The following is a 56,926-nucleotide window of genomic DNA, read 5'->3' on the forward strand; positions in this document are numbered from 1 at the left end:
ATTCCACTTTGAACCGACGGCCCCCTCTATTGCAACTGGAAACTATTCTGGCTATTTTAAACACCAACAACAAAACTCGTTATACAAACTCAATTTCTAATGCTAAATTCAGACTAGAAAGCCTAACTCTCCAGTGGAAACACAGGGGTGTCTCAGCTTTCCTTACGTTCTCCAGTGGAAACAGAGGGGTCATTTACTGGGGAGTTAAATGGTATCCCTTTTAAGCGTTGCCGAGTTAATCAAGATATCAAATGAGTAGTATCATAGACGACGTTTTAAACAATGTGAGGTCTTCTCCGATTTTCAAGAACAGGGAGCTTCTCCTGCCAGACTACGTCCCAAGTGAACTGCCGCATAGAGAGGAGCAGATAAGGCGATTAGCTAGTATCCTGGCCCAGCTCTACCGGGGAGAAAGGCCCAGCAACGTATTCATTTACGGCCTCACGGGTACTGGCAAGACGGCCGTAACAAAGTTCGTGCTGAAAGCCCTTATGGAGAGGCTCAAGAACTTCCTCTACATTTACGTGAACACAAGGCAGAGCGACACGCCCTACAGGATCCTGGCCGACATAATAGAGGGGCTGGGCGAAAAGGTTCCATTTACTGGGATCTCTACGGCGGAGCTCTACCGAAGGATGGTGAAGGCCTTTTCCTCAACCAATACGATCCTCGTCATTGTCTTAGACGAGATAGACGCCATGGTGAAGAAGCACGGGGATGACGTCCTTTACAAGTTGACGAGGATAAACTCTGAGATCGGAAAGAGTAAGGTCTCCATCATAGGGATAACCAACGACGTGAAGTTCATTGACAACCTTGACCCAAGGGTGAGGAGCAGTTTGAGCGAGGAGGAGATAGTCTTCCCGCCCTACAACGCAGAGGAGTTGGAGGACATTCTCATGAGGAGGGCAAAGGCGGCCTTTAGGGAGGGGGTCATCTCAGAATCTATAATAAAGCTTTGTGCAGCCCTAGCTGCGAGGGATCACGGAGACGCTAGGAGGGCTTTGGACCTCCTCAGGGTCGCGGGCGAAATAGCTGAGAGAGAAAGAGCTAAAGTCGTGACAGAGGAACACGTGGAAAAGGCAAGGGTCGAGATAGAGAGGGACAGGGTGTACGAGGTGATCTCCAGTCTGCCCTTTCACTCAAAGCTAGTGTTGTTTGCTATCCTTCAGGGGCTCAAGGAAAAGGACGCAATGACCACAGGAGAGGTCTACGACAGGTACAAAGAGCTTGCACAACAGCTAGGGATGGAGGTGGTCACACAGCGGAGGGTAAGCGACATAATTAACGAGCTTGACATGGTCGGCATAGTTACTGCTAAGGTAGTTAACAGGGGTAGGTATGGAAAGACAAAAGAGATAACCCTCGCAGTAGATAGGGAGATAGCGATCAAGGCGTTGGTGGAGAATGATGAGAGAGTTGCTGGTCTCTGGGGTAGATGACGGGTACTTTCCAACAAGTTATAAGGGGAAAAGGGGAAAGGCCCCCCTGGTCTCTTCCACCTATAGGGGCATGAAACTAGTTGACGTGGACGTAGAGTTCATCACAGTGGACGGAGACGACGGGACGGAGGCCTACGAAAGGCTCAGAAGAGGAGACGTGACCATACTCTTTAGCGTAATTGTGGGCGGGTTCAATTACGTGATACCCAAAGGAAACTACATAGTGTTCTATGCAAGGAAGCCCAACGTACGCGATATAGATAATGCCTTGAGGAGGTACTTCCCAGACAGGAGGGAGAGGATAATGTCTTTTCTGAGCTCCCTCATTCAGATACCCACAAGGAAGGGAAACGTTTACGTGAAGACGGACTTGGACCTATCTTTAGCAAAAGAGATAATCGAGTACTACCAAGTGTTCACCAAGTACCCAGAGCCAATAAGGACTTCGCACGTAATAGGGAGGGGAATAGGTCAGCACATTAGTTTCTCCTGAAGTTTCTTGGACATCTTTATTCTCTCTTCTCTTTCCTTGAAAGAGACTTCGAACAAGAGCTTCTCCTTTTCGTTAGAGGGAGTAAGCTTAGGTATCGGCCTGGGCTTGGCGTTGTCGTCAATTGCGACGAAGGAGAAGGTGGTTGTGGTGACTAACCTCTTCTCGCCAGTATAGTGGTTGATGGCGTAAACCTTTCCGCCCACGTCTAGCGACGTGTTGCCGGTGTACTGGACGAACCCTTGGATTTCCAAGAGGTCCCCTATTTTAACTGGAGATATGAAATCGGCAGATCCCGCAGAGGCAGTGAACGTATTTCCTTTAGTGTAAAGCTTAGCCACTATTGCCAAAGCCTCGTCTAACATGGTGTACATCTTTCCTGCGTACAATATTCCATTGCCGAAGCCGTGCTCTGGGTATATAGTCCTTATGTAACTCCTGTAAAACGTGGCAAACTTAGACGGTTCCTCAGGGTCCATTGCCTTTTTCCTCTCCATCCTCTTCAGCTTCCTCTCCTCTGCCTCAGAGTCCGGCGGAATGATGATGTTCAGCTTCCTTGGCCTGTTGTTCTCGTCAACTGCAACGTAAGTCATGAGGGAGGCTGCTGCTAGTTCCTCCTTGTCCCTCCTTTTAATACAGCCCTTTACCTCTATTTCCACTGAGCTCTTCCAGCTAGCGTTTGCCTTGGCTTCCACCCTAAGTACGTCGCCTAACCTCGCCGGCTTAAAAAGGTAGATGTAGTCCACTGAAGCTAATAAGTAGTTCCCTTGGCTTATGCTGGACATGAGTATACCTGCCGTGTCTATCATCCAGCTCATGTAAATTCCGCCGTGGAGAGAACCAAAGTGGTTAGTATGCCAAGGGAAAACGTTGTAATACGTTTCGGTCTTTATTTGGGTCATCCCTGCTACCTCCTTTTGTCAGTCCCTACTATTTCTCTTAATCTATCATCTCCTTTTATACTTTTTATATAATTGTAAACGCTCTTAGGTACAAGCTTTTCCCAGTCTTCCCCGTTTATCATCATCTTTCTGATAACTGTGGAGTTGTACTTCTCCCTGTAGAACATTGGTGGCTCTACAACCTCTACGTTGGCCTCTTTGAACAACCTAATTACTAGTGGGTTCCTGGCCACCACTACGTCGAACGACGGGACGTAAGTCTTAACGTGGTACGCCCACACGCTGTTCATCATTATGTCGGGCACGGGGATCAAGAAGTACCGGGACGGCTCTATTCCTTCTTCGTCTAGGGCATACCTAATCATTTCTATCCTTTCTCCAGCCGTGAAAGGATTTGAAAGAGTGTGGCTCTCCTGCGAACTCCCTATTAGTACTATAACCTGGTCAGCCCTCTGCAACGTCCACTTGACGACTTCTAAGTGGCCTAAATGGAACGGCTGGAATCTTCCTGGGTATAAAGCTCTACGCAAACCTCGTCACCTGTTTCGGCCCCAGTGAATTGTGAAGCCGAGCCTTTATTAATTCCTATTTCAAGAAACCCGTAGCTGTTGGTGTAGACTAAGAGCTCCCCTGGTCTCCCTTCCCCAAAAGTGTTCACCCTCTTGGCGCTAAACTTCCTGTCCCTTACACTAACACTTTTTACCCCTCTCACTTCTTTCCTTATAGACGTGGCTACGTTGCCGAAGTGGTCAACGTAAACAACCGTACCACACACAAAGTTTCCTCTATCCTCCTGCTTAAACTCGAGCCTTACCAAACTATTGGGGTCGACCTCTTCGCCGAAAGTCGACATGTCAACACCTAGGGAGAGAAAGGCTGAGGCTACAGAGAATATGTCCCTTCCGTGGAAAGTGTGGGACACCTGCTTGGATAAGTAAAGCCTCTTGTTGGATATGGCGACCACTTTCTTAACTCCGTCATCGTAGATCGCCGGGTATAGCACGCCGTTGTCTGGGCCTACGAACAAGTAGTTATTAGTCCTTACTATTAAGGGCTTCCTCGAAGTCCCCACGCCTGGGTCTATCACGACCAAGAAGATTGTGCCCTTCGGGAAGTACCTATACGACGTGAAAAGTAAATACGCCCCTGATATTACGTCAAAGTTCCTGGCGTTAGGCGTTATGTACGTTATTGTGACCTCTGGGTTTATCCTCCTTATTACCGCCTCCATTACTCCGTTGTAGTTATCGGAAATGCCGAAGTCAGTGAGAATTGCTATTTGCCTCAAGTTTCTCCACCAGTAATTCCAAGTATGACCTCCTCTCTTGTTCTGCGACAATGTCGTACTTTGTGGTGAACTCCTTGACGAAGTTTAGGAGCTCGTCCTCGTCTACGTCTATTCCCTCTATTTCCACGAAGTCTCCCAGTCCTTCAACCTTATCGAGACAAATCGTATATTTCCCAACAGAAAACGAATACCTGACCTTGGAAAGTGTGGCCACTGGCCTAAAGCCTAGCCTCTCAAGTATCTTAGTCATAGAGTCCCTATCGCTTATTTTCACCGTTATCTCCTCTCTGGACTTGCTCCTAGTAGAGATCTTTGGACCCTTGTACGTTAGCTCGACGTTTCCATTGATTTCCCTTATCCTCAAAGCCTCGTCAGTCCTCCTGAAGTCCCTATAGCTAGAGTTAAAGTAAACGTCAACTTGTCTTTCCTCTCCCTCAAATTTTATTCCATCTTTCAGAAAATTTTCCTTGAGACTGTCCACGGACGCGTTCTTAAGCTTTAATTTTACCTCTCTCTCTATTACACTTGGCATTATGGGTACCATTGAAGATTACATTTCTAGGTATAAAGACTTATTTAGGTACTCGGTCACTGCTCGGGCTAGGTCTCTCGCTAAAAAGTACGGGTTTCTAGACTACATGGTAGAAAGGTATATTGACATGTTCAGGGAAGAAGCAAATGAGTTCTTGGAATCTTGTAGCTTTCCGCTTAGGAAGTCGATACGGTGCAACACGCTTAAAGTTGAATGTGAAGAGCTAATTGAGAGGCTTGAGGGCAAGGGTTTTGCTCTAGAGAAGGTGGAGTGGCTCAAGTTTGGCTACGTAGTAAAGGCGCAACCCCCTAAGCCATCATTGGGATCCACGCTGGAGTACATGCTTGGGTACTATCACATTCAAGGGTTAGCGTCGATGGTTCCAGCTGAGGTATTGAACCCCAAGGAAGGGGACGTTGTGCTTGACATGGCCTCTTCCCCTGGAGGGAAGACAACTCAGATGTCTCAGCTAATGGGGAACAAGGGATTAATAGTAGCGGTAGAAAGGAAAAAGGCCAGAGTAAGGCCTCTCGTCTCCAACATAAATAGGCTAGGCGCCCTAAACGTTGTGGTGCTTAACATGGACTCTAGAGAGCTAGTTAATTACGACCTTAGGTTCAGCAAGGTTCTCTTGGACGCGCCGTGTACTGGCGAGGGAATAATACCCAGAGACCCTACTAGGAAAACTAAGACCCAGCCTGAGGAGCTGTACAAGTTTAGTGTGGCGCAGTTGGAATTGCTGGACACGGCGTATCGCCTATTGGAGGAGAAGGGGGAACTAGTATATTCCACGTGTAGCATTGCCCCCGAAGAGGACGAGTTTGTAGTTAATTACGCAGTAGAAGAACTGGGAATGGAAGTAATTCCAATAGAGGGATATCCAGCGTCCGAGGGAATTACCAGCTTCAACGGAGTTGATTTCTCGAGAAAGGTGGAGAACTGTATTAGGTTCTATCCCCACCAACACAAGACCGAGGGGTTCTTCGTTTGCCGTCTGAGGAAAAGGTAGTTAGATTCAAGGTCATAGGAAGGCATGAAGTTAAGGTCTACTTAGACGATATAGCCTCCAAGTATAACTGTAGTTTTCCATGCGGAATGTTTGACGATTACGCCGTGGTGGAGGCTGAGGGAGGGAACTTCTCTCAAATATTTATCACGTCTAAGTCAACGCTCCTCCCAGTACTACTAGAGAAGGGATTGAATGTAGAATTTGTTGGAGTGTCAATCATGAAGGTCAAGGGAGGTAGGGTATATCCCCAGCTTAACATGGGCGATATCATGGTTAAGTACTGTAAGAACAAGGTGCTTCTGCCAGACCCCTTGGTTCAGAAATTGCTTTATGGAAGGGAAATAACTGTAAGGGAAAGGTTTCATTTCACAGATGGCCTCCTCGTTTCCACTAGAGGGGAATTTTTGGGCTTTGTTAAGCTGGATAGAACCAAGAACGGAACTAGGATAATACCGGAAAAAGAGATAGGATGGTATTTAAGGAGCGGTGGATAAAATATAAAAATAGGAAAGCCAAAGGATTAAGTTTAGATGGTGGAAAAAGTGGCAGATCAATTAGAAGAGAAGAAGAAGGTGAAAAGCATCAGTGACCTGCCTGGGGTAGGGCAAGCTATACTCAACAAGCTCATGGACTCCGGATACACTAACTTGGAGTCAATTGCTGTTGCTTCGCCGCAAGATCTGAGCACTGCCGTAGGTATACCGTTAACAACTGCCCAGAAGTTGATAAAGGAAGCTAGAGAAGCACTAGATATAAGGTTTAAGACTGCCCTAGAAGTAAAGAAGGAGAGGGCAAGCGTAAAGAAAATAACTACGAGTAGTCAAGCGCTCGACGGTTTACTTGGTGGAGGAATAGAGACAAGGACAATGACAGAGTTCTTTGGCGAGTTTGGCTCCGGTAAGACCCAAATATGTCACCAAATCTCGGTAAACGTTCAGTTACCGCTAGAGAAAGGAGGGCTGGCGGGTAAGGCAGTTTATATAGACACTGAGGGAACTTTCAGGTGGGAAAGGATAGAGGCTATGGCGAAGGCGCAAGGGCTAGATCCTGATACTGTCATGAATAACATCTACTATATGAGGGCAATAAACACTGACCACCAGATGGCCATAGTGGACGACCTCCAGGAGCTCATAAGCAAGGATCCCGCCATCAAGCTTGTAATAGTCGACTCCGTCACTTCCCATTTTAGGGCGGAGTATGCAGGAAGGGAAAACTTGGCTGTAAGGCAACAGAAGCTAAATAAGCACTTACACCAATTAACTAGGCTTGCGGAAGTTTACGACCTTGCAGTAGTTGTCACTAACCAAGTTATGGCTAAGCCAGACATGTTTTACGGAGATCCTACCGTTGCAGTCGGAGGCCATACCTTATATCATACTCCTGGTATAAGGATTCAAGTTAAGAAGAGCAGGGGGAACAGGAGGATTGCAAGAGTGGTAGACGCACCTCACCTGCCTGAAGGAGAAGTGGTATTCGCGATAACTGAGGAGGGCATTAGGGATGCCGAGGACTAAAGCTATTTTAGTTTCTTGCTAGAATATCCCCTATGAAAGTCCTGTGGGCTCCATGGAGGGCCACTTACGTATCTAATGCGTCCAAAAACAAGCAAGGATCTTGCTTGTTCTGCGACGTTATAAAGGAGGGAAACGACAAGGAAAACCTAGTGGTTTACAGGGGAGAAAAAGCCTACGTTATTTTGAACAAGTTTCCCTACAACCCAGCTCACGTAATGGTTGTGCCCTATAGACACGTTTCCTCAATAGAGTTATTGGAAGAAGACGAGTATCGGGATCTTTTCAAACTAGTTAAGAAGTCCGTCCTAGTGTTAAAGAAGGTATACGGTCCAGAAGGTTTCAACATAGGCATGAATATAGGCAGGACGGCTGGGGCTGGAATAGAGTCGCACATTCACGTCCATGTGGTTCCTAGGTGGAACGGCGACGCCAACTTCATGCCCGTAATATCCAATACTAAGGTAATTTCAGAGATGTTGGAGACTACATACGAAAAACTCGCCAAAGCGTTTAAGGAAACTTAAGGGTCTCCCTAATGAATCTGCAACAGTATCAAGAAAGGATCCTTAAGATTAGGGAAACGATAGCCCGCTATATACACGAGACCCCCCTTGACTACTCCACGACGTTTTCCAGGATGAGCGGTGCTGAAGTATACCTAAAGATGGAGAACTTACAAAAGACAGGGTCGTTCAAGGTAAGAGGGGCTTTCAGCAAGCTAATATCACTATCTGATGAAGAGAAAAAGAGGGGAGTTATAGCAGTATCAGCGGGCAACCACGCACAGGGAGTCGCCTATGCTTCCAGTATGCTAGGTATAAAAGCTACTGTGGTGATGCCCGAGATAGCTCCAGTTTCTAAGTATCTGGCGACAAGGAACTACGGGGCGAACGTTATTCTCTATGGTAGGTATATTCACGAAAGCATGGAGAAGGCTCAAGAAATTATAAGGGATACCAGAGCAACTTTGGTTCACCCATATGACGACATAAACGTCATCCTGGGACAGGGTACGCTAGGAGTTGAGCTGTACGGGCTGAGGCCAGATTACGTCATTGTTCCAATAGGTGGAGGGGGTCTTATATCTGGGATAAGCTTGGCGTTAAAGGCAAAGTACAAGGACGTTAAGATAATAGGAGTGCAGTCTGTGGCCTCCCCATCGTTAAAGATATCCAAGGACCTCTCTAGACTAGTAGAAATAGAGCCCTCCTTTTCTATAGCTGACGGCATATTAGTGAAGTCGCCCTCTAAGCTTACGTTTGAGTTCATATCAGAGCTTGTGGACGACATAGTGCTTGTGGACGATGAGGAGATATCGAACGCGATAGTCCTTCTCCTCGAGAGAAATAAGACGTTGGTTGAAGGAGCAGGAGCCTCTAGCTTGGCGGCGCTCTTGTCTGGAAAGGTAAAAGTTCCCAGCGGGAGGAAGGTAGTCCCCATACTAAGCGGCGGCAACATCGACCTATCTCTAATGACTCAAATAGTGGACAAGATGCTATACAAGACCAAGAGGATAGTGAAGATAAGGGTCATAGTACCAGACAAGCCAGGGTACTTAAACAAAGTTCTCACTTACGTGACTAAGATAAGGGGAAACATTAGGGACGTAGTACACGATAGGATCAGTAGCGACGTTCCGACCGGCTACACGAAGATTTACGTGATGTTCGAGGTAGCTAGCACCGAAGACTTAAGCGTATTAATATATGGACTAGCTAAGGAAGGGATAGAGGCTAAGGTGATAGAGTGATAAATAAGAAGACAAACCCCGCCAGGCGGGGTAAGGTTTTAACATGAAAAACAATTTCCTTTTATGACGCTTCCCCAAAGAAGAGCAATAAGACAATAAAGAACTCTCTCGTCGTCCACGGCGAAAGAGAAGGTGAGAGGCTAAAGTTCTGTAGTAGTGAAGAAGCCTACGGTAAAGCCTAGTGAGTACCCTTTCCCTCAACACCTCTTCCCTAGCGTTTAATTCATCAACCTTCTCAGCCTCGCTCTTCAACTTGTCAAGCTCAGCGATCCTCTCCTGAAAATAGAAGTAATCGCTCTTAACGAGAGAACCACGGTAAAATAGAGCAGTACCGTCGTTAATAATAACAGTAGCCAACGTGTTTACGCCAAGGTCAATTGACGCAACCTTTTCGCCTTTAGGCTTTTCAACTTGAATCTTCACCAAGACTTTGTGGTCTTTGGCGTCTCCACGGTTTACTTGGGCTATCCTTACTTCATTCCTAGGATAAGGGTAACAAGCTCACTTCAAATTTGGTCTTATCGCAAGTTGGCGCAATAGCGAACAAACTCCACGAGCACGGCGTAAAGACGTACCTAGTGATTGAGTACAATACCTCGCGTTTCTGCGCTTTCCATAACGTTAAGGTTGGCAGAAATCCAAGGGGTGTCGATAGCTGTCCTTTTGGTCGTAAACTTCACAGCGACGTTAGCGGAGCGTTAAACATTGTGAAACTTGGAGTTAAGAAGATTGTCAACGCTTTGGCTCTTTCCTTTCTCTTCACATCACGGGGTATCTCTCTTAAAGGGGAGTAACGCTCAAGACCTATGCAGAACCCTCGCAGGGCGGGGAGGAGGTCAGTTTTAGCATTTTCTTGAGGCACTGGAAGGGCTACACATGAAATGCCCTTTATAGATATAATACCAATAAACCGAGAACAGCTGAAAAGTAAAACTAGACAAAAAACTCGATTTACTTCGACTTCCCAGTGACCTCAGCTATTCTCTTCACGAGTTCGTCTAGCTCGTCCTTAGCTTGACCGGGGTCAACAATAGCCGCTGCTGCTGCGCCCACTTGTAGCCCGCACGCTTCTCCAATCTCCTTCTTAGAGGGGACGTATATGTACGGTACCTTTTTCTCGTCGCAGAGGGCGGGTAGGTGGGCAACTATCTCTTCTGGTTGTACGTCCTCGGCTATTATAACTAGCTTTGCTTGACCCCTTTCTACTGCCTTAGTTGTCTCGTTTGTGCCCTTCTTTATCTTCCCAGTTTCCTTAGCTTTTTTCAAAACCTCCAGCGCCTTACTAGCTAAGTCTTGTGGAACTTCAAATTTTACATAAGACGGCTTGGACATGCGCGTTCATCCTCCTCTTATTCGTCACGCAACTAGAGATATGATGGGCGGAATTAAAAAGTTAATCATGTGCGAATATTGTCACAACTCCTTCCCTCGAATTGGCGTCTACCCTAACGAAACCGTACCTTATAAACTGGACCACTTCGCCCTCCTTTAAGTCACCTATCGCCCTTTCTCCCTTACCATTCTCCTCCTGTAAGTCACCCTGAGGGTCTGCCTTTATGACCTTGACGTCAACTGCGTCGCTTGACTTCACCCACTGGACTATCTTAGCGTTGAGCTTCTTCGCGTCGTCAATGCCCTTGCTGATGAAGGCCAGAGCGTCCCCCCTCACCTCTACGTTGCAGAGCTCCAAGAGCCTCAGCTTCGTCCCCTCAGTGGCGTCCTCCTTGTTTAGGAGTACCTTGTCTCCTGGCTTCGCGTGTATCTCCCTGTACTCATTAGAGTTGGGTCTTATAGGTATCCTAGCTATAATCTCCTCTGGTATCTCCAGCTCAAACTCCTTGTAGTCTTTGACGAACATAAGCCTCTTGGCAACTTGGTCTAGCTTCTTCCTGTTAATTGCGGCCAAGTTGTCGAAGCTAATTGTCGCATCGGAGCCCTTCACACCTACCTCAAGGATTACCTCGATTACGGTTTCTGGTAGGATACCCCTCCTCCTGAGTCCCGCCAGCGTAGGTAGCCTGGGGTCGTCCCTGTCTGTGCCCTTCTCGAGCATCCCCCTTATCTTAGACTTGCTCATCATAAAGCCCTCTAACTTAAGCCTGCCAAACAAGGTGACCTCAGGCACCTCCCAGCCCATGTAGTTGAATATCCACCTCTGCTTCTCGCCGTTGGCCATGTGCTCCTTTGCCCTAAGTATGTGGGTCACGTCGAAGTCATGGTCGTCAACAGCGGAGGCAAAGTTGTACGTAGGCCATATGAAGTACTTCGAGCCGACTAGTGGGTGCGGGTTCTTCTCGGTGTCGACGATCCTAAGCATCACCCAGTCCACCTTTGACGGGTCAGGGTCGTCAAGCCTAGTCTTAACCCTAACCACGGCCTCGCCTTCCTTGAAGTGACCGGACAGCATTTTGTCCCAGAGTTCCAGGTTGTCCTCCGGCGACTTTTCCCTGTTTGGACAAGGCCTCTTTGCCTCCCTCATCTTCTTGAACTCCTCCTCGCTACACAAGTCCACGTACGCGTTGCCCTTGGATATGAGCTCCTTTGCCACCTCGTAATACCTCTCCAACCTACTGGAGGCCGAGAACTCAACCTTCCAACTGAACCCCAGCCACCTTAAGTCCTCCCTTATCCAGTCGTAAGCCTCTTTAATTGGCCTCTTGACCTTTGGGTCAGTGTCGTCGAACCTGAGGATGAAGTCCCCTTTATATATCCTCGCGTACTCGTGGGACAGGACAGCTGCCCTAGCGTTGCCCAAGTGAAGTGGGCCGTCGGGATTAGGGGCAAACCTAGTCACCACCCTCCCTTTAACGTTTGGCAGAGGGGGAAGGGTCTTCTTTTCCTCCTCCTTCTTCTCCTCCAATATCTCCGGGTACTTTTCCCTCAGCTCCTTGAGCTGTTCCTCCAACGTCATCGAGTTTACCTTCCCTATTACCTTCTCTACTTCCTTTACCAGTTGCTTGGCGTTGGACTTGAGCTCGGGCCTTTCGCCCAAAACCTTGCTGACCACTGGGCCTACCTGCGCCTTACCGTCGTGCTTAACCGCGTTGGCGAGGGCGTGTTTGTATATGAGCTCCTCTAGTTCCATGTCCCATCATCCAGGAGAGAGCTAATGAATTCTTTTACGCCTTTCCCGCTCTTAAGGTTAAGCACAATGTCCGCGTTTTCCTTAAGTTTCTCGTCAGCGTTGCCCACAGCCACCCTTAGTCCCACTTCCTGGAACATCTCTAAGTCGGTCATGGAGTCGCCTATGGCAGCTACCTCTTCTCGTCTTACTCCGTGGAGCTCTATGAGTTTCCTCACTCCCACCCCTTTACCTGCTGGCTTCATGGCAACGTGGACGGCATACCCACTGCTGTTAACGTAAACTCCCCTCTTCTCTGCCCACTTCAGCATCTCTTCGTTTAGGGTAGCTGGGGTGAAGCCGAAGTCGCAACACCTAAACTCGTTCTGCCAGCTGTCCTTGAGCTTGAATCTTTGCCTAAATTCCTCAAGGATTTCCCTGTCCATCCTCTTGCACACCTCCAACCTCTCTTTTCCGTAAAACACCACGCACCCGTTCTCGGCGACTAGTCCCCCGTTCAACCCCAAGTAGTTGTGCAGCCCCCTTAAGACGGGGTAGGAGTTTCCACTCACTAGGGCCACCCTTATCCCAGCAGTCTGGGCCCTCCTAATGGCATCTATTGCCTCTAGGTCCACCTTGTAAACTCCCCTTTCCTCAGTTAAGGTACCGTCTAGGTCCGTTAAGATCAGCTTTATCAACTCAGCACTTCCCTCGCCTTCCTGGAGTACTCGTAGTCCACGTATACCTTTTTCATCACTATGTACTCTGGGATGTCGTGGAGGAGGGTGGACGTGTAGTCCTTGAGTCTCCTCTCCTTGTTCTTTGAGATTATCCTTATCTTGCTCTTGTCTATGATGGAGATCTTTTCCTCGAAGGCGTATATGGACTCTTGGGGTATCCCTATCCTCTGGAGCTGGTCTACTATGTCGTTTATGTAGCTGGACTCGCCCTTGTACGCGACCTCCTCGTACACAACCTTTGGCCCCTTCCTGTCCAAGAAGTTCCTTATCTTCGTCATTACCGCTTGAGGCGCAGTTGAACTGCCAAGGCACTCGTACATACTGCTGTAAACCCACTCGTCGTCCCAGTAGGCTATTAGACCGTTGTCCACCATTTCCCTTATGTAAGAGGGGTCCTTAAGCTCAGGCTTACAGTACTCCACCACGTTAGAGTATATGTTCCTCAGGAACAGCTCGTACCCCAATATGGTCTTGTGATAGTAAACTGCTTGGTACATGTGCAACCTCGATATGTAGAAGTTCTCTAGGCTAATTATTCCCTTGTCCAGCACTTCTATGCCGTCCTCCCTATAGGTAATTGTGTCCAGCAACCTCTCTAGGTCTATGTTGCCCAACTGGACTCCGGTGTGCCTAGAGTCCCTCACTAGGTAGTCCAGCCTGTCTACGTCTACCTCGCTGTCTATTATGGAGGAGAGAATGGAATTACCAGCGTATATGTCCAGTATCCTTCGCGGGTCGTATCCATGGTCGCTAATAACGTCCCTTAGGTCTGACATAAGTATCGCGTACTCCCTTAAGTCCTTGTTGCCGAATTCCTTTGGCAGGTAATAGCCCTCGATCGAGTGACTGAAGGGAAACTGCCCTATGTCGTGGAGAAGGGCGGCGAGCCTCAAGTACTCGTATTCCTTATCGCTCATGTAACTGGCCCTAAGTAGCCTTTGTCCCAGTTTGTCAGCCAAATAGTACGTGCCTAACGAGTGGCTAAACCTAGAGTGGGTGGCCCCAGGGTACACGATGAAGGCCAAGCTGGTCTGTTTGACCCTCCTAAGGCGTTGGAAAACTGGCGAGTCAACTATTCCAATTTCAACGTCCCCGAGCTCCACGTAGCCGTGGATTTCGTCGTATATCTTTTTCATCTTGAGAAAAAGTATCAAAAAAAGAAGTATAAATGTCCATCTCGGCTTGGCAGGGCTGCGGGCCCTTGCGGATCCCACCGCCCTACCAACGTAGGGGACTTAACTTCCGGGTTCGAGATGAGTCCGGGTGTTGCCCCCCTACTATGGCCGAGTGGACAATCTACTATACGACAAATTGGTATAAAAAATTATTTCTTCTGATTCTGCGTAGTATTCTCGGCGTAAATCCCGGCTATGTAAAGCTGGCCCCCGTCCTTGGGGCACTGTCCCACGATCTTTGGCACGAAGTCCCCCTGCTGAAAGTCCCTCACTATCTTGTAATCGCAAGTCATGCACCTTATCTCGGTCTTAATCTTAAGTTGCTCCTTTGAAGATTCGAACCCCATTGCCATTTTCTGTCACTGGGCGATTCCCGCTGTGTTCCCAACTCCTACTAGTACCACGGTGTCCCCTGGCTTAGTCCTCTCCAGTATTAAGTTCTTGACGTAGTCCATTACCTTGTCCGCCGCCTCGTACACTTCCTTTCTCATCTCAGTTATTGCCTCTTCCATGCTCATCTTAACTATGACCGCGTCTATTGGTATGTTGTACTTTACAGCTACCCTTTCTATGGCGATCTTCTCTGGGCCAGGATCGCCCATCGCCACTCCCATGCCTTCTGCTATTGACCCAGTCTCCTCTCCCTCTAACTTTAGGGCGGCGTCAACGGTTATTATCCTCGTCACTCTGCCTTCCTCTTTCTCAATCACGTTTTGGACTGCCTCTCCTGGAGTACCCACGGTCGCCATGGGGCCCTCGGCCTTTACAACTATAAGCCTCCTCTGCTCGAATTCCACTATCCCAGCAATAGTGTCCTGGCTGACTGTCCACTTGTGACTTGCCTTCATCAAGAACCTCGACGCCACCAAGGGGCCCAAGCCGTCTCCTACAGGTATCCCCTGGAGGAACACCTTCTGTGCCTTGTCGTAGGCCTCAGCCAGCTTCACGTATATTGGAGTCACCATCTGTAACTGGTACATTATCATTATGCTGTTTAGCTTCTTCGCCATCAACAAGTAGTGCCTTATTATCTTGTATATCTGGTTTAAAGCCATTGTAACCTCGGCGGATATCTCTATCTGGCTCCTGCTCACGGGGTCTATGTTGGGGTTAAGCCTAGTTATCATCTCCCTCACGGTGTTCTCGTTGCTTCTCATGAGGAGCTTCATCCTAGATATTATGTCGGTGGGCTCTATGCTCACGGGGTCTATCACGAACCTCTCTATTACCCTGTTAAGGAAGGCCTTTGGGTCGGGTATTCCCTTGTCCTTTAACAGCTTCTCGCTAACGCTCTTGGAGTCCTTTAGGTAGTTTTCTATCATAGACAGCTTCTGCTCCACGTCCCTGCTGATGAACCACAGCTGAGACCTTTGTTGGAACCCGGGGAAAAAGGCCAAGACAAAAGACCCCAGGAACAATATATATATTATGAAATACAGTAGATTCGCTCCGAGACTGTTGGAACTGCTCGAGGATTGGGCTAGGGCTATTATGCCAAGTATATCTAAACCCATGCTACTCCTTCAATATAGTACCGATTTCCTCCAAATTAAACTTTTATCCAAACGCCCTTACTTCACGCTAAAATATATGTACCTTAAAAACGTATTTAAGGTAATTGGCTCATTGAGTCACCACAATGGTCTGATCCTTTCCCACGTAAACTGTGTGCTCAAATTGGCTGACTATTCCCTTCTTAACCTCAACTAGAACGGGGTAGGAGATCAAGGCCTTCTTCCTCACAAGGGCCCTTAAGGTGCTTTCCACCTCCTCTTTGCTCCCCATGTCTGACAACCACCTCTCAGAGAAGGGCAAGGTATTAAACCTCTCCCTAATGGCCTCCAAGTACTTAGCCTCGAGTTCGCTGAGACCCTTCACGGAGGGGTTCCTCAGGGAGAAGATGGTCTCCGCCTTTCCGTCAACTACCATTCCCCCTCCATCTGTGGCGAAGGGCTCAATGGCGTATACGTTGTCGCTCACTATATTGCCCACGTTTCTCTCGTAGACGTTTGGAACAAAGACCCCCGCATGGAGCTCGTATTTCTTTATTAGATGGCCCCCTAGATTCCTTATGGGCTTATAGCCATTCATCTTTATTACCCTCTCTATGACTTTCCCAATTTCGCCTAACGCAGTCCCTGGTTTAAAGTTCTGGATAGCAGCGTTGAGAGCGTCCCTTGCTGCCCCGAGTAATCCGGTGTACCTGTCGTTAAAGCTCACGGTCACAGCCGTGTCGGTTATTATACCCTCTATATGGGCGCCTATGTCCAACTTCACCACCGCTCCCTCCGGTATCACCTTCTCGTCGCCTATAACCGGGCTGTAGTGGGCAGCCTCCTCGTTTATGGACAAGTTGCAGGGGAAGGCGGGCCTGGCCCCCATTTCAATAATAGCCTTTTCCACTGCCTCGCAGACATCAATGACCTTTGCCCCGGGCTTTATGAGCTTTGCCCCAAGATCCCTGGCCTCCGCGGCGATCTTCCCAGCCTTTAGAAGAATCCTCAGCTCGTCTTCAGTCATAAGAGGCAATGGTTAGTGGAAATTTTTATTTTTACTTACTAACAAATTACCCATGCCTCAGTTAAGGTGGTTAGGTCACGCGGCAATCGAGCTAAACGTGGCCGAGAAAAAGGTAATAATAGACCCATTCATAAAGGACAACCCTTCAGCTCCAGTGAAGGTGGACTACGCGTACGACGCTGACGTTCTCGTAGTTACCCACGATCACTACGACCACTTGGGAGACGCGGTAGAGATAATGAAGAACTCCGCTAGACCGCTCTTGGTAGCCACGTACGACCTAGAGCTCTACCTAAACGAGGAACACAAGGTACCGTGGGAGAGGATGGTTCCGATAAACGTTGGGGGATACGTCGACCTAGGAGGAGTAAAGGTAGCCATCACCCAAGCAGTACACTCGAGCAGGTACAGCGATCCAACCGGAGTGGTGGTCAGCGGAGGAGGAGTGACAGTGTACCACGCTGGGGACACTGGCCTATTTGAGGGAATGAAGGTAATAGGCGACGTGTTCTCCCCCGACTACGTGCTCCTGCCTATAGGCGGTAGATTCACCATGGACCCAGCTCAGGCTTCCATCGCAGTGGAGATGCTGAGGCCCAAAAAAGCTGCCATACCCATCCACTACAACACGTGGGACCTCATAAAGGTAGACCCAAGGGAGTTTGAGGAACTGGTCAGAAAGAGGGGCTTTAAGGCGATACTGCTTTCGCCTGGACAAAGCCTAGAGCTGTGAAAGGGAGTCGTTTACGATGCTAAGCGAGCTGGAGTTAAGGGTCCTATCTTTTATAAAGGACAAAGGTGTAACCTCCTCTACCGAGATTTCAGCAAGCCTTGGATTGCCCAAGAGCTCGGTCTTCAGCGTGGTCTACCACCTCGCCTCAGAAGGCTACGTAAGGGTAGTGAACACGAAGAAGGAGAGAAAGCTAGTGCTCACGGAAGAGGGGGAGACGAGGCTAAAGGAGGGTTTCCCAGAGGAAAACTTGCTAAGGATGCTATCTAGGGGCCCAGTGAAGGTACAAGAGGCAAAGGACGCGTTAGGGAAGGACTTTGAGATAGCCATGAGCTGGGCCAAGAAGAGGGGCTTAATTAACGTACAAAGGGGTGAAATCGCTTCCCTAGTGCAGACCTACGTGGCCCCGGAAAGGGAACTCCTGGAAAAGGTTAAGAGGGGAGAGAGGCTTGGAGATAACGAGGTTACACTGCTTAAGGGTAGGAACCTGGTAGAGGAAAAGGAAGAGACCGAGATAGAAGTGGAGTTCCTCAGGGAGCCCGGACTAAGGAGCGCCCTGCTTTTCCTTACGCCTGAGCTCATAAGGAGCGGGGAGTGGAGGAAGTACGAGTTTAAGAAGTTCAACGTAAGGGCCTTACCTCCTTACGTACCTATAGGGAAAAAGCACTACTTTAGGGAGTTCATAGAGAGGGCAAAGGAGGTAATGGTAAGCCTTGGGTTCTCTGAAGTCAAGAGTGACTACGTCGAGATGGAGTTCTACAACTTCGACATGCTCTTCCAACCTCAGGACCACCCTGCTAGGGAAATACACGATAGCTTCAGGGTAGAAGGGAGGGGAGAAGTTAAGGACGAGGGACTGTTGAGGAGGGTGAAGGAAGTCCACGAGAGGTGGTGGAACTACAAGTGGGACCAGGAGGTCGCCTTGAGACTTGTGATGAGGAGCCAGACGACAGCTACCACTGCGAGGGTGCTCTCCACCAGCCCAAAGCCTCCGGCCAGGGTATTCACAATAGGGAAGGTGTTTAGGCCAGACGCCATAGACGCTACGCACTTGATAGAGTTTCATCAGCTAGACGGGCTGATAGTAGAGGAGGACTTCAACTTCAGGAAGCTCCTTGGAGTTCTCAAGGAAATATTCGCCGGGCTGGGGATTAAGGAAATAAAGTTCAAGCCTGCCTACTTCCCGTTCACAGAGCCCAGCGTGGAGGTCTACGGGTGGATAGGCAAGCTGGGATGGGTAGAGATGGCTGGGGCGGGCCTCCTTAGGCCAGAGGTAACAGAGCCCGCTGGGGTCTACTCCCCTGCAGGGGCGTGGGGTCTAGGGCTGGACAGGCTGGCGATGCTCTTCCTTGGTGTAAAGGATATAAGGGATCTATACTCTGATGACATAGAGTTCCTTAGGAACAGAAAGGTCGAGGCACAATGGTAACCATCACGTTGAGGAAGTCGAGGCTCCTCGAGAAGCTTAAGCTAACCGAGGGAGAGCTAGAGGAGGTACTGTTTAACCTTAAGTCCGAGGTGGAGCCAGTAGACCAGGAGAACATAGCCATAGAGATCAACGCGGATAGGCTCGACATGTTGAACCTTGGGGGAATAGTGAGGGCAGCCAAGGGGATCATGGGCGTGGAACTGGGAGAGCCCAAATACAAGGTGGTTGACACAGACTACGTCCTCGAGGTGAGAAGGGTCGAGTCCAGGCCGTATGCCCTTGGGGCAGTTGTCTACAACGTGGATCTAGACCAGGAGAAGTTGAGGGAGCTTATCCAGTTCCAGGAGAAACTACACGATACAATAGGTAGGAGGAGGAAGAAGGTAGCCATAGGGATTCATGACCTAAAGAAGGTAGATACCAAGAGGATAGTTTACTCCACGGTGCCGTTAAACTACAAGTTCGTCCCCCTAAACCAAAAGGAAGCTATGACGGTATCTGAGGTCATGGAGAGGACAGATCAAGGGAAAAAGTACGGAAACTTATCAGTTTACAACAACCTCTCTCCTGCGATACTTCAAGAGGACGGACAAGTCCTAAGCGTCCCTCCAGTGATTAACTCGGAAAAGACGAAGATAGAGGAGGGAACTAAAGACGTATTCATAGACGTCACGGGGACGAACTTACAGGCAGTGATGGAGACGCTTGACATACTGGTGACCAACTTGGCTGAGGAGGGCGGAGTCATAGGGAGAGTCAAGGTCACTGGTGCCATCGACGTGAACTCCTCCCCAGTGCTAAACCACAGGGTAGTAGAGGCCAGAGTCGACTACGTCTTAAAGAGGATCGGCGTTGAACTTGGGGGAGAGGATGTAGTAAGGTATTTATCCATGATGAGGATGAACTCTTCCCTGGAAGGGGACGTGTTAAAGGTTACCGTGCCCCCTTACAGGACAGACGTAATGAGGGACGTTGACCTAGCTGAGGACGTGGCAATGGCGATAGGCTACAACAAGCTCGAGCCACTCCAGATAGGGGCAACGATCTTCGGCAAGTTCCTCAAGGAGACTTCGCTTTACACGGCTTTCAGAGAGCTCAGCGTGGGGGCTGGACTTCAGGAGATCTACTCTCTGGTGCTTACTAAGTCCAACCACTTAGAGGGGAATTTCGTGAGGTTACTGAACCCCATCTCGGCCGAATACGACGCGGTCAGGAACTCCCTTATATGGACAACGCTTAGGTTCCTCTCGAGGAACCAGAGGGCTAGGTTCCCAGTGAAGGTGTTCGAAATAGGGGAAGTCGTAGTGCCGTCAAACTCAGATACAGGCTTCAGGAACGACCTGCGCGAGGTAATGGCCGTAATGGACAGCAAGGTAAGCTTCGAACAACTACAGTCCTTACTCCACCAAGTTATCGTAAACGCCACTGACATCGAGCCTTCATACGAAGAGAACGACGACCGCCTCTTCATCCCCGGAAGAGGGGCTACCGTGATCCTAAAGGGGGAGAAGGTCGGGATAGTAGGGGAAGTAAACCCAGAAGTGTTAGTGAAGTTCGACGTGTTCTACCCTGTGGTGATAAGCGAGATTTATTTGGGAAAGATAGCAAATCTTATCTAATGCCCTTCGCCATTCTCGATGACGTAAAGCTATACTACGAGGCCTACGGGGAAGGGAAGCCAATAGTTTTCGTGCACCACCTAGCAGGCTCTTATAAGAGCTGGAAGTTCATAAGCTATCAGTTTGCTAAGGACTACAAAGTAATAGTATATGACCTAAGGGGGCACGGAAGGTCATCTGTACTTCCTATGCCTTACCTAATAGAGGATCACTCGAAGGACTTGAAGGGACTTCTAGAGTACTTGGAAGTGAGGGACCCTATAGTGGTAGGCCACTCCATAGGCACCCTTATAGCTTTGGACTTCTCCCTCAAAAACAGCCCCGAGAAGCTTGTCCTCATAGGGGCGTTGTACAAGGCCCCAGACCAAGAGCCGTACAGACGTTACGTGTCCATAGCCACTAACTTCGGAATGGAGGCCCTAGCCAACTACAGGAAGATGCGGGAAGAGTTTTCGCCCACCCTCACTGAAAACCCTCAAGCATGGAACTCGCTCCTCGAGGTTTACAGAGAGAACACGCCCTTAAGCTACAAGATGGCTGTGGAAGGACTTCTTTCAGCAAGGGACTACGGGAAAGACCTACAGCAGGTAGATGTACCCACCCTCATAGTATACGGTACTAACGATGAACTTATCAGGAACTTAAAGATCATGGAGAGAATACCAAAGCACGTAACGAGAACCATAGAGGGCTACGGTCACTTCCTAAACTTTGAAGAACCCCAGTGGCTGACTAAGGTTATTACTGAGTTCTTATAGTCCCTCCAAGTTCCCTTACTAAGGCAACTATTTCTTCTTTACACCTTCTAACCCTTTCTCCTATTTTCTCCGCGTTATCGCTACTGCCAGCTATCTGAATCTCCAGGGCAGGATTGGAAAGCTCGTACCCCTTTGGGTGAGTCTTTATGTATAAGTCGTACTTTTTCACGAGTTTAGCTATGTGAGGGGCTATTGTCGACTCCATAACTCCGTCTACTACAACGCTGTCCTCTACGTAGGCTACGTTTGGCCTTTGCCTCAAGTAACGAGATATAAAGACCTCTAGCACTGCCTCCATTTCCCTGGGAACTCCTGGAGTAGCCAAGACCTCTATGCCTTGGTGCTGCAGGTAAATCCCGGGGGCTATCCCCTTATCGTTCTCCACAGGCGTTGCGCCCTTTGGCATTAACGCCATCTTTTTCCTCTCTTCTGTCAGATCTAAGTTCAACTTGTCGTACTTCTCCTTGATCTGCCTCAACGCCTCTTCGTTGTAAACCAGGGGGAGGCTCACCGCATTGGCTAGCCCTTCTGCGGTTCTATCGTCGCAGGTGGGACCGAGGCCACCCGTGGAGATAACTAAGTTGGGCTTCCTTGAAAATATTTCCGAGAAAGCTTGAGAAATATCCCTTACGTCGTCCATAACAACAGTCATCCTCTTAACTGCAAACCCTAGGGAAGTTAACCTCCTAGCTATGTGGGAGGCATTGGTGTTGACAGTTCTACCACTTAAGATCTCGTTACCGACCGTAAGTATTTCGGCTACGTACACAAACTAATAAATACCTTTCATCATATTAACAATTATGTCTAAATGGGAAAGGTTTCTCTCTAAGGAAACGGCCCTACTAAAAACCTCGGAAATAAGGGACCTACTTAAGCTGACCGAGGGGAAAAACGTCATCAGCTTTGCTGGGGGACTACCTGACCCTTCCACTTTCCCAGCAGAAGACATAAGGAACATATCCGATTACGTCCTGTCAAATTACGCGTCTAGGGCTTTACAGTACTCTGCCACTGCTGGGATTCCGGAGCTCAGACAACAGCTGGTGAACCTCTCAGCCCAGAGGGGGATAACTGGCATAGACGAGGACAACATCTTCGTCACAGTTGGGAGCCAAGAGGCCCTATTTATGCTTTTCAATTTGTTTGTAGATCCAGGAGATCACGTATTTGTTGAGTCGCCGTCTTATTTGGCAGCACTTAACATATTGAGAGCCAGAAGCCCCGCCTTCCACGGCATACCCCTTACTGAAAATGGACCAGACCTTGACGTGCTAGAGAGCGACTTAAGAAAACTTGAGTCAGAGGGGAAGAAGCCGAAGTTGCTTTACATTATACCCACTGCGCAGAACCCTGGAGGTACTACGCTGTCCCTCGACGGAAGGAAGAGGGTGTTGGAGCTTGCTTCAGAATACGACTTCCTAGTTGTGGAGGACGACGCTTACGGTTTCCTGGTGTTCGACGGTGACAGTCCACCTCCAATCAAGGCCCTAGACAAGGAGGGAAGGGTAATATACACAGGGACCTTTAGCAAGATACTTGCCCCCGGCTTTAGGCTGGGCTGGATAGTCGCAGACAAAGACGTTATTCACGAGGTGGAGCTCTACAAGCAGAACGTTGACCTCCACACCCCCTCCTTCACCCAGTTTATAGCGGCAGAGGCCATAAGGAGAAACGTAATCCAAAACAACCTCCCCAAGGTTAGGTCGCTCTACAGGAGGAAAAGGGACGTGATGCTTCAGGCAATTGAGGAGCACTTCCCAAAGGACGCCAAGTGGAGCAAACCAGTGGGAGGGATGTTTGTATTCGCCTGGCTCTCGAGGCAAAAGGACACGTTAAGCTTGTTGCCGAGGGCCTTGGAGAGGGGAGTAGCATACGTTCCTGGCTCCAGCTTCTTCTACGACTACTCGGGCAGGAACACAATGAGGATAAACTTCAGCTTCCCAACTGAGGAGCAAATTAGAAAGGGAATCGAAATATTAGGTCAACTACTTAAAGAGTAAAGCTCCACGGCTTTTTTTAGAGCCTTCTTCACGTCTACGATGACCCCGTTCTTTGGGGTAGGAATTGCAGAGATCACGTCATCTGCGTACCCTACGTTCTCCTCAAACAACTTGTCTGTTACTTCCCTGTTTAAGAAAGGAATAACATCGTCCCTTGGGACCGGAGGCACAAACAGCGGGTTCTTTGGGACTATGGCAGGCCAGGAGTTGAGGAACTTTGGAATAACTATCTTTCCGTTGTCCTTCACTAGGGAATCAGCCACTACTCTAGCCCATCCCCTCATTGTAGATACGACTACCATGTCCCATTTCTTATCGCTTTTCTTTATCTTTTGCGCGTAAGGTAGCTTGACGTCCTCGTCTGAGTATATCCCCAAAGTAGCTGAGTCTTTGAGGGCTAAGTAAGTAAGCATTGCCGTAAGACCGGAGCCCAAAATTAGGACTTCCTTTCCCTCTGCGTACTCCTTGATCTGTAACGCCACGGAAGCAAATGGGTAAAGCAAAAGCTTGTCCGGTGGATTTTCGGGTAACGTCACTATCGAGTCCGAAGGCATGTTGGTCTTCTCAACCAAGAGGCCGTTAATTTCAGTCCCTATGCCCCCGTACTTGGGGGAATACGGAAGAACCAAGACTGTCTTCCCTTTCAGTCCCTCATCAACGCTTAACCCTACTTCGTCTACTTTCCCTATCCCTATGCTGCCTATTATTGTCCAAGGTCTTATCCAGAGAAAACCGACAAATATGGAGTTTTCTATGGCGCTCAGTAGTACCCTTTGGGGGGTGATCGATACAAAGTCCTCTTCTATGGGCCTCTCCACAACGTCCGCCGGAATAATACCCTGGTTGAACAGAATTGATATCATCCCTTTGAAATCGATTGGACATCTTTTAAGTTTTGAGGGGTAAGTTATGGTGTGAAGGCAGTCCACAACCTCAGCAAGGAAGCCAGGGAGGAGATAATATCCATACTTTTGGCCAACAGGAACAAGAAGGCGCTCGCGGAGGAACTTGGGGTTACCCCGGCTGCCATAACCAAATTCGCCTCTGGGAGGACTCATCCGAGCGACGAGACCCTACTTAGGGCCTTGGAAATAGCAGACGAAGAGGAAAGGAGGAAGATACTCCAAGTTATCGTGAACGACTTGATCACTAGCTTGATGGAGGTGATTGAGGACAACCCAAAGGTAGCTGAGGAAAAAATAGATGACCTAAAAAGGGTGGTTGACGAGCTGGAGAAGAAGCGCTTAACTTCTCTTGGGTTCGTATAGTGGGCAGGCTATGCACAGGCCAGGGAACTTGGAAACGGCAACTCTCTTAGTGCCGTCCTGATTGAACGATATTACATCTGTAGGTATGCCGACCTTTTCGGGGTCGCTGATGTTCCAAGCGTTACAGCTGTCGTTGACAACGTGTTTACATGTCCTTGACTTCCATATTCCTTGAGACTCGGCTATTCTCAGCCAACTTATTTCCTTGTTTATGCTGTTCAGCTCCTCCTGGATTTTCCTGAGCGAGTCTACGTCGAGTTGCTCGTGTGACTTTATTTCCTCTTCTATCTTCTTAATTTCTTCTTCTAGCTCTGAAGGAGACACGAGTACAACACTTGGTTTCAAGTTTTCCTCAACGCTCATGACCTCATGCTTATTTGGTATCCTTTTTAAGGTGAAATACATATAGATTCATGGATTGGATATGGTCAAGGAGATCTACAAGGACAGAGTGAAGACGTTAACTGACATCTGGGGTGTAGTGATCACCAAGTGGAAAGATTTAAATAGAGAGACACTCGTTGAAATTTTAAAGGACAGCTACGAAAAAAACAACATCAAGCCCCTAAGGGGCTTCAAGTCCACAAACTTGTACGAAAAGGAACTCATTAGCCTTTACGTAGTTGGGAAGGAGGGGCTAGGACTTTACGACGAGTACAGGGAGCTGTTTGACACCCTCCTGTCTCCAGAAGAAAAGTACGAGGAAATAGCGAAGGTTATCCCAGAGTCCCCCGAGAAGTCGTTTGAGTTGGCCGGACAGGACAAGGACGTCCTGGCGAGGGCACTTAGGCTGATCTTCACGGAGGTCATATTTTCCTTTGTAGATGAGGGGAAGCTGATAAGGGCTTTGAAGGCCCTGAGCTCGTCGCAGAACGACGCCATACAACATACGGCGAAGAGCTTTTCGCGTTTCTACACTGCGTTTAAGTTAGCGGAGGAAATAGCTGAGGGGATAATTAGGGACAAGATGAACTACATCGCCATGAAAAAGGCTATATCCATCAAGATAGGGTTTGACTACCCGTTGCCAAAGTCCAACTACGTGGCGTTGATCTCACAGGAAGTCTTCAACGTAAAACCCAAGATTATAAAAAAGATCCTCGAACTGTCCACTTTACAATGATAGAAGTTTTTAAGTATTCTTGCTAATTATAATTTTGTATGCAGAATCTGTCTGCTACCCAAAGAGAGATTCTACTGGCGCTGACGGAACTTTACAACAGGGAAAAGAAGATGATAAAAAGCAAGGAAGTAGCTAACATGATAAACAAGGACGAGGGAACTGTGAGAAACATAATCCTCAGCTTGAAGGTCCTTGGACTAGTTGAGTCCAAGCCGGGGCCCAAGGGAGGTTACTTGCCCACCCTAAAAGCCTACGAGTTCATAAAGAACCCATCAGTGGCCCCAATAATGGACAAACTGAGCCTCTACAGGGGCAACGTGGAGACGGACATAAAGGTGGACAACATAGAGCTGTTAGACATAACTAACCCATCAGGGAATAAGGTGATATTGAAGGTAAATGGGGACTTAAGGAAGATCAGACCAGGGGACTCACTGAGGTTTGGCCCAACTCCCTACAGCAGGCTTGTCTTGGAGGGAGTAGTAATACACGCGGACGACATGAGGAAGGAAATTGTAATGGATGTAAAGAGGATGATAAGCGTCCCCAAGGAGAAGGTGAAGAACATTATAGGCAAAAAGCTAGTTACTTTAAAGCCTGACATGCCATTGAAGGAGGCGTCCATGATACTGTACAAGGAAGGCATAAGGGGCGCACCGGCCATTTCTGACGGCGAAAAAATAGTTGGTATAATAACTACTGCAGACATAATAAAGGCCTTCTTCGAAGGTAACCACGAGGCCAAGGTCAAAGACTACATGAAAACTGACGTAATAACCATCAACGAGGACGAGGACGTGTTAGAGGCAATTAGGAAAATGGTCATCTACAACGTAGGCAGGCTACTTGTAGTTGACTCGATGGGGAGACTTGTCGGAATAGTGACCAGGACTGACATATTGAAGTCGATAGCTGGACTAGAAGGGCTATGGGGAGTATGAGGGAAAGGTGCGGAGTGGTTATAGGCGACTCGTTTTACGAGGTCAAAAACGTCTCTGAAAAGGAAGACGAATTTGAAATGGATCCACAACAACTTTACTCCCTTTTAAGTAGGGGAGAGCTTAGGGCGATAGTGCACACCCACAGCCTTTCTTGCATGCCGAGCGACAAGGACTTCCAGGGAATGAGAGCGTGGAAAGTACCGTGGATAATAGTGTCGAGGGAGTGCATAAAGGCTTTCCAAGCTTTAGACCTCGGTGTACTTGAGGTCAATGTTGATTCCCTTCTCCCTGAGAAACTCCATGACCTTGCCGTGAAGCTTCTTAAGTAGCTCCCTCTTATCCTCTGCCAACACCACATCCGCATACTCCTTGATTATTATCCCATGAGCAAAGGGGCTCGGGATCCTGTTTGGGCCTATTACCTCTACCTTCACGTTACCCTCTTGAACGTCCTTTACTATCTTAATCGCGTTTTGGATATCCATGTAATCCTCTAGGATCTCCCTTATTGTCTCCTTTAGGACAGGAAAGTCCTTGTACTCACTCACTACCTCGAGGAGCGTCTCTGAGTTAAGTTGTCTCCTGTCGGGATTGGTCTCCCTACCTTTGTACCTTTTCAACAACATGAAAGAGCGCTCAGCGGTCTGCCTAAACCTCCTCTTCAACATTTCCGTCCTTAGAATAACCCTACTGAGAAGGTCGTACATCTCCTCTGGCCTTATTTCGTTGAATATGTTACCTATGTCGTACTCTACTATACTCGGGAGAGTTAAGATAAAGCCGTTGTCGGTAACGGATACCCTCACGTCCGTCTTGAGCTTGTCGCTGAGCACAGACGCCAGTGCCCTAGAGAGCGCGTCTAGAGCTCTCCTACCGTATAGGGCGTGGAAGATGAAGTTCCTCCTGTCCTCCTCGTCGTCGTATATCTCGATGAGTATGGTTCTCTCGTTGGGAACTTTACCCCCAGTGAAGTAGAACTCCTCAAGTACGTACTCGTAGATCGAGTAAGCCACGTTCCTGTTAACGTCATAGTTCTTAGCGATGTAATCGATTATCTCCTCCTCCCTTTTGCCCTCCCTTATCATTTCCGCTATTTTGCCCCTAAACGCGCTAACTTGTATTGCTGAGTCAATGGCTAAAGGCAACATCTCGGAGAACCAGCTTGGCACTGTGGGTCTCTGACCCTCAGCTGGTTTGACTATCACCTTGTTCCCCCTGCTACCAATGAACTCAAAAGTCCTGCCTCCAAGGACGAAAATATCGCCTGGCGTTAATATCTCTACGAATTCCTCTTCCAGATTTCCAACGTACTTGTTCTCCTCCGTAAAGACGGGTATTAGGGGCTCATCCGGTATTGTACCGCTGTTTGTATAGAATATCATCCTCGCCCCCCTCTTCGGCTTCAGCACTCCTCCGTCTTCCCTTACCTTGGAGTAAACGTTCCTGCTCTCCAGCTCGTACTTACCCGTAAGGTAGTTTAAGACGCTCTCGTAGTCCTCCCTGCCCAATTCAGAGAAACTGTAGGATTTCCTCAAGATGCTATACAGCTCGTCCTTGCTAGTCTTGCCCATCAGCGTTGAGGCGACAATCAGCTGAACCAGAACGTCCAGGGAGTTTTTGGGTATGTGGACCTTATCGATTTTCCTCTCCCTTGCTAGCTTGGCTAAGACCGTGCACTCGACTAGGTCGTCCCTGTCCACCACTATTATCCTGCCCTTACTAGTGCTCCTTATGTGGTGCCCTGCCCTTCCAAGCCTTTGTAAGAGCCTGCTCACGCTCTTTGGGCTTCCCAGCAGGAGGACTAGGTCTATGTACCCAATGTCTATCCCCAACTCCAAGCTAGTTGAGGACACGACTACCTTCAATTTCCCTTCCTTTAGCTTGTTCTCGATCTCAAGTCTGAGATCCCTGCTGAGGCTACTGTGATGTGCACCGACCATGTCCGCGTCAAAGAGCTTCTCTTGTTCTATGATCTTCCTGAGTTTATAGGACACTCTCTCAGCAGCACTCCTAGTATTTGTGAAGACCAAGGTAGTCCTGTGCTTGTTTATCTCAGAGATCATGGTCTTGTATATCCCCTCGCTTATTTCGCTCTCAGAAGCGTGGACTAAGTCCTTCACTGGAGAGATTACCTTGATGTCAAGACCTTTTACGAACCTTGCGTCAACAATCTTACAATCCCTCCCATTCCCAACCAAGAACTTAGCTACTTCCTCCAGAGGGGATATCGTTGCGCTGAGTCCTATCCTAACTACTTCGTTCTTAGCGAGGAGGTTCTGGTAAATCTCTAGGAAACCGGATAGGTAAACTCCACGCTTGCTGTTGGCTAGTTCGTGTATCTCGTCGACCACGATCCACTTAGCCTCGCCCAACCTTTGGCTAAACTTGGGGGACGTTAACGATATGGCGAAGGACTCTGGGGTGGTTATCAAAATATGCGGTGGTTCCTTGAGCATCTTCTGCTTCTGATAGGAAGTAGTGTCGCTCGTCCTTATGCCAACCCTGATCTTTTGCGGTATGTTAGTCCTTTGGTAGATTTCGTTAAGGGGCTCCACTAAGTTCTTGTACATGTCATTGTTTAACGCCCTCAACGGCGATATGTAAATGGCATATACTTTGTCCCCTAGCTCCCCCTTTTCTGCCAGCTCCAAAAGGCTGTCTAAAATGCCAAGGAAGGCGGACAGGGTCTTCCCCGTCCCTGTGGGGCTGGAGATGAGGGTATTTACTCCCCTTTTTATGAGTGGGATTGCTCCCCTCTGGGGAGGAGTAAACGTCTTGTACTTTTCCTTGAACCACTCGGCTACGTACGGCCTCAGAAGGGAGAATATGTACTCGTCGTTGTACTGCTCCTTAACGTACTCGATCATCACAAAGAAGATAGCTTACCAACCGAATAAAAAGACTTGTATCAACGGTACTTTCACTTATTAAGAAGTTCTGAGAAGAACGTGAAAAGATACCCAGCGGAATAGTAGGCAAGCCAAAGGCCACTTATAAACTCTTGCTTGAGGAAAAAGGGGGCTGAGGCAAGCAGGAAGTAGAAGCCAAACACGCCTATGATGTAAATTGCCTTTGTTTTTGTTATTTTTCCCTTGGGCGTTACAACGTAAGTCCTCCTCTTGCTAAAGGCCTTAAATATACTGAGCAAGATAAAGGGCGATATGGCAACGCTATACGACGACACTTTCCCTAGGCTTCTCAAGCTCTCTATTAACTTCATGCCTAGCTTCCTAGCGACATATACGAAGCTATAAGCGTAAGACACCAGAGCCAGGAGCCATAACACAATTATTGGCGAGCTGAGAGGATCGCCTTTCCCTATAAAGCCGTAGACCGAGAGGGCGAGGGCGGACACAAACGTTATGGCAAAGGGAAAGTACTGCATGAGGAAAAGGAACATGTCTACCTTTCTGAGTAACCCTACGCTGCTCTTAACCAGGTCCTTGAATCTCCTTATGAGCACTTCCGTACTGCCCATGGCCCATCTGGTCTGTTGAACGTAAAAGGCGTAGAAGTTGTCCGGTACCTCTACTTGCACAGGGGAGTCTGAGGAACATATCCTCTTTCCCCTTCGTATAAGCCTTGCGCCAATCTCGAGGTCGTCTTGAATCATGGTGTAGTCCCACTCGCCCACCTCTTCTATAGCCTTTCTCTTGAACATTGTACCGCAACCCACGGGGAAAACCTTGAACCCTACCCTGTCCCTTCCGTTGAGAATCGAGTAGTCCGCCACCAGTGTCGAGACAAGAAGCCCCTTGGCTAACGTCGAGTAACTGCTCTTAGTGTAGCCTATCCAGTTCATAGTAACTGCGTCGCAACCGTAGCCTAGCATGTGAGCGTAAGCCCTCTTAAGGGAGTCCCTGTCCAGCCTGGCGTCGACGTCTAGAGTTATGACCAATTCCCCCCTGGACTTCTGAAACCCATAAGCAAGCGCACCGCTCTTGTACCCCTTCTTTTCCTCTCCTTCTCTATTGTACAATCTCACTTCCAGTCCTTGTGGGATCCTCAACAAGTTGAGCATCTTGTTGAAGTACTCCCTATCGTCGTCCGAGATAATTATTACCTCCATTTTGCTTTTGTCCCACTCCACTTGGCTTAGGTTGTCAAGTAGCCCTTGTATGACGTCAACGCTTTCCCCCTTAGTGGGTACCAGTATTGAGAGGAAAGGGTAATCCTTAATGGGAACCGAGTCGTAATACCTCCTTTTTCCCAGATAGAAGAAGGTAAATTGATACAAAAGTACTAAAGACGGAATTATAAATAGTAGGATCTGCATTATTGCGTCAAATAAGCTCATCTAGAGTTACTAGACGTGAGGGGATAATAAATTCATACATATGTCTGGTAGTCTTAGGAGGAAATCTCAGACCTCTCTTGGCAATATCCATCACGTAGTCTTTAGATAGGGAAGGTGGTTCAACGCCCTTCTCGGGGTTTTTCGTTACCCTTATTCCTAGTTGGGCTAAACTCTCCTCTATCCAGTGCATTTTCCACAGCAAAGAATAAGGAGAGGACGAGCACACCCTATGGCCCAAGAAGTCAACGCAAGCTTCTCCCCCGCCCTCAAATTTAGACATGAAGCCTTTCGGAACCTTTCCGTACACTTCCCTGAACCATTTACCTACTCTTATCCTCTCGTCCCTGTAGTCCAACAATATTGCAGGGATCTTCCTTATGCCTAGAGCCTTCGCTGAGTAATACCTATGGTGACCGTCCAAGATAACTAAGGAGTTCTTATCCACTATAATTGGGTAGATCGCCTTGTGGTTTTTCATATTGGAAATGGTCTGTAAGAGCTTACTCCTTATAACGTCCTCGTGGGGAACTAGGCTATCTACCTCTAAACTCTGTATTGTAATATCGGCAGCACTCACTTATAACACACCTCTCGCACAAGGGCTTCCTCGCCTTGCAAGTATTTCTGCCGTGGGCTATTAATAGGTGATGGGCCCTCAGATAGTCCTTAGGCTGGAACAGTTCCATGAGCCCTCTAGAGACCTCTTGATACGTCGAACCCCTTATTCCCAAGCGCTGAGATATCCTCTTAATATGCGTGTCAACAGGGAAGTACTCGTAGCCCTTACAAGTCAGGAGAACCACGTCAGCGGTCTTCTCTCCAACGCCCGGCAACGCAAGGAGAGTCTCCCTGGCCTCTTCCTTCTGGAGGTTAAGGATCTGTTCTAGGGAACCGCCGTATTTTTCCAGGATTATGTTGGAGATCTCCTTTATCCTCTTGGCCTTCATGTTGTAGATCCCAATGGACCTTATCGCCTCCCCTATCTCCTTTTCGTCAGCCACGGCTAACTTCTGGGGGCTCACCCCTACCCTCCTCTCGAGCTCCTCGAATGCCTTGTAGGTTCCCTTGTCCGTAGAGTTCTGAGAAAGGAGAGTGGCTATTAGTACCTTAAAGCAGTCTCCAGTCTTAAGCCAAACGTCGTAGGCTACGAAGTCCTTCGAGTCTATCGTATACTGCAACGCGAGCCTCTGCACGATGTAGTCTCCGCTACACCTCGGCCATTCCACGGCAGAAATATAGTGCCCGCTGACTTTTAAGGTGAAGGTTCAAAAAGTGTTATCAAATGTACGAGATCAAAGTGGTCCTTGAGGCAATTAGAGAGGGGTCAGTCAATCCGGGCGAAGTAGTGATAAAGACTAAACTCCCTAGGTATGAAGTATTGGCCCTCTTTCACGTCTTAGAGGGTCTAGGACTAATTGAGACGATCTACTCCAAGGGCTCTCATAAGGTGTATAGGCTCACAAAGAAGGGGGAAGAGATTCTAGAAGGACTAGAGAAAGGAGACGTAATAGACGTAGTGACGAGAGAGGGAGCCCAGACCTAACCAGTCCTCATTTGCCTAGGTACTCTCGAAGAATCTGCCGTATCTGAATTTCGTCGCTCACGTTGTCTTCAACCACTCTTTCTAGGAACTCTCTTCTGTTATGTAGCCTTATAATAATATCGTTTGACCCGCCTTTGTTGTGTAATGCTAGAGCCTTTGGCGAGAGGCTTACTCTCCTTACGACTGTCTTTCTCCTAAGCTTGTCCACAGAGTACACTCTCAAGTCCTTATCGTATATGGCTATACCAGAGAACCTAGCCAGGAACAGGCGCTTGTACCTTTTTCCCAAGTAGCAGGTTATGGAGCCCATGATATCCCTGACGCTCCTCAAATCGGTAAAGAGTACCACACTACAGGGACAACTAAGGAGGCTCTTGAGGAGGTTGAGACGCATGTCGGCTAAGACTACGTCCGGCTGAGAAGTGACTAAGAAGTTCAAGAGGTCCTCCGAACTTACCCTAGCGTTTACCCTTGACCAGTTTCTTCCCTCGAAATTGAGCTTAGGGGAGCTTTCAACAGTGACTATCTTTAAGTCCATCCTGGACAAGGACAAGATAGAGTTCACTAGGGCCTTAGTAGCGTTAAGGTTGCCGCCAATTACGTAAAGGCCCCCTTGCTCTATACCTTCCCAAAGGTAGGCTAAAGCGTCGAAATTGCACCTTAATTCTTTGCACACCTTGGATACGGAAGGGGTAGTGCTAAACCTCTTAATTACCTCTAGCTGGAAACTCCCTTCAGACCTGTATTCTATCACCTTGTGCCCTTCTGGAGTATAGGACTCCGCGTAACCGCCATCCGTCCTAAAGTTAAGCCTATGCTGAAGGTCCTCCACCTCCTTTTGGTCTACAAATATTAAGTTGGTCGTCAGTCTAAGGTAGTTCTTAAACGTCGTGTGAACTACCTTTATGGGAATCCCTAAGCCGTAGTACTCGACTCTTTCAACTTTCTCGTCGTAAATAGGGATTGTCAAGTCGCCGTACTTGACCCTCTTGAACACGTAATAGCTTAGAAGCTCTGGATCCCCCTCTACCTTCGTCTCGCTAACCATCCGAAGTACACGATCATAGGTGACGTTTACCTTTAACTTAAGAAGGGATTTAGCCAATTTCTCCACAGTCTTCTTAAGCTCGGGGTTAAGGTAAGGCTCTTGAACCAAGTACAGCCCAACCCCATCTATGTCCTTTATAGTTACCGTGGCCGAGTACACTTTGTACTGGGCTAGTATTCTCTCCATACCACTCTTAGCCATTTAAGAGAAGTTACACGAGTCCGAAACTACCCAGTATCTCCCGGAGCTTTACTGAGTCGAGCAACGCCTTCTTAAGAGCCGTATCCACTGTCCCAAGCTTAAAATCTTGCATCACTGTTCTTCCCCCTATGTAACTCCTGATCCTTATCGTATCCCACGAAGGGTCAAAGGGAAACAGTATTTTAGTGGGAAAACCCCTGTAGACGTTTAGGCCGTAGAAGACCTCCATGGGAAACGTGAAGGAAGTGACGGGTTTCACGCTCAAGTAACTCTCCTCGAGGGTTACCTCTAGCCTTATTACCGGCGTCCTCACGCCTAGAACGTCGTAGCATACTTCGTCAAAGCCACGGGATAAGCAAACGCTTTGAAAACCGCTCTTTACCTCTATTTCCTTGCCTTCGAGAGTAACATTCTCGCCAGAAACTCCGATTATTAGTCCCTTGAAGTAGTTAGGGTAATGCCTCACTCTTTCCCAAGTAAATACCCCATCTTCCCTCAAAAAGCTCAGCTCTCTTACGTGACCGTGGTTCCTGGCCAGCTTAACGACCTTGCTCGGTGGAGACACGAACTTAACTGGAACGACGAAGTCCTTAAGAAAGGAAACGCCTTTACCCCTAATTAGGTAGGCCGAGACCACCACGTTATCCTCAGGATGACTGACGCTCAATGGTTGTGTAATGTTAATAACGCCCTTGACGTTGTTTACTTCTAGCCTTACCTCTTGGTTGCCTACCTTCAACAATATACTCGTAGGAAGCCTAGTTGGAATCTCGTATGCTAATACGCCCTTGAGTAGCGCGTTGTGTTCAGTACCCTTCACTTTGCCCTCTGGAGAGTACATAACCTCGCCCTCAAAGCTTACCCTAGGTTTTTCCGAGGAAAACTTCAGTATCCTGCTTTCGGAGTAAAAGGGGTTCCAGAGCGTGATCTCAACTTCAGCGTTCTCAAAATGGTCGGGCTCTAGCTCTACGATTCTGTAATCGCTCCTTTCCTCCTCGCCCACCACAACCAGAGGTTTGCTGAAGCTAACGTTAAAGTACTTGTCGTGAGCTATCCTTATTTTTGAAGTTGTGCTATTTCTGTCGTTAATCACCCTTAGAATCTCCCGGCTGATCCCAGTATCCACAACCCCAAAGTAATTGGCTCGCGACAACGCAAAGAGCCTCCTGTTGTCGGCTACGACGCTGGAGGGCTTCAGAGAGAAGATGGGATTGAGATCTGAGTCGTATACCGACGTGCTGTCCCTGGAGCCCAAGACGAGAAAGCTAGAGTTAACGTAGCTTCTGTCCTCTGTTGCCTCGGCGTCGATTTGCGTCCAGCTCCAGTTGCTGAACATCTTTACTGAGGAGTCGCATAGGAACACGATCTTATCTGACATCTCGCCGAGCAAATAGGAAGAGCCGTTGCAGAATCCTATTAGCATATCCTCAAGGTAAACCCTATTTTCGCGCTTAAAGACCTTTCCTCTAGAGGTTAAGCCCAAGAAGTAACCCTCTTGTTTGAAGGAAGTCACGTTCAACTTCTCGTCTATCACCTTGGTTTCTCCCTCAAATACTAAGGAAGTAAACCTCCTCGTGACGTAGAAGTCGAGAGGGGCTTCTAGCTCCAACATCTTGCCTTGAGCGAAGAGTACAGCCCTCTTCTTTCCCACTAGCAATATCCTTCCCATATATCTTATTAGTTTAAGGAACTGCTCCCCCTCAAACGAGTACCAATCCCCCACTCTGACGACCTCGTAAAAGGAATCCTCCACCCTCACGAAGACCACGTCTACGTGGTCGCTGGTTCTCATGATTTCGCTCTTGCCCTCGGAAAAGGAGATAATGGAGTTCCCCTTCTGGTAGATCCACTTTTCTTCTCCTAGTTTAATTTCAGGGTAGAGTGAGGCCCTGGGCTCTTCCAATGCCTCTGACTTCAACTTAACCTCGGGGCCCTCAAAGTCTAGCCAGAAATTTATGGGGGGTAGCTCTAGCTTCGTAAGGTACGTGAATACGGGATGTTTCATTTGGCCCAGGTGTTAAAATTTAGAACTCACGGTTTCACGAAAATAACCGCGAGCCCTTTAAGGTCTAGGCTAGTTAGCTCAGAGGCCGTCCCCCTTATAACCTTTTCCGTGGGAAGGCTAAGGTCAACGCATACTCCCACCTCGGCGTCCGGTCTAACCCCGTGAGCGATGAGGTTCCTTACGTTCTCCCCCACGGAGTGGTATGGATTAGGCAAAACGTAAGCCCCTAGACCTAGACCTAGCGCTTTCGACACCTTATCTGCATTGTTTTCGTACCTAAGCGAAATAATCGCGGAGTCGTCTAGCTTTTCCCCAAGCCGTGAGGCACAAAGTTGAACTGAGCTCACTCCGGGCTCCACATATGGGGTCTTTATCACCTTCCCAAGCCCCGCCAGCATTGGGTCCCCCGTGGACAGGAATACCTTAGTCCCCTCCAGCTTATTTGCCTCCTCTATTTGGCGGTAGAACTCCGAGTCTGACCTAAGGTAAATCAACTCCGCGTCAGTTAACGCTCTCAAGTTCTCCAGAATCCTCCTATCGCCTATTACGTAGTCTGCTACCTTGACCTCCTCGATTAACTTAAGGGTGAAGTAGCTGTAATGGCCTGGGCCGGCCCCTAAAACCTTAACGTAAGTACTTTTCGCTTCCTTTCGAGTAGCCAACTATATCTCCCTTCATGTTGATGAGGATGGTGTAGACTTTTGACCTTTTGCCCACCAAGTCCTCGGCGTTCTGGGATATCTTGTCTGCAATGTCGCTAAATACCTCGAAGTAGTTATAATTTAATAGCAGGTCTATTGCCTCATCGGTGGTCTTGCACTCAAAGATCTTCCTGATAACGTCGCTCCCTACCCCGTGCTTCGCCGCGTACGCCGCAATGGTCTCTATCCTTCCATCGCCGTACTTATAGTGGGTATTCCAGATCTTGATGGCATTTTTGACCATTTTCCCCACGTGACCCATGAGGACAATTTCCTTGAAGCCCCTCTTAGCTGCTGCCTTAACCATCCCTCCCACGAAGATTGCCATTTGAACTATGGACTCCGGGTCTACGTTGAGCAACCTTCTTGCGGCCGTTTCGCCTATGTTTCCTGGCACCATAACAACCGTGGTATAGCCCTTCTCCTTTACAACATCCAGCTGTTCCACCATTGAGGCGAACCACGAGATTAAGCTCATTGGCTTCACTATACCACTTGTGCCCAGTACGGAAACCCCTCCCTCTATTCTAAGCCTCGGATTGAAAGTCCTCTGGGCTATCCTCTCTCCCTCTGGTGCCTCTACTACAATTTCTGCTCCAAACTTGTCCCCTAAAATCTCCTTTAAGTTGTCTATCAACTGCTTTCTCGGCACTGGGTTTATTGCGGGCTCACCCTCTTCTATGGGAAGCCCTCTGGTTCTTGCCACCCCGATGCCTTTACCTGCCCTCAGTGTGACGTAACCAACGTCGTCGTTTAACCTCATCCTAACCCTGAACTCCATTCCGTTTGTGTCGTCAGGGTCGTCGCCCCCGTTCTTGGTAATGCTAGCCTCAGCCCACTCGCCCTCAAGCTTTACGTAGTTTACCGGGATCTCTATCCTTAGGCCAATTGGCGTGGACACAACTACGGCGTTTACGAGTTTGCCGTACTTCAAGGCTATCGCGCAAGCCTTAGCCCCCGCAGCTATAGTGCTCCCCGTTGTGTAGCCGAACTTCATAATCTGTTTCTTGGCTACTTTGGCGTTTGAGAGGGAAGGGCTCTTGGGACTGTAATCCAGGGGAATCCTTACACTCATCTTAGTTTCTCTAGTTTTACCTTGGTTATAAAAAAAGATTCCGTAGAGTGTACGCTCGAGAAGAACCTCACAGACGAGACCCTTGGGCTGTAACCGTTGGAGCCCACGTTTAGGGGCCTTTCAGTAGCGTATCCTATCTTCTCAAAGTGAGCCTCTCCCTCTTCATAGAACAGGGAACAGATCGCGTACACCATTTCCTTGGCCTTGATCTTTAGTGCATCCTTTAAGATGTCCCTTTGCAGTCTAGCGTAACGCTCTACCTTCTTCTTGTCCTTAAGGGTCAACAATATTGAGGGCTCGTTGCTTACCATACCGGATGAGGAACACGGAGCGTCTAGGAGTACCTTATCTGCCCTCAACTCCGGGAGGTATGAGGAGTCCTGACGCACGAATTCAATCCTGTCCATGTTGACGCCGAACTTCTTTAGCAAAAACCTCTCCTTTTCCAACCTCCCCATGTCGACGTCGGATAGGATCATTTTAGCCTTGTTGTCCGTGAGCTCCGCTATTAGTTCAGCCTTAATGCCAGGGGCAGATGCTAGGTCTACCACAATTTCCCCCCTAGACGGGTTTAAGGCCACCACTACGGCTACGCTTGCCTTATCTTGGATCACTACCTCGTAATTATTGAACTCCTCGGTCTTGGTTAGATCTCCTTTTAAGAGTCTATAAATAAATGGGAAGTACTTATCCCTCTCAAACTCTATCCCCTTCTCGCTTAACCTCTTGAGGACCTTGTCCTCGTCAGCCTTAAGCGCGTTTACCCTAAACCAAGTGAACTTATTTGGCAAAGACCTCTCTAGAGCCTCAACGTCTAAGTACTTCGAGAGTTCCTCCCTCATCCACTCCGGGAAAGCTGGCCTTGAACTTGCATATAGGAACTGTCTTACCTTTTGCGACCTCCTCCTGCCGTTGAGAGAGAAGTAACTCAAGATCAGTAGCCTAGACTTCTCGTAAAGCTCGTCGTAGTTTGCCCTTACCTTGTGCTCTTCCTTGGCCTGCTTGAACGCAACTGGAAGTGGATATCCCCTTTCCGCGTAGTAAAGGACTGAGGTCAGGAACTTCTCAACGCTCAACAAGTTCCACCAGTGCCCTTACCAACGAAATACCTAATGCTACTCCCCCCTTCACGCTTATGTTGGTGATGAACTCCACCGGCAACCTTGTAAGCTCTATCTTGGCCTTTAGGGCATTAACGAATCCTACCGGCACCCCTATGACTAGCGCAGGTTTTACTTCCCCCGTTTTGATCATCTCGTTAAGAGTTAGGAGAGCCAAGGGGCTGGTACCTATCATTACCACCTTTCCGTCCATTTCCTTTCCAATATCCTCAATCAAGTCGACCGAGTAGTACCTGTTCCTCCTAGTTTTCGGCTCCCTGTATACAGCTAGTTCGCCTAGGCCTGCCTTGGCCATCTTAGTGTCTACAATCACCCCACTATTAACGAGCCTTTTACCCACGAATATCGCGTTTTCGGAAAACCTGAGTGTACCAACTAGATCTAGATCCCCTGTTGCCCTTATCGCCCTCATTATCACCTTGGCTTTTTCTGGCTCCTCTAGAGGTAGAATTTTACTCAATATCTCCTCTGCCTGTCTCTCAATATTACTAAAGTCGCCCACTTGGGGGTCATATTAAACGTTACTGTAGGTTATAATAAAACCATACGTTGCTAATAAATCATATGATCGAGGAGATAGTCTCGCTCATCTCAATCGCGTCTTCCATACTCATTGCCATTTACTTCCCTGGTTATTTCGAGGTTTTGTACCTTCCAGCAGCCTACCTGCTGTTCAGAGCTTTGAGACTACTGAGCGCAAGCAAAAAGGTCAAAGTAGCTCGTAAGTGACCTCACCGCAGCCCTTTTTCTTACAGAGTTTGAAGAAGCAGTCGAGAGCTTCTCTACCCTTGAGCCCGAGTTCCTTGGAGTAGGACTTTATTCCTCCCTTCCTCTCCTGTATTGATGCCGACTCCCTTATCACCACCTTTAGCTTGAGCAACTCGTCAGTTGAGAGCCTCGTAGAACCGATTAGGCTGATTACTATTGGTAGGTCTCCGCATTCTTCCTTCCACAGCTCGGACAAGTTTCCCTTTTTACTAGAAATCCTAGAGCAGTCTCCTGCCCTCTTTGGAATAGCCTTTGGGTTAAGCAATAGCTTCACGAGGTAAAACTCGGTAGAGGAAGAGCTTTCCACGCATACAGAACTGTAGTTATCGCCCTCTATTCCCAAGCTTTCCAAAACGTAGGCTCCGTTAGAGATTACCTTTACTCCCTTGACGTAAAGGAAGAGGGGTAAGTGTATGAAGAAAAGGTCAAAATCCCCGTGGTTGAACTTGACCTCATCTACGCTAACCTTCTTTGGCTCCAGTTCAATTCCCCTTGCTACCTCCCCGTTTAACAGGGGAAGCAACGGCTTGAGCTCGTCTTCTGCGGTGTACGCGAGTATTAGCCTCAATGCCTAAAAACATCTGTTTTCAGCTTTTTATGCGTTTCCGCCTAATTACCCTCGTGAACAGCTTAGTTTTAGGAGCAGGGTACGCGGGGCTGAACGCATATTACAACATAAGGGGAAGTAAAACGCTGTTATCAAGGGCGAGGACCTTCACCTTCTACACCGCCATGCTGAGAAACTTAGTAAGACCAACCAAGTACACCACGCGCTTAGGATTCGTGATTGAGGAGGAAGTTAAGGAAATAGACGTCGACAGCAAGACGATTAAGACAAACAGGGGCAAGTATGAAGCAGACAACATGGTAATTTCCCTGGGTTGCACTAGGGAAGGAATGGAGAAATTGCTGGAGAGGGCTAAAAGCGAGGACCACTTGGTTGTAGGCTCAGAGGACATGTTCGACGAATACTTGGCCCTTCAGATAGCCTTCTACGCAAAAAGACTCGGCAAAGATGTAAAGTACTCTGGCTCGCCTCTTTCCTGGCTTGGGAAGAACGTGGAGGAAAAGGTGACCTACCTCCTAGGGAAGTACGGGATAAGCATATATGAGAAGGCTAACCTAGTAGTGCCTAAGTGTAGACCACCGGAGTTCTTCGATTTCGCCAAGGTAAACGAGAACTTGGAAGTTAAGAAGGGCGTTTACGTCGTAGGAGACTTGATCTACGGATGGCCAAAGCTAGGAGAACTTGCAATGAGGACTGGCAGATTCGCTGGAAGGAGGATAAGCGGACATAAAGAAAGGTTCGAGCCTGTGTTCATCTTCATCCTAGATACCGGAATGGGCGAAGGGCTCCACATAAGGTCTAAGGTCCCTTGGGGTAACCCATGGAACGTCGCTAAGGTCTCGAGAATGAGGCCCTTGATGAAGAGGTTTATAGAGAAGTATTACATTCTGAGAAAGGGCAACATGGGATTTCTGTTTTACTTGTAGATGCCCAGGGACCCGGGGGGCGTCCGGGGGAAAACCTCGTCATTCTTTGGAGTCCCTGAGCACCTCACTAAATTATATACAAAACGGGGTTAAATAAATTAATGTCTCTAGAGTCTAGGTATCCCTAGAATTACGTCAATATCAATACCCAGCCCCAAAACTATTGATGAATATATATTGTAGTAAAAGGCCCTGCCGAAGTCGTTTCTAGTCGCCAAGTAGTAGGCGTAGGCCATTATGAGGCCGTGGAGCACAGTTGCCACGTAAGAAAGAGCACCTAGACCATAGGTAAAGTCGGCCATAAGGTCAATGATTACCGAGATTAACTGGTTTAGCCCAGCGAAGCTGAGTGCTGAGTTGCCTAAGGCTACTGCAAAGCTGTGCAGGCCCATCTGCCTGTCGTACTCCATGTCGGGAATGTGGTTGTACAGATCGAATCCAACGGCCCAAAATATTGTAGCTATCACGAACAGCCACGGGACTCCCTCTAATACCTTTACGAGGGAATCGTAGTATAGGCCTAGGGCAGCGACAGCGCCACTAAATACGGCCAAACCTTGGATGGAAGCTAAATGGTAGTTTGCAAAAGCTGTATACCTCTTCATGTAAGGGTAAGTCATGACCACAAGCGCCACTATGGGGGAGAGAACAAAGGCCCAGAAATTGACCAAGTAGGCAGATACGAAGAACCCTAGAAGGCCTATCGCTATCATTGCCTTTGCCTCCGTTACCGTAATTGCCCCAGTAACTAGGGGCCTTGTCCTAGTCCTAGGGTTTTTAGCGTCTATCTCCCTGTCGGCTAAATTATCGTTAGTCATTCCGGCTATTCTAAGGAAGAAGAGAGCAAAGAAAATTAGGATAAGAACTGGGGCTGGCGGAACCTTCCTTAACGCTACGAACGCGCCTAGGTACGCCATTGGAAGACTGAAGAGAGTCTGCTCGATCCTTAAGAACCTCATTATAACGTAAAGTTTTCCCCTACCTTGACTGGCTCCTCCTGGATCCCAAGACACAGGAGTATTAAGCAAGTAACGGTTTTAATTTCTTGCTAGTCTGAATGAAATAGTCGAAACCACTAACCAAGGCCTCGACAGACGCCTCGATAACGCTTGTTGAGACGCCTACTGTCCTCCAGGTTCTTTCTCCGTCGCTGAACTCTATTGTTACCCTGACTACGCTCTCGGTGTTCTTTATTTCCCCTGGCAGAACTACCCTGTAATCGGTAAGCTTTACCTTACTTATTTCAGGGAATATGTTGTTCAAGGCCTTTCTGATGGCCAGGTCGATGGCGTTTACTGGACCTACTCCCTCAGATGCCTCCAAGTAGTTGTTAACCTTAACTAAGGCCACCGCTAGCCCGTTCTCGTTTATTACCTTCCAGTACTTCAGCTCGAAGACCTTCTCGTAAAGCCCCAATTCCTTCAACGCTATTAGCACAGCCGAGGCCGGGGCTATATCGAAGCTGTATCCCTTGTTTTCAAGTTCCTTAATTTTCTGTAGAACGGACTTGAGCCTTGGATCTTTCTTGTCAACCTTTATACCCACGTGTTCCAAGTAACTAGAGATGTTGGAAGTGCCAGCAACCTCAGATATGACTATTTTCCTGGAGTTGCCCACAAGCTCTGGGTCTATGTGTTCGTAAGCCCTCGGGTTCTTCATCATGGCGTCTGCGTGGACTCCTGCCTTATGCGCGAAGGCGTTTTCTCCCACGTAAGGCTGGAAGGGATTAGGCGGGAGGCCTGCCAGCTCGTAGACCAGCCTAGATAACGGCTTTAGCTCCTTCAACGACTCTGGCCCCTTAAGTGCCCTAAAGCCCAATTTGAGAACTAGTGTCGGTATTATCTGTATTAAGTCGGCATTTCCAGTCCTCTCGCCAATTCCGTTAATAGTACCTTGTACATGCCTTGCCCCCGCTAAAACGCCCATGATGGTGTTGGCGACCCCACACCCTATGTCGTTGTGCATATGTAGCCCTATTACGGTCTTAACGTTCCTAACCACGAAGCTCGTAATGTCGTACACCTTATCTGGAGTTGTACCCCCATTGGTGTCGGCTAACGCTATTACGTCTGCCTTAGCCTCCTCCACAGTCTTCACGACCTGCATCGCGTACTCCCTGTCCTCTAGGAACCCTTGGTAGAAGTGCTCTGCGTCGAATATCACGTAAAGTCCATGGTCTTTTAGGTAGTCTATGCTCTCCGCTATCATGTTCAAGTTCTCCTCTTTAGTTACCTTTAGTACGTCGTTGACGTGGAGGGTCCAGGACTTGCCAAAGAGGACTGCAGTGTCCACTCCCGTCTCTAGGATGGAGTTTAAGCTGACGTCGTCCTTCACAGATACTCCCTTCCTCCTGGTGCTACCGAATGCAGCAACTCTTGCGTGCTCCAGCGAGTACCCCTTTATCTTCTTAAAGAACTCGTAGTCTTTGGGGTTGGAGCCCGGCCAACCTCCCTCTACAAAGTCTACCCCTATTTTGTCTAGGTACAGGGCTATCCTTATTTTGTCGTTTAAGGTAAAGGAAACAGTCGAGGCTTGAGACCCATCCCTTAAGGTGGTATCCAGGACTTTAACTAATTTCTTGTCCACCGTTCATGTGTGAAAATGTATTCAATAGATATATAAACCTTCCAGATAATACGCCATGTATGAATTTTAGGGCAATTGTTGCAGGTGTTATAATCTTTCTAATTGGGTTGTCTGCCTATCTGACTGTTCCGCTTTACTACCCCAACTACTCCGCAATCAACCAAGTTTATAAAGAGAACGAGGCCACAGCAACCGTGCTCCCAACTTCCACTCAGATCGTGAAGACGATCGAGATAACTCCTACCAATAACTCGGTGATCTTCTTCGTGACTGATTCTAACTTTAACGTTACTGTTATGAACGCTACAAACGACCACGTTCTCGGAAACCAACAGGGAGAAATAGGCCTAGTGCTATCCCCGGGAAAGTACCTGCTTGGTATAGTAAACCCAAAGAACGTCATCCAGACCGTAACCTACTCTTATGGAGTGTTTCCGTCTAGTTACATAAATGGGTTCTACTATGGGCTGAGCGTTTACGAGACCGTGCTAGAGATAGTGACCCTAGCTGGGGCCGCTATAGCCTTCATAGCCGTTTTACAGCAAGTGGTCTCTAGGAGGAAAAAATAGACTTCAGCCACGGTATTGCCTCGAGGACGAAACTTGGACCTTGATGCGCCAGGAAGTCTCCCTTGGTGAAGAAAACTCTTCTATTAAGCAGGAAGTCCAGTCCCCTTGATCTCAGCGATCTGGCAAACCTTTCTTTCTCGTGCTCAGTGAGCCTTTTAGGTTCGTAAACTACCACGTCTGGGTTCTTCCTTAACACGTCTTTTGGGTCTGGCTCAAAGTAGGCCTCATGCCTATCGTCAAAGACGTTCCTTCCTCCTGCTATCCTTATGGCGTCGCTGACGTGGGTAGGAAAGCCTGGAGTTATGGGTCCTCCTAGGTCGAACTCTACGTATACCTTCACGTTGACACTCGTTGAGAGATTTTGGAGAACTTTGAGCAACAAGCTGCGGTAGAGCTCCCTGGCCTTTTCGTACTCCCCTATTACCTCTCCCACCACTACTACGTTATCCAGTATCTTTCCCACGCTCGTAGCTACTGGCATTGGATACACCGTGTACCCCTTCCTAATTAGGGCTTTTGTGAGCTCCTTTTGCGCCCCCATGGTTGTGAAGATGACGTCAGGCCTATTTTCCTCTAAGAACTCCTCCTTTACGTGAGTGTAGCTACCTATTTTGGGAAGTCTCCTGGCCTCCTCGGGCCTATAGCTAAAGGCGTCGGTTGCTATCACTTTGTCTCCGTGACCCAGCATAAATATGGTCTCCGTCGACGCCGGATCAAGGCTCACTACCTTCCTTACAGGCCTTGGAACTTCGACGTAATCGTTTAAGACCTCGCTGTACACCTTCACCATTTTTTGACCAACAATATAGAGTCCATGTCCACGTTATTTATGTCCAACTCAGCTACCTTTCCCCTTGTGACGCTTTGGTTCTCCTTCCACGCATTCCTCACTAGGTAAAACTCCCAGTCCCCAGCCTTCTCCTTCAGTACATCCTCTACCATCTTTGCAGAGTCCCGCCTAACCCTTGGATTTACGTTGTATAAAACAATCGTAAATCCGGCTACAATCGATGCCTCGATCTTCCTCCTTATTCCCTCAAGGCTCCTAGAATAGGTGCTTAAACTTATGGTTACGAAGTCGTCCAACGGCACCTTTGCTACGCTGCTGGCCAAGAGGGCTGCAGTGACTCCAGGTATTACTTCCACGTCGAGGTTGTACATCCTTGAACCCATGCCGTAGACCATTGGGTCGCCGGAACTGAGTACAACCACCCTTTTGTCCTTGAACTCCAACGAAGCTAAGACCCTCTTCTCAATTTCCTGCACCTCTGACCTGATCACCACCGCGTTGGGGTTCAAGTATTCCTTGACCATTTCCACGTACTTGACGTAACCTATAACTATCTCAGCCTCCCTCAACGCTTCTATTGCTGCCAAGGTCAGCGTCTTTCCCCCAGCCCCTATCCCAACCACTTTTATCATGATTGGAGCCCCGAACCTTCCGTTATTTGCTTTACTCCCAGGCAAGTGACTACGCCGTACGCCCTCCTTGTCCTCTTTAGGACGAGGTTCCCTCCAAGTACTTCGATGGAGGGTTCGCACACCCCGTCAACCCCAAGGTACTTTCGAGCTACCTCCGACGGCGTAGACTGCTTCCTCTCCCTTAGATCGTTCACTGGCACGTAGATCACAGAGGAATTAAAGGTCCTTGCCACCTCCTTTATCTTTTGATCGTCCTTCTTCACCTCTGGAACAACGATGAAGTCAAGCCTTGTCTCAGAAATAAAGATAGACTTTAACGTGGCCTTTATTGAGTAGTAAAGGGCCTCCTTTGGAGCGTTGGACGAGTACCCTAGCCCAACCATTACCGAATAGGGTTGCATGTTGAGCTTTTCAGGATCTCCGCACTCGTAGCCCACTACTATGTCGGCTTCCTTGCAGTCGCCGACGAATTCATAGCCGTCAACCTTTTGTAACCTCACTTGTGAGTAGACCTTCAAAGTTCCCTCCTTAATTAGCCTCTTCTCGACCTCCAATATCTTCTTTGGGTTTACTATCCTTAGGGCGTTAATCCACGCAAACTCCTCAACGCTGTAGAGGCCCAGTTGGGCAGTCCGGGAAGTAAGGATAAGTTGAGACCCAAGCAAGTCTGCAATTATGCTCCCCAGAAACGAACCGCCCCAGTGTTCCTTGATCACTGGAATAACGTAACTACCGTCATCGGTAACTGAAATGATCACTGGATCCCTCAATTTTTCCCTCAACGTGTTCTGTATTCTCCTCACTGTTATCCCTAGGGGGTAGAAGAACACGAGGGCTTCAGCCTTTCTGTCAACTATAAAGTACCCTAATTCCTCCAAACTGCTCGAAAGCTCCTCGGCGAGCTTGTTCCCTGAGTTCGCTATTATCTTAATCCTAGAAACATACAACTCAATATGATTTTGTCGATAAGGAATTATATTCTTTTTATTTATATTGGTATACCGGAGATTAAGCTTATGACGTAGCCCAGAGTTATGTAAGGCAAAACTGGAAGCCCGTAGGCTACCCATATTGCAGTGTCCTCGGTTATAACGCCCTTCTTGACTAATTCTGCGTACCTTTCCCTCCACTCCTTGTCGTCCTCGTCAACGTAAAACGTTAGCCTGAGCTCCTCCTTACCGCTTTCGTCAATTACGGTAAGTGGAAAGAGGAACTTGGAGTTTAAGAAGTCCCTAACCTTTACCTTCCTTCCTGACATTGCTAAGACAAGCCTCTTGGAGAGCGGTAATCCCTCTGTGTGCCTGTAATTTCTTACTAAGTTAACCAAGACTGAGAGGGATATCCCTATCGAGGTGTATAGTATTACGGTTATTGGCTCTAGGCCGACCACGGAGAGTCTTGGAAAGAAAAAGGGCCTAACGCTGGAGTTCGCTAGGCCCAGAATGCTCATGGCAAAGACGTCGGCTCCTCCCATTAGCGAGTACTTGTAGAACAAGAGCAATACTACTATTGTAACCGAGAACGAATACGCGAAAAGCAGTATGTTTAAGTACTTATAGTCGAACAAGATGAACATAGCAAGGGGGGAGAAGTAAAGCCATATCTTTTCGTCTATCTCCCTGGATTTGAGGTCCAACCATGAGACGTAGACCAACATAATTAGAGAAAAAACTACTTGCAGGACATATACTAAATTCACGGCAGGAAACCCTCTTCATTCCGCCCTCTATGGGGCTGTCTGGGGCTAGATACCCCAAAACTTCATATTTGTCCGCGTATTTAAGCGTTTCAGTGAAATTTGATATATGGATAGACTAACCAAATATTTTTATATTTCGTCCTTGTCTACTCTCTTATGAAACTTTCCGTACTCATTGGATGGAACGGTTCAGTGGTTAAGACCTTCATTGAGGCCTCTAGGGAGCTTGGGGTTCAGTTGGCAATAAAGTACCCAAGGTTAGACCCCATCGACGATGAGTTCGTGGAGAGCATGAAGACCTCTGACGCAATCTTTATCCACCATTTCTCCAGCGAGAACTTGTACAGCGAAATAATCGACAGGATCAGCGGGGTTCTGGAAAATAAGGACGTAGTTGCGGTCATCGACCCCGCGCTTTCCAAGTTCAACAAGCTCCCGCCAGAAGCAACAAAGAAGGTGATGGAGTACTACAATTACGGCGGAAAGGAAAACGTAAAAAACTTGATCCTTTACCTCCTCTCCTTTAAGCACGAGGGGATAAAATGCGAGGAGCCCAAGCCCTTACCCTTCAGCGGGATATACTCTAAGGAAGGCGTGTACCAAAACGTATGGGAGTACCTAAAGAAATATGACACTGGAAAGAGAGTCGGCATACTCTTCTATAGATCGGAGTGGGTTGACGGGGACCTAGAGATCGTAGACAAGTTGGTCGAGAAACTAAAGAGGGAGGGGATCACCCCTATTCCTGTCTTCGTCCAGGGGTTCGGGGACAAGTCTAGGGGGATAGAGAGCAACGAGGAGGCAATAATGAGGATGTTCGCCCCAGAGGGGAAGCCAATAGTGGACGCAATAATTAACTTGCTCTCGTTCTCCTTAATCAAAGACAAGGAGAGCTCCATCCTCAAGGACCTCAACGTACCCATCTTTCAGGGTGTCATAAACTACTTTAAATCGGAGAAGGAGTGGTTGGAGTCAAAGGGGCTCGACATAGTCTCGACTATAATGAGCGTTTCCCTCCCAGAGATCGATGGGACCACTCAACCGGTCTTGTTGGGAGTAGTGGAAGTAAAGCAGGACGGAAACTTCAAGTACAGGCTTCTCAGGGGAGTTGACTACCAAATAAGGTACATGGTAAAGAGGGTCAAGAGGTGGATCGAGCTAAGACGTAAAGATAACAAGGAAAAGAAGATAGCCATAATACTCCACTCAGCCTCTGCCTTTAAGGACCTAGAGGCAAATATAGGAACCGCTACTGGGCTTGACACACTCCAGACAGTAGTTAACTTAATGCACGACATGAAGAGGCTCGGCTTTGAGGTTGAACCTCCCAAGGACGGCGAAGAGTTAGTGAGGCTCATTATATCGAGGAAGGCCATACCAGAGACCAGGTACACAAGCCTAGAAGAGATCTTGGAGAAGAAGGGCTTCGTTGGCTTCCTCAGCTATGAAAAGTACGTTGAGTTCTTCAATTCTCTACCTAAAGAAGCAAGAGAGGCAGTGGTAAAAACGTGGGGAACCATTAAGAAGGGAGAAAGGAACTACATGTTCGATGGAGAGAAATTCGTCATACCCGGGGTCAAGCTTGGAAACGTACTCGTAGCCGTTCAGCCAAAGAGAGTCACGTGGCAGGACGAGGAAAACGCAATTAGGCTCATTCACAACTCCGACTTACCAGTCCACCACTTCTGGTTAGCTTTCTACAAATGGATAGACGAAAACTACGACGCGCTAATACACGTCGGAACCCACGGCACTCTGGAGTTCACGCCAGGGAAAGGAGTGGGACTATCGCCCTCCTGCTTCCCGCAGATATCGATAGGAACCATACCTCACCTCTACATTTACGCTGTCAACGTCCCTGGGGAGGGGATAACTGCGAAAAGGAGGAGCTACGCTGTGCTCATAGACCACCTATCCCCGCCCACAATAGACGAAGTCCCAGACGAAATCAAGAAACTGGAGGACTTAATCGAAGAGTACGAGGAGTCGGAAAAAGCCCAGAACGAGGCCAGGCAGAAACTTGTCCTACAACAGATAATGGAGACCAGCGAGAACATAGGCCTAAAGGTCGACTTTTCCGACCCTGATAAGGCAACACACGAAATCGAGCACAGACTAAACGTATTTAAGGACAGCAGCGTCACAAAGGGGCTCCACGTCTTGGGTGAACTACCGGACGAGGAGGACTTAGCAGAGTACGTCTTAGCGCTAACCAAGTACGACGAGGACTCCATGGTCAAGACCTACGGAAAGGAAAAGGCTAAGGCCTTGATACTAGAGGCGCTCAACGGTAACTTCAAGTTGCCGGAAAAGGAGAGGTTAGTCATATCTAAATTGATCGAGTCGGTTCACTTAGAGAAGGTGAACTTGATAAACGCCTTATCTGGAGGCTACGTTGAGCCAGGGCCCTCTGGGTCGTTGAGTAGGGGAAGGTACGACGTCCTTCCAACGGGGAGGAACTTCTTCGCCGTAGACCCCTCTAAGATACCCACTTTCTCAGCCTGGCAGATAGGGACGTTAATGGCGGAAAGGCTCATTCAAGAGTACTTGAAGAAATACGGAAAGTACCCTAGGGCCATAGGCTTCGTCCTCTGGTCTACGGACGTTTTTAGGTCCGACGGCGAACTGGTGGCCCAAATCCTGCACACTATGGGCGTCAAGCCGAAGTGGCACAAGGTAACTAAGAAGGTGACAGGCGTTGAGCCAATACCTTTGGAGGAGCTCAATAGACCAAGGATAGACGTGGTGGTGACCATAAGCGGGATTGTCAGGGACAACCTAATGGGAATCGTGGAGTTGATAGACGAGGCAATCGAACTAGTGAGAAAGCTACCAGAAGACGAGTCTCAAAACTACGTTAAGGGCGAATTCAATAGGATATTCTCGGCGAAGCCCGGGGCTTACGGCTCCGGTACAGACAAGGCAGTCGAGTCCTCTGCGTGGAAGACGGAAGAGGAACTTGCGGACGTGTACTTGAACTGGATGGCGTATGCGTACGGAAAGGGAAAGAGGGGGATTAGGGCTGTGGATGACTTCGTAAAGGCCAGCGGAAAGGTAGACATGATAGTCCACAAGAGGGAGATAGACGAGATAGACATCCTAGACGACAGCTGTAACTACAGTTACGTAGGAGGGTTCTTCTTAGCTTGCAAGAAGCTCGGAAAGACCCCTGAACTCATGTTTGAAGATACCTTCAATCCGAGGAACCCGAGGATAAGGATAATGAGGGAGGAAATAGAGAGGGTTAGCCTCATGAAGCTGTTGAATAACGCTTGGATAGAGTCGCAAAAGAAGTTGGGCTACAGAGGGGCAACGGAGATCCTCAAAAAAGTCGAACACCTTTACGGCTGGGGCGCAACTACCAGGATGGTAAGCGACGAGATCTTTGAGAAGGTGACTCAGAAGTTCGTCCTCAACAAGGAGATGAGGGACTGGTTCCTGAGGGAAAATCCGTGGGCCCTAGAGGAGATAACTAAGAGGCTAATAGAGGCGGAGAAAAGGGGCATATGGAAAGCAAAAGAAGAGACCAAAGAGGCCCTTGAGGAACTCTACGCGCAGATAGAGGGTGAGTCTGAGGAATGGTAGAGAGGAACGTACTTCCGTTCTCCGCGATAATAGGCCAAGAAAGGCTGAAAAAGGCCTTGATGATAGTTGCCGTTAACCCCTCAGTGGGGGGCCTACTCATAATGGGGCCAAAGGGAGTGGCAAAGTCCACTGCAGTTAGGGCGTTGGCCAACCTACTGCCCGAGATAGAAGTGGTGGCCGACTGTCCCTTTAGTTGCGACCCTCGTTCCCCGGAGTCCATGTGCGACAGTTGCAGAGCAAGGTTTGAGAGGGGCGAGAGGCTTCCCGTTATAAGGAGGAAAATGAGAGAAGTCGAATTGCCCGTGAGTGCCACCCTTGACAGGGTAGTTGGTAGCCTCGACATAAAGAAGGCCATAGAGGAGGGGTTAAGGGCACTTTCACCCGGTCTCTTGGCGGAAGCCAACAGGGGGATCTTATACATTGACGAGGTAAACCTCCTCCCTGACGACATAGTTAACGCCATCCTCGACTCTGCTGCCTCAAAGGTTAACGTGGTTGAAAGGGAGGGAGTTTCTGTATCCCATCCAGCGAACTTCATACTCATAGGCACTATGAACCCAGAGGAGGGAGAACTAAGGCCACAGTTACTGGACAGGTTTGGCATCTCTGTGGTAGCGGAGAGCCCAAAGTCTGAGGAGGAGCTGATCCAAATAGCTAAGGTAGTGGAGGAATTCGAGGCAAACCCCAAGAAAATCAAGGAGCAGTTCGAGCCAAAGGAAAGGGAACTCAGGGAGAGGATAACCAGAGCAAGGGAGATCTTACGTAACGTTGAAATTTCCGACGACCTAATGAGGCTTATAGCAAAGGTCGTCATAAAGTACTCGCTTAGCAACAGAGCCATGATAGCCACAATGAGGGTTGCGAAGACGATTGCTGCCCTTGACGGCAGAAAGGTAGTTACTGAAGAGGACGTAAAGGAGGCGTTAGAGTACGTGCTACCACATAGGCTGAACGCCCAACAAATGCAAGAGGAGCAAGTTGGCGTGGAGAAGGTAAAGAAGGAACTAGAGGAAATCCTCAAGGGCAATGGCGGAAATAACAGGGAAGAAGAGAAAGAGCAACGTGAAGAAAAGGAAATAAACGTGGACTTGAAGGTGGATAACTTAAAGTCGGACAAGAGCGGTAGAGGAGGTATATCAAGGTCTACAGGAAATCTGTCGAGCTTACTCGGTAAAGTCGTGGACTTTTACTCCACGATAGTCAACATGGCCTTAAGCGGTAGAAAAAGGATAACGAAGGAAGACGTGTCTCTTAAGGAGTTAAGGGGGAGGGGATCCGTTCCTATACTCATCCTCCTCGACACCAGCAGGTCAATGAACTTAGGAAGGAGGATCTTAATAGCTAAGAAGCTTTCTAAGTCGCTCTTAAATAACGCGTACAAGCTGAGAAGCAAAGTGGGCCTTATCACTTTTTCGGGCTATAGCGCAAACTACGTGGTCCGTTTCTCCAAAAACTTTTCCCTAATAGAGAGGTCGCTCAACTCCGTCAAGCCTCAAGGCAGGACTCCTCTTTCGCATGCCATTTACCTTGCAAATAAGGTTCTAAAGAAGGAGAGCATGTACTCCACCCCGATAACCTTTATAGTAACCGACGGTAAAGCTAACGTGAGCCTCAAGGGTAACATAAGGGAAGAGCTGGAGAGGTTAAGTTACGAACTTGGAAAGATGTCAAAGGTGGTAGTAGTTGACGCAAACGCGTCCCAGTTCACGCCAAGCTATAACCAGTTGATAGCTAGGAGCTCAAACGCGTACATGATTGGCCTAAACCAGCTCAGCAAGGTCTTGAACGACAGGACTAACTTCACCAACTTGCTCTTAAGGCTCTGACTGAATTTTTCATTATCGAAAGAAATTTAATCAAATGTAGCACTTAGACATTACAGATAACATAAGATTTATTATAGTTTAAACGATTTCTCTCTTGAGACGCTATGTCCGAATTACCTAAGGAAGTAGAAGAGTATAGAGCTAAGGTAAGGGAGTACGCCCAAAAAGTGGTAAGGGACTACGCGAAGCAAATGGACGAAACCAACGACGGTGGGGACAAGATAGTAAAGGACTTTGGCGAAATGGGTCTCCTCGGTATGAAGGTTCCCACAAAGTACGGGGGCCTAGGGTTAGGAGAACTGGCTTTTGCGGTTGCTACTGAGGAGCTTGGGGCTGAAAGCGGTGGTGCTTCGCACAGCCTCCACACACAACTGAACGCCATTCAGCTTTTAGTCTCAGTTGGAGGAGACGCTGCAGCAGAGTGGATCGAAAAGGGGGTCAAGGCTAAGGAGATATATGCAGTTGCCCTTACTGAACCAGCAGCAGGCTCAGACCTAGGTGCATTGCAAACTACCGCGAAGCCGGACGGGGACGAGCTCGTACTTAACGGGGAGAAAATATTCACCAGCGCCGCCTCCTTCTCTACAAAGATGGTTGTACTAGCTAGGACCAGCGGCAACCCAGGGGATAGGCAAGGAATATCGTTACTTTTAGTGGACTCCAAGACTCCTGGAGTAGAGGTCAAAAAGCTGGACTTAATGGGTATCAGAGGGGCCGGTGTATCGTACGTTAAATTCAACAACGTTAGAATAAGTAAGGACTCCATTATCGGCAAGGAAGGAGACGCCTTTAGAGGGGCAATAAAGGCTCTCATGGTCAGCAGAAACGGCTACGCTGGAATAGCGGTTGGGATAGCTAGGGGAGCAGTTGAGGAGGCAATTAACAGGGCAACGGCGAGGAAACAGTTCGGAAAGGCGCTAATAGACCAGGAGTGGATAGCGTTTAACTTGGCAGATGCATACGTAAAAGTGGAGGCAGCGAGGTTGCTAACTTGGAGAGCAGCCAACTTATTTGACAAGGGAGTTGAGGCGTTAACGGAGGCGTCGATGGCAAAGTACTACGCTGCCGTGACTGCCGCCGAGGTCACTAGGACTGCACTCCACATATTTGGCGGTCACGGGCTTAACAGGGGATCAAAAGTTGAGAGGCTTTACAGAGACGCAAAGATAATGGAGATCGCCGAGGGTACAAACGAAATGCAGCTAATGGCAGTATCAAGGGCTTTCCAGCCTAAGAAATAAGTAGATAATCAAGAAGTTCTCTAAAAGGACTGGCAAAGAATACTTTATAAACTCGAAGAAACCAAACCCTTTTCCTCCCCTGCTTTCTGAGGCTTCAGAAATTATTACGTTACTTGCTGCTCCTATCAACGTTAAATTCCCAGCTATCGTGCTACCTGCTGCTAACGCGAGCCAGTCTATTGCTGAAGTAGCGTTGTAAGAGTACATTATAGGTATGTAGATAGCTACCATGGGCACGTTGCTGAGTATTTGACTCAACGCTACGCTAATCAACATAATAAGTAGCGCGCTAGAGGGTGGTGGCAACGCTTTGGAGATAGCGCTCAAGACGCCCCCGTTGTCCAGTCCCGCTGTAAAGAGGAATAGCCCCACGAAGAAGACTATCACCGTCCAATCCATTCTCCTCACAATCTCCCTCCTCGGCTTTACTATTAGCAAAAGCAATGACGAAGTTATCAGGGAGCCTAGCAATATGTCCACCTTCAGAAAGCTCAAGGCAAAGAACAAGGCCACAGTTATGGCTAGAAGAACCAAGGCTACTCCCGCAGTAGCCTTGTCCTCAATTTTTACCTCTTGTAGTTGTATTTTCGATTCAGGATCCGCTAATGACTTCCTAAACATTAATAAGGTTATATACGCAGTAGCCAGCAGGTTAACCGCAGTAGGAATCCCCAAGTAGGCTAGGAATAGTACGAAGGGCTGTGCCAAGTTCCCTTCAAGAGCTATCAACAAGTTCTGAGGGTTGCCAGTGGGCAAAAGCACGCTCCCTACTGTGACCCCGAAAGCCAGGGAATAGAGAAGGGGCTTCTCGTCGATCCGCATTTGCTTACTTGCCTCTAACATGATAGGGGTCCAACTGGACGAGATCCCGTCATTTGTGACAAAATTTGAAAGAACGCCGGAGAAAACCACTACCGCCATCACTATCCTCTTTGGCGTCTTGAACTTCTTGACGATATAATACGCCAGGTACTTCAAGAATCCCGACACCTCTAACGCTGAGGCGAACACGAAAATGGTAACCAGGAACAGTATGACGTCTAGGTTTACGCTCTTCAGGGCAAGGCCTACTGGTATTACGCCAGTCGCCACCATCAGAACACCTCCGAAGAACATGGAGGACCACGGCGGTATCTTCGTAATACTTCTAGTCGCTATCAAGCCGTAAGTTAGAAACGCTATTGCCAGCGCTATGTAATTCACAAAATGGTCTTGAGGTATTCGCTTTAAAGATTATCCTAGTTTTAGGGATACAGATGAATGAGGATCTTCATAGGCCAAGCCCTCGTCACGACAGTAGTAACCGAATTGACGTTGCTCTACCCAGTGGAGATTTACAACGAGACAAAGTCTGTGTTTTTATTGGGAATAGTCTCAATGCTGTTCAACGCCACTAACGCCCTGGGCTCCTACGTCTGGGGAAACGTGATAGACAGCGTAAAACGTAGGAAGGAGTTCTTTATACTTTTGCCTCTATCTATTATACCCTGCGTCTTCTTACTTTCCTTCGGGTCGATAGTCCTCGGCTTCCTCGGCTACTCACTTCTGGGGTTTATTTACGCCATAGACTCGCCCTTGTACTCTATCCTGTTACTAGAGAACTTCACGTTTGAGCAGTTGCCCAAGGTGAACATTAGGCTTTCGCAGTTCACGCTTGCAGGAAACATAGCTGGAAGCCTCTTGGCTATAGTAAGATTGCCTCCAACTTACGTCACTTCAATGCTCATCGCATCACTGATAAGCAACGTAATGTTTCTAAGGGGAGTGGCAGGCTCAAGTAATAGGGATAAAAAGGAGGAGAAAAGGGAGATTAGGAATAGGCTTCAAGCTATCCTGTCCTTCTTTACTTTCAACTTCGCCGCTGAGATTTTTTACACAGTCTACGTTCCGTTCAACTACGCCATGGGAAACCCAGAATACCTCATTTTCGTTTCCTACACTCTGCTGTACATCTTGGACGAGTTCCTCTACTACGTGTCCTCTAGAGTCATTGAGAACAGGGAGGTGTTCTTCATTTACTTAGTCACTTTCACGAGGGCAATTCTGTCCCTTTCGGCGTCCCTGGTCGTTGCCTCTAAGCTCAGGCTGGGACCTCTTAGCGTGCCCATATTTCTCTCCTTTGGCTCAATATACCCTATATTCAGTTCTTCCTTCTTCTCCATCATGTTCAGAAACTTAAAGAAAAATAGGGGAACTATAATAGGGGTATTCAACGCCGTAGAGGACGTTGCCAACATAATGGGGAGCCTAGTTGCTGGGATAATAGGGGGAACCTTGGCCAACGCCTATGCAGTGATACTTTACTCCTTTCTACTGTCCTCTTTCCTTTTCGCCGATTACGTAAGGAGAGCCCCTGTGCCTTCTAGCTAAGGCACTTTCAAACATCTTTTTCTCGTACTCGTTTTTAGGATAATATGGCGGAAACTCCTTTGGCCTGCCATCGCTTCCTATCCTTACGTAGTTGAAGAACGCCGTGGTCACTATCCTGCTAATGCCGTCCTTAGGGTTTCTAGTCTTTACCGTTATCAAAACCTCGATGGAAGTCTTGCCCACATACGACAATCCAGCCGTCATTTCAACTACGTCTCCTAGCTTAATCGGGGAAAGGAACGCAGTGTCAGAGACGGAAACCGTTACCACTGTGTCGCTACCGTCCTTAAAGCCCTTGTAGTTTATAAGACTTAGTCCCAACATTCCCCCTAGATCGTCCATGAGCTTCACTATCTTTCCAGCTGAGATCAGCCTTCCGTCATAGGTCATCTCAGGGGTCACGTATATTACGTTGTGCAGTTTAACTGTGAGCTTCTCCGTAGGGTCTTCTAGGGGAACGCTTTCCTTGAGCTTCTTTAGTCTGAGCTCCCTCCTCTTTCTTGCCTCCTCGACTATTAAACGCTCCTCATCCGTAGCGGGAACGATCTTTTCCCCAACAGGCAATGGCCTAACGTTGTCGTCCACCTTTACGTACACTCCAGTGGCGGTAACTATTGGCTCGTCTCCCCTAAACACCTTCATTTCTACTTCCATTGACGAGTTTCCTATGTAGTCCACTTGGGACACAATCCTTATTACGTCACCTAGGTATATTGGCTTCTTGAACACCACGTTGTCTAAGGAAGCTAAAACTGCTGGTCCCTTGGCCACTTTAATCGAGGACAACATACCAGTGTCTATTAGCATCTTCAGCATGTCTCCGCCGTGGAGCCTTCCCATGTAGTTGCATTGTTCATAATGCACTAGGTTTACTGTCTCCACTACGGTTTCACTGATTAGCGACTTCCTTCACCTCGTTTAGCTTTGCTGACAAGTTTGGGTACTTTTTAACGTACTCTTCTAGGAGCTTTAGTAGCTCTACCAATATGTCCTTCCACGAACTGATTATCTTATCCATCACGTCCTTCGGGACTGAGGTGACCCTCTTCTCGCTTGCCGACATGAAGGGCAAGTACTC

The 56,926-nt window shown here is 48.3% G+C and carries 60 protein-coding genes and 1 rRNA gene (1 of these 61 running past the window's edge); 25 read left to right on the forward strand and 36 right to left on the reverse strand.

Features of this window, described 5'->3' with window-relative positions:
* The first annotated feature begins 251 nt into the window (after positions 1–251).
* Both MPF33_07415 and MPF33_07420 read left to right on the forward strand, forming a co-directional pair.
* Complete coding sequence (locus MPF33_07415; GenBank protein MCI2415049.1) at positions 252–1,442, forward strand: ORC1-type DNA replication protein; 1,191 nt, start codon at positions 252–254, stop codon at positions 1,440–1,442.
* Positions 1,411–1,935 (forward strand): DUF99 family protein, encoded by a 525-nt coding sequence (locus MPF33_07420; GenBank protein ID MCI2415050.1) that lies wholly within the window; start codon positions 1,411–1,413, stop codon positions 1,933–1,935. The genes MPF33_07415 and MPF33_07420 overlap by 32 nt, the downstream gene beginning before the upstream one ends.
* Here the strand turns inward: MPF33_07420 and MPF33_07425 are convergent.
* From MPF33_07425 to cyaB, 4 genes are read right to left on the reverse strand one after another with little or no spacing between them, the layout of a single operon-like run.
* Entirely contained in the window at positions 1,914–2,834 is a 921-nt protein-coding gene (locus MPF33_07425; protein MCI2415051.1) for an acyl-CoA thioesterase, read from the reverse strand. The two genes, MPF33_07420 and MPF33_07425, sit on opposite strands and share 22 nt — an antisense overlap.
* 5 nt (positions 2,835–2,839) lie before the next feature.
* Entirely contained in the window at positions 2,840–3,364 is a 525-nt protein-coding gene (locus MPF33_07430; protein ID MCI2415052.1) for a nicotinamide-nucleotide adenylyltransferase, read from the reverse strand.
* The gene (locus MPF33_07435) at positions 3,319–4,065 is read right to left on the reverse strand and encodes an SAM-dependent chlorinase/fluorinase (protein ID MCI2415053.1); all 747 of its coding nucleotides are present in this window, start codon (positions 4,063–4,065) and stop codon (positions 3,319–3,321) included. Before MPF33_07435 ends, MPF33_07430 begins: the two co-directional genes overlap by 46 nt.
* 31 nt (positions 4,066–4,096) lie before the next feature.
* Positions 4,097–4,666 carry a class IV adenylate cyclase gene (gene cyaB, locus MPF33_07440; GenBank protein ID MCI2415054.1) on the reverse strand — a complete coding sequence of 190 codons (570 nt, stop codon included), beginning with the start codon at positions 4,664–4,666 and terminating at the stop codon, positions 4,097–4,099.
* Here cyaB and MPF33_07445 point away from each other — a divergent pair.
* Genes MPF33_07445 through ilvA form a run of 5 tightly spaced genes read left to right on the forward strand, consistent with a single transcriptional unit; the run spans position 4,656 to position 8,930 of the window.
* Positions 4,656–5,663: an RsmB/NOP family class I SAM-dependent RNA methyltransferase gene (locus tag MPF33_07445; GenBank protein MCI2415055.1), complete on the forward strand. Its 1,008-nt coding sequence runs from the start codon at positions 4,656–4,658 to the stop codon at positions 5,661–5,663. The two genes, cyaB and MPF33_07445, sit on opposite strands and share 11 nt — an antisense overlap.
* Entirely contained in the window at positions 5,642–6,157 is a 516-nt protein-coding gene (locus MPF33_07450; protein ID MCI2415056.1) for a hypothetical protein, read from the forward strand. The genes MPF33_07445 and MPF33_07450 overlap by 22 nt, the downstream gene beginning before the upstream one ends.
* A gap of 48 nt (positions 6,158–6,205) precedes the next feature.
* Complete coding sequence (gene radA / locus MPF33_07455) at positions 6,206–7,180, forward strand: DNA repair and recombination protein RadA (protein ID MCI2415057.1); 975 nt, start codon at positions 6,206–6,208, stop codon at positions 7,178–7,180.
* A gap of 32 nt (positions 7,181–7,212) precedes the next feature.
* Positions 7,213–7,704 carry an HIT domain-containing protein gene (locus MPF33_07460; GenBank protein ID MCI2415058.1) on the forward strand — a complete coding sequence of 164 codons (492 nt, stop codon included), beginning with the start codon at positions 7,213–7,215 and terminating at the stop codon, positions 7,702–7,704.
* Between the two features lie 11 nt (positions 7,705–7,715).
* Positions 7,716–8,930, forward strand: a complete 1,215-nt coding sequence (gene ilvA / locus MPF33_07465) for a threonine ammonia-lyase (GenBank protein ID MCI2415059.1) — start codon at positions 7,716–7,718, stop codon at positions 8,928–8,930.
* On the opposite strand, the gene MPF33_07470 is transcribed toward ilvA, so the two are convergent.
* On the reverse strand, positions 8,892–9,353 hold the full coding sequence (locus MPF33_07470) for a transposase (protein MCI2415060.1): 462 nt from the start codon (positions 9,351–9,353) through the stop codon (positions 8,892–8,894). The two genes, ilvA and MPF33_07470, sit on opposite strands and share 39 nt — an antisense overlap.
* Before the next feature lie 89 nt (positions 9,354–9,442).
* Here MPF33_07470 and MPF33_07475 point away from each other — a divergent pair, with 89 nt between their 5' ends.
* Positions 9,443–9,724, forward strand: coding sequence for a zinc ribbon domain-containing protein (locus MPF33_07475; GenBank protein MCI2415061.1), 282 nt, complete (start codon positions 9,443–9,445; stop codon positions 9,722–9,724).
* Between the two features lie 157 nt (positions 9,725–9,881).
* Here MPF33_07475 and rpl7ae read toward each other — a convergent pair whose 3' ends face one another.
* From rpl7ae to map, 8 genes are all read right to left on the reverse strand, one after another.
* Entirely contained in the window at positions 9,882–10,262 is a 381-nt protein-coding gene (gene rpl7ae / locus MPF33_07480) for a 50S ribosomal protein L7Ae (protein ID MCI2415062.1), read from the reverse strand.
* Between the two features lie 61 nt (positions 10,263–10,323).
* Positions 10,324–12,015: a glutamate--tRNA ligase gene (locus tag MPF33_07485; GenBank protein MCI2415063.1), complete on the reverse strand. Its 1,692-nt coding sequence runs from the start codon at positions 12,013–12,015 to the stop codon at positions 10,324–10,326.
* Complete coding sequence (locus MPF33_07490; GenBank protein ID MCI2415064.1) at positions 12,006–12,689, reverse strand: phosphoglycolate phosphatase; 684 nt, start codon at positions 12,687–12,689, stop codon at positions 12,006–12,008. The genes MPF33_07485 and MPF33_07490 overlap by 10 nt, the downstream gene beginning before the upstream one ends.
* Positions 12,686–13,867 (reverse strand): HD domain-containing protein, encoded by a 1,182-nt coding sequence (locus tag MPF33_07495; protein ID MCI2415065.1) that lies wholly within the window; start codon positions 13,865–13,867, stop codon positions 12,686–12,688. The genes MPF33_07490 and MPF33_07495 overlap by 4 nt, the downstream gene beginning before the upstream one ends.
* A 43-nt stretch (positions 13,868–13,910) precedes the next feature.
* Positions 13,911–14,016 (reverse strand): 5S ribosomal RNA (gene rrf, locus MPF33_07500).
* A gap of 39 nt (positions 14,017–14,055) precedes the next feature.
* On the reverse strand, positions 14,056–14,259 hold the full coding sequence (locus MPF33_07505) for a hypothetical protein (GenBank protein ID MCI2415066.1): 204 nt from the start codon (positions 14,257–14,259) through the stop codon (positions 14,056–14,058).
* A 6-nt stretch (positions 14,260–14,265) separates the two neighbouring features.
* A complete protein-coding gene (locus MPF33_07510) occupies positions 14,266–15,420 on the reverse strand; it encodes a DUF1512 domain-containing protein (GenBank protein ID MCI2415067.1) in 1,155 nt (384 codons plus the stop codon).
* A 109-nt stretch (positions 15,421–15,529) separates the two neighbouring features.
* The gene (gene map, locus MPF33_07515; protein ID MCI2415068.1) at positions 15,530–16,426 is read right to left on the reverse strand and encodes a type II methionyl aminopeptidase; all 897 of its coding nucleotides are present in this window, start codon (positions 16,424–16,426) and stop codon (positions 15,530–15,532) included.
* A gap of 52 nt (positions 16,427–16,478) precedes the next feature.
* On the opposite strand from map, the gene MPF33_07520 reads away from it, so the two are divergent.
* Genes MPF33_07520 through MPF33_07535 form a run of 4 tightly spaced genes read left to right on the forward strand, consistent with a single transcriptional unit; the run spans position 16,479 to position 20,962 of the window.
* Complete coding sequence (locus tag MPF33_07520; protein MCI2415069.1) at positions 16,479–17,159, forward strand: metal-dependent hydrolase; 681 nt, start codon at positions 16,479–16,481, stop codon at positions 17,157–17,159.
* Between the two features lie 16 nt (positions 17,160–17,175).
* On the forward strand, positions 17,176–18,585 hold the full coding sequence (locus MPF33_07525) for a phenylalanine--tRNA ligase subunit alpha (GenBank protein MCI2415070.1): 1,410 nt from the start codon (positions 17,176–17,178) through the stop codon (positions 18,583–18,585).
* Positions 18,579–20,204: a phenylalanine--tRNA ligase subunit beta gene (gene pheT, locus MPF33_07530; GenBank protein ID MCI2415071.1), complete on the forward strand. Its 1,626-nt coding sequence runs from the start codon at positions 18,579–18,581 to the stop codon at positions 20,202–20,204. The genes MPF33_07525 and pheT overlap by 7 nt, the downstream gene beginning before the upstream one ends.
* On the forward strand, positions 20,204–20,962 hold the full coding sequence (locus tag MPF33_07535; protein ID MCI2415072.1) for an alpha/beta hydrolase: 759 nt from the start codon (positions 20,204–20,206) through the stop codon (positions 20,960–20,962). The genes pheT and MPF33_07535 overlap by 1 nt, the downstream gene beginning before the upstream one ends.
* Here MPF33_07535 and MPF33_07540 read toward each other — a convergent pair.
* The gene (locus MPF33_07540; protein MCI2415073.1) at positions 20,946–21,731 is read right to left on the reverse strand and encodes a nicotinamide mononucleotide deamidase-related protein; all 786 of its coding nucleotides are present in this window, start codon (positions 21,729–21,731) and stop codon (positions 20,946–20,948) included. The two genes, MPF33_07535 and MPF33_07540, sit on opposite strands and share 17 nt — an antisense overlap.
* A gap of 34 nt (positions 21,732–21,765) precedes the next feature.
* Between MPF33_07540 and MPF33_07545 the strand changes: the two genes are divergently transcribed.
* A complete protein-coding gene (locus MPF33_07545; GenBank protein MCI2415074.1) occupies positions 21,766–22,965 on the forward strand; it encodes a PLP-dependent aminotransferase family protein in 1,200 nt (399 codons plus the stop codon).
* Here MPF33_07545 and MPF33_07550 read toward each other — a convergent pair.
* A complete protein-coding gene (locus tag MPF33_07550) occupies positions 22,947–23,828 on the reverse strand; it encodes a zinc-binding alcohol dehydrogenase family protein (protein MCI2415075.1) in 882 nt (293 codons plus the stop codon). The two genes, MPF33_07545 and MPF33_07550, sit on opposite strands and share 19 nt — an antisense overlap.
* 51 nt (positions 23,829–23,879) lie before the next feature.
* Here MPF33_07550 and MPF33_07555 point away from each other — a divergent pair, with 51 nt between their 5' ends.
* The gene (locus MPF33_07555; GenBank protein ID MCI2415076.1) at positions 23,880–24,233 is read left to right on the forward strand and encodes a helix-turn-helix domain-containing protein; all 354 of its coding nucleotides are present in this window, start codon (positions 23,880–23,882) and stop codon (positions 24,231–24,233) included.
* Here the strand turns inward: MPF33_07555 and MPF33_07560 are convergent.
* Positions 24,210–24,596, reverse strand: a complete 387-nt coding sequence (locus MPF33_07560) for a hypothetical protein (GenBank protein MCI2415077.1) — start codon at positions 24,594–24,596, stop codon at positions 24,210–24,212. The two genes, MPF33_07555 and MPF33_07560, sit on opposite strands and share 24 nt — an antisense overlap.
* Before the next feature lie 61 nt (positions 24,597–24,657).
* Between MPF33_07560 and MPF33_07565 the strand changes: the two genes are divergently transcribed.
* From MPF33_07565 to MPF33_07575, 3 genes are read left to right on the forward strand one after another with little or no spacing between them, the layout of a single operon-like run.
* On the forward strand, positions 24,658–25,356 hold the full coding sequence (locus MPF33_07565; GenBank protein MCI2415078.1) for a DUF2192 domain-containing protein: 699 nt from the start codon (positions 24,658–24,660) through the stop codon (positions 25,354–25,356).
* A gap of 38 nt (positions 25,357–25,394) precedes the next feature.
* Positions 25,395–26,297 (forward strand): CBS domain-containing protein, encoded by a 903-nt coding sequence (locus MPF33_07570; GenBank protein ID MCI2415079.1) that lies wholly within the window; start codon positions 25,395–25,397, stop codon positions 26,295–26,297.
* A complete protein-coding gene (locus tag MPF33_07575) occupies positions 26,294–26,626 on the forward strand; it encodes a hypothetical protein (GenBank protein ID MCI2415080.1) in 333 nt (110 codons plus the stop codon). Before MPF33_07570 ends, MPF33_07575 begins: the two co-directional genes overlap by 4 nt.
* Here MPF33_07575 and MPF33_07580 read toward each other — a convergent pair.
* Genes MPF33_07580 through MPF33_07595 form a run of 4 tightly spaced genes read right to left on the reverse strand, consistent with a single transcriptional unit; the run spans position 26,543 to position 31,820 of the window.
* Positions 26,543–29,164 (reverse strand): ATP-dependent helicase, encoded by a 2,622-nt coding sequence (locus tag MPF33_07580; protein ID MCI2415081.1) that lies wholly within the window; start codon positions 29,162–29,164, stop codon positions 26,543–26,545. The genes MPF33_07575 and MPF33_07580 overlap by 84 nt on opposite strands.
* A gap of 53 nt (positions 29,165–29,217) precedes the next feature.
* On the reverse strand, positions 29,218–30,594 hold the full coding sequence (locus tag MPF33_07585) for a glycosyltransferase family 2 protein (protein MCI2415082.1): 1,377 nt from the start codon (positions 30,592–30,594) through the stop codon (positions 29,218–29,220).
* Entirely contained in the window at positions 30,581–31,171 is a 591-nt protein-coding gene (locus tag MPF33_07590) for a ParB N-terminal domain-containing protein (GenBank protein MCI2415083.1), read from the reverse strand. The genes MPF33_07585 and MPF33_07590 overlap by 14 nt, the downstream gene beginning before the upstream one ends.
* Positions 31,128–31,820, reverse strand: a complete 693-nt coding sequence (locus MPF33_07595; protein MCI2415084.1) for an endonuclease III — start codon at positions 31,818–31,820, stop codon at positions 31,128–31,130. The genes MPF33_07590 and MPF33_07595 overlap by 44 nt, the downstream gene beginning before the upstream one ends.
* Before the next feature lie 56 nt (positions 31,821–31,876).
* Between MPF33_07595 and MPF33_07600 the strand changes: the two genes are divergently transcribed.
* Positions 31,877–32,137: a hypothetical protein gene (locus MPF33_07600; GenBank protein MCI2415085.1), complete on the forward strand. Its 261-nt coding sequence runs from the start codon at positions 31,877–31,879 to the stop codon at positions 32,135–32,137.
* Positions 32,138–32,144: 7 nt separating this feature from the next.
* On the opposite strand, the gene MPF33_07605 is transcribed toward MPF33_07600, so the two are convergent.
* Genes MPF33_07605 through MPF33_07630 form a run of 6 tightly spaced genes read right to left on the reverse strand, consistent with a single transcriptional unit; the run spans position 32,145 to position 38,748 of the window.
* A complete protein-coding gene (locus MPF33_07605) occupies positions 32,145–33,371 on the reverse strand; it encodes a hypothetical protein (protein MCI2415086.1) in 1,227 nt (408 codons plus the stop codon).
* A 25-nt stretch (positions 33,372–33,396) separates the two neighbouring features.
* Positions 33,397–35,391 carry a hypothetical protein gene (locus MPF33_07610; protein MCI2415087.1) on the reverse strand — a complete coding sequence of 665 codons (1,995 nt, stop codon included), beginning with the start codon at positions 35,389–35,391 and terminating at the stop codon, positions 33,397–33,399.
* A gap of 26 nt (positions 35,392–35,417) precedes the next feature.
* Positions 35,418–36,053: an SAM-dependent methyltransferase gene (locus MPF33_07615; GenBank protein MCI2415088.1), complete on the reverse strand. Its 636-nt coding sequence runs from the start codon at positions 36,051–36,053 to the stop codon at positions 35,418–35,420.
* On the reverse strand, positions 36,016–37,167 hold the full coding sequence (cbiD, locus tag MPF33_07620; GenBank protein ID MCI2415089.1) for a cobalt-precorrin-5B (C(1))-methyltransferase CbiD: 1,152 nt from the start codon (positions 37,165–37,167) through the stop codon (positions 36,016–36,018). Before cbiD ends, MPF33_07615 begins: the two co-directional genes overlap by 38 nt.
* Positions 37,164–38,243 (reverse strand): RsmB/NOP family class I SAM-dependent RNA methyltransferase, encoded by a 1,080-nt coding sequence (locus MPF33_07625; protein ID MCI2415090.1) that lies wholly within the window; start codon positions 38,241–38,243, stop codon positions 37,164–37,166. The genes cbiD and MPF33_07625 overlap by 4 nt, the downstream gene beginning before the upstream one ends.
* Complete coding sequence (locus tag MPF33_07630; GenBank protein MCI2415091.1) at positions 38,233–38,748, reverse strand: precorrin-8X methylmutase; 516 nt, start codon at positions 38,746–38,748, stop codon at positions 38,233–38,235. The genes MPF33_07625 and MPF33_07630 overlap by 11 nt, the downstream gene beginning before the upstream one ends.
* A 104-nt stretch (positions 38,749–38,852) precedes the next feature.
* On the opposite strand from MPF33_07630, the gene MPF33_07635 reads away from it, so the two are divergent.
* Complete coding sequence (locus MPF33_07635; GenBank protein ID MCI2415092.1) at positions 38,853–39,017, forward strand: hypothetical protein; 165 nt, start codon at positions 38,853–38,855, stop codon at positions 39,015–39,017.
* Here MPF33_07635 and MPF33_07640 read toward each other — a convergent pair.
* Positions 38,998–39,624 carry a hypothetical protein gene (locus MPF33_07640; protein MCI2415093.1) on the reverse strand — a complete coding sequence of 209 codons (627 nt, stop codon included), beginning with the start codon at positions 39,622–39,624 and terminating at the stop codon, positions 38,998–39,000. The genes MPF33_07635 and MPF33_07640 overlap by 20 nt on opposite strands.
* A 53-nt stretch (positions 39,625–39,677) precedes the next feature.
* Here MPF33_07640 and MPF33_07645 point away from each other — a divergent pair, with 53 nt between their 5' ends.
* On the forward strand, positions 39,678–40,550 hold the full coding sequence (locus MPF33_07645) for an NAD(P)/FAD-dependent oxidoreductase (protein ID MCI2415094.1): 873 nt from the start codon (positions 39,678–39,680) through the stop codon (positions 40,548–40,550).
* Positions 40,551–40,657: 107 nt separating this feature from the next.
* On the opposite strand, the gene ubiA is transcribed toward MPF33_07645, so the two are convergent.
* Complete coding sequence (gene ubiA, locus MPF33_07650; GenBank protein ID MCI2415095.1) at positions 40,658–41,563, reverse strand: putative 4-hydroxybenzoate polyprenyltransferase; 906 nt, start codon at positions 41,561–41,563, stop codon at positions 40,658–40,660.
* A gap of 7 nt (positions 41,564–41,570) precedes the next feature.
* On the reverse strand, positions 41,571–43,136 hold the full coding sequence (gene cimA, locus MPF33_07655) for a citramalate synthase (GenBank protein ID MCI2415096.1): 1,566 nt from the start codon (positions 43,134–43,136) through the stop codon (positions 41,571–41,573).
* 59 nt (positions 43,137–43,195) lie between these two features.
* Between cimA and MPF33_07660 the strand changes: the two genes are divergently transcribed.
* On the forward strand, positions 43,196–43,705 hold the full coding sequence (locus tag MPF33_07660; GenBank protein ID MCI2415097.1) for a hypothetical protein: 510 nt from the start codon (positions 43,196–43,198) through the stop codon (positions 43,703–43,705).
* Here the strand turns inward: MPF33_07660 and MPF33_07665 are convergent.
* Genes MPF33_07665 through MPF33_07680 form a run of 4 tightly spaced genes read right to left on the reverse strand, consistent with a single transcriptional unit; the run spans position 43,689 to position 46,784 of the window.
* Complete coding sequence (locus MPF33_07665; GenBank protein ID MCI2415098.1) at positions 43,689–44,495, reverse strand: ABC transporter substrate-binding protein; 807 nt, start codon at positions 44,493–44,495, stop codon at positions 43,689–43,691. The genes MPF33_07660 and MPF33_07665 overlap by 17 nt on opposite strands.
* Positions 44,489–45,127, reverse strand: coding sequence for a precorrin-3B C(17)-methyltransferase (locus MPF33_07670; protein ID MCI2415099.1), 639 nt, complete (start codon positions 45,125–45,127; stop codon positions 44,489–44,491). The genes MPF33_07665 and MPF33_07670 overlap by 7 nt, the downstream gene beginning before the upstream one ends.
* Positions 45,124–46,074 (reverse strand): cobalamin biosynthesis protein, encoded by a 951-nt coding sequence (locus tag MPF33_07675; GenBank protein MCI2415100.1) that lies wholly within the window; start codon positions 46,072–46,074, stop codon positions 45,124–45,126. Before MPF33_07675 ends, MPF33_07670 begins: the two co-directional genes overlap by 4 nt.
* Before the next feature lie 41 nt (positions 46,075–46,115).
* Positions 46,116–46,784 (reverse strand): prepilin peptidase, encoded by a 669-nt coding sequence (locus tag MPF33_07680; protein MCI2415101.1) that lies wholly within the window; start codon positions 46,782–46,784, stop codon positions 46,116–46,118.
* A 198-nt stretch (positions 46,785–46,982) separates the two neighbouring features.
* Between MPF33_07680 and MPF33_07685 the strand changes: the two genes are divergently transcribed.
* The 3 genes from MPF33_07685 (at position 46,983) to MPF33_07695 (ending at position 53,478) form a co-directional block, all read left to right on the forward strand.
* Positions 46,983–50,411, forward strand: a complete 3,429-nt coding sequence (locus MPF33_07685) for a cobaltochelatase subunit CobN (GenBank protein MCI2415102.1) — start codon at positions 46,983–46,985, stop codon at positions 50,409–50,411.
* Positions 50,405–52,237 carry a VWA domain-containing protein gene (locus MPF33_07690; GenBank protein ID MCI2415103.1) on the forward strand — a complete coding sequence of 611 codons (1,833 nt, stop codon included), beginning with the start codon at positions 50,405–50,407 and terminating at the stop codon, positions 52,235–52,237. The genes MPF33_07685 and MPF33_07690 overlap by 7 nt, the downstream gene beginning before the upstream one ends.
* A gap of 104 nt (positions 52,238–52,341) precedes the next feature.
* Positions 52,342–53,478: an acyl-CoA dehydrogenase family protein gene (locus MPF33_07695; GenBank protein ID MCI2415104.1), complete on the forward strand. Its 1,137-nt coding sequence runs from the start codon at positions 52,342–52,344 to the stop codon at positions 53,476–53,478.
* Here the strand turns inward: MPF33_07695 and MPF33_07700 are convergent.
* Entirely contained in the window at positions 53,452–54,681 is a 1,230-nt protein-coding gene (locus MPF33_07700; GenBank protein ID MCI2415105.1) for an anion transporter, read from the reverse strand. The genes MPF33_07695 and MPF33_07700 overlap by 27 nt on opposite strands.
* 57 nt (positions 54,682–54,738) lie before the next feature.
* Between MPF33_07700 and MPF33_07705 the strand changes: the two genes are divergently transcribed.
* Positions 54,739–55,848 (forward strand): MFS transporter, encoded by a 1,110-nt coding sequence (locus tag MPF33_07705; protein ID MCI2415106.1) that lies wholly within the window; start codon positions 54,739–54,741, stop codon positions 55,846–55,848.
* Here the strand turns inward: MPF33_07705 and MPF33_07710 are convergent.
* Both MPF33_07710 and MPF33_07715 read right to left on the reverse strand, forming a co-directional pair.
* Positions 55,789–56,730: an acyl-CoA thioesterase gene (locus tag MPF33_07710; GenBank protein ID MCI2415107.1), complete on the reverse strand. Its 942-nt coding sequence runs from the start codon at positions 56,728–56,730 to the stop codon at positions 55,789–55,791. The genes MPF33_07705 and MPF33_07710 overlap by 60 nt on opposite strands.
* A gap of 7 nt (positions 56,731–56,737) precedes the next feature.
* A protein-coding gene (locus MPF33_07715) for a hypothetical protein (protein ID MCI2415108.1) crosses the window boundary here: on the reverse strand, positions 56,738–56,926 show its 3' portion. It continues 189 nt past the right edge of the window; 189 of the gene's 378 nt are visible here — the last part of the coding sequence; its start codon lies off the right edge, out of view; the stop codon is at positions 56,738–56,740.

It is taken from the genome of Candidatus Aramenus sp. CH1, from assembly GCA_022678445.1.
Classification (GTDB): domain Archaea; phylum Thermoproteota; class Thermoprotei_A; order Sulfolobales; family Sulfolobaceae; genus Aramenus.

Bases quoted from the DNA above. Each gene is read 5' to 3' on its own strand.
- ilvA (MCI2415059.1), top strand. From the start codon at position 7,716: ATGAATCTGCAACAGTATCAAGAAAGGATCCTTAAGATTAGGGAAACG.
- MPF33_07435 (MCI2415053.1), bottom strand. From the start codon at position 4,065: ATGGAGGCGGTAATAAGGAGGATAAACCCAGAGGTCACAATAACGTAC.
- MPF33_07680 (MCI2415101.1), bottom strand. From the start codon at position 46,784: ATGTTGGTCTACGTCTCATGGTTGGACCTCAAATCCAGGGAGATAGAC.
- MPF33_07600 (MCI2415085.1), top strand. From the start codon at position 31,877: ATGTACGAGATCAAAGTGGTCCTTGAGGCAATTAGAGAGGGGTCAGTC.
- MPF33_07685 (MCI2415102.1), top strand. From the start codon at position 46,983: ATGAAACTTTCCGTACTCATTGGATGGAACGGTTCAGTGGTTAAGACC.
- MPF33_07485 (MCI2415063.1), bottom strand. From the start codon at position 12,015: ATGGAACTAGAGGAGCTCATATACAAACACGCCCTCGCCAACGCGGTT.
- MPF33_07545 (MCI2415074.1), top strand. From the start codon at position 21,766: ATGTCTAAATGGGAAAGGTTTCTCTCTAAGGAAACGGCCCTACTAAAA.
- MPF33_07585 (MCI2415082.1), bottom strand. From the start codon at position 30,594: ATGAGCTTATTTGACGCAATAATGCAGATCCTACTATTTATAATTCCG.
- MPF33_07445 (MCI2415055.1), top strand. From the start codon at position 4,656: ATGGGTACCATTGAAGATTACATTTCTAGGTATAAAGACTTATTTAGG.
- MPF33_07635 (MCI2415092.1), top strand. From the start codon at position 38,853: ATGATCGAGGAGATAGTCTCGCTCATCTCAATCGCGTCTTCCATACTC.
- MPF33_07520 (MCI2415069.1), top strand. From the start codon at position 16,479: ATGCCTCAGTTAAGGTGGTTAGGTCACGCGGCAATCGAGCTAAACGTG.
- MPF33_07560 (MCI2415077.1), bottom strand. From the start codon at position 24,596: ATGAGCGTTGAGGAAAACTTGAAACCAAGTGTTGTACTCGTGTCTCCT.
- pheT (MCI2415071.1), top strand. From the start codon at position 18,579: ATGGTAACCATCACGTTGAGGAAGTCGAGGCTCCTCGAGAAGCTTAAG.
- map (MCI2415068.1), bottom strand. From the start codon at position 16,426: ATGACTGAAGACGAGCTGAGGATTCTTCTAAAGGCTGGGAAGATCGCC.
- rpl7ae (MCI2415062.1), bottom strand. From the start codon at position 10,262: ATGTCCAAGCCGTCTTATGTAAAATTTGAAGTTCCACAAGACTTAGCT.
- MPF33_07510 (MCI2415067.1), bottom strand. From the start codon at position 15,420: ATGGGTTTAGATATACTTGGCATAATAGCCCTAGCCCAATCCTCGAGC.
- MPF33_07575 (MCI2415080.1), top strand. From the start codon at position 26,294: ATGAGGGAAAGGTGCGGAGTGGTTATAGGCGACTCGTTTTACGAGGTC.
- MPF33_07525 (MCI2415070.1), top strand. From the start codon at position 17,176: ATGCTAAGCGAGCTGGAGTTAAGGGTCCTATCTTTTATAAAGGACAAA.
- MPF33_07425 (MCI2415051.1), bottom strand. From the start codon at position 2,834: ATGACCCAAATAAAGACCGAAACGTATTACAACGTTTTCCCTTGGCAT.
- cbiD (MCI2415089.1), bottom strand. From the start codon at position 37,167: ATGAGTGTAAGGATTCCCCTGGATTACAGTCCCAAGAGCCCTTCCCTC.
- MPF33_07570 (MCI2415079.1), top strand. From the start codon at position 25,395: ATGCAGAATCTGTCTGCTACCCAAAGAGAGATTCTACTGGCGCTGACG.
- MPF33_07695 (MCI2415104.1), top strand. From the start codon at position 52,342: ATGTCCGAATTACCTAAGGAAGTAGAAGAGTATAGAGCTAAGGTAAGG.
- MPF33_07415 (MCI2415049.1), top strand. From the start codon at position 252: ATGAGTAGTATCATAGACGACGTTTTAAACAATGTGAGGTCTTCTCCG.
- MPF33_07495 (MCI2415065.1), bottom strand. From the start codon at position 13,867: ATGAAAAAGATATACGACGAAATCCACGGCTACGTGGAGCTCGGGGAC.
- MPF33_07550 (MCI2415075.1), bottom strand. From the start codon at position 23,828: ATGATATCAATTCTGTTCAACCAGGGTATTATTCCGGCGGACGTTGTG.
- MPF33_07610 (MCI2415087.1), bottom strand. From the start codon at position 35,391: ATGAAACATCCCGTATTCACGTACCTTACGAAGCTAGAGCTACCCCCC.
- MPF33_07580 (MCI2415081.1), bottom strand. From the start codon at position 29,164: ATGATCGAGTACGTTAAGGAGCAGTACAACGACGAGTACATATTCTCC.
- cyaB (MCI2415054.1), bottom strand. From the start codon at position 4,666: ATGGTACCCATAATGCCAAGTGTAATAGAGAGAGAGGTAAAATTAAAG.
- MPF33_07460 (MCI2415058.1), top strand. From the start codon at position 7,213: ATGAAAGTCCTGTGGGCTCCATGGAGGGCCACTTACGTATCTAATGCG.
- MPF33_07690 (MCI2415103.1), top strand. From the start codon at position 50,405: ATGGTAGAGAGGAACGTACTTCCGTTCTCCGCGATAATAGGCCAAGAA.
- MPF33_07420 (MCI2415050.1), top strand. From the start codon at position 1,411: ATGAGAGAGTTGCTGGTCTCTGGGGTAGATGACGGGTACTTTCCAACA.
- MPF33_07660 (MCI2415097.1), top strand. From the start codon at position 43,196: ATGAATTTTAGGGCAATTGTTGCAGGTGTTATAATCTTTCTAATTGGG.
- MPF33_07670 (MCI2415099.1), bottom strand. From the start codon at position 45,127: ATGATAAAAGTGGTTGGGATAGGGGCTGGGGGAAAGACGCTGACCTTG.
- MPF33_07605 (MCI2415086.1), bottom strand. From the start codon at position 33,371: ATGGAGAGAATACTAGCCCAGTACAAAGTGTACTCGGCCACGGTAACT.
- MPF33_07535 (MCI2415072.1), top strand. From the start codon at position 20,204: ATGCCCTTCGCCATTCTCGATGACGTAAAGCTATACTACGAGGCCTAC.
- MPF33_07505 (MCI2415066.1), bottom strand. From the start codon at position 14,259: ATGGCAATGGGGTTCGAATCTTCAAAGGAGCAACTTAAGATTAAGACC.
- MPF33_07665 (MCI2415098.1), bottom strand. From the start codon at position 44,495: ATGGTGAAGGTGTACAGCGAGGTCTTAAACGATTACGTCGAAGTTCCA.
- MPF33_07705 (MCI2415106.1), top strand. From the start codon at position 54,739: ATGAGGATCTTCATAGGCCAAGCCCTCGTCACGACAGTAGTAACCGAA.
- MPF33_07565 (MCI2415078.1), top strand. From the start codon at position 24,658: ATGGTCAAGGAGATCTACAAGGACAGAGTGAAGACGTTAACTGACATC.